Below are 57,671 nucleotides of genomic sequence, written 5' to 3'. Positions count from 1 at the left end.
ACAGCTGTCATTATTGGAGCCATGCTGATTTCCCCTCTTATGACACCGATTGTTGGACTGGGATTCGGTTTAGCTATTTTTGATACGCGTTTAATCAAGCAATCTCTAGAGGTTTTATTTACTCAAGTATTGGTCAGTTTGCTTGTCTCGACTCTGTATTTCTGGATTTCTCCCTTATCTTATGCAAGTAGCGAGTTGATTGCACGAACCTCTCCAACCATTTGGGATGTTCTCATTGCTATTGCTGGTGGGATAGCAGGTTTCATTGGTTCAAGGAAAAAAGAAGCAAACAATATCGTACCAGGAGTAGCCATCGCAACAGCTCTGATGCCACCTATCTGCACTGCAGGATATGGTTTAGCTAATGGAAATGTACGATTTTTATTTGGGGCTCTTTATCTTTTCTTAATCAACTGTGTCTTTATCATGCTAATCAACATTGTTGGAACAAGAATTTTTATGAGAAAATCTCCCTTAAGTTCATTTAATGAGCTAAACATTAAAATGAAAATTGGGTTGATATCCTTGATTGTATTATTGGTCCTTCCAGCCAGCTATTCAGCAGTCACTCTGACGATGGATCAAGCGCGAAAAGAAGGGATCAAACAGTTTGTAGAAAATGAGTTCGCCAATCATACGGTCATTAATCAAGTCTACAAGTCAAGTAATAATGAATTGGTCTTGACGGTTGTTGGAGATCCGATTTCAGAAGAAGAATTAGAAACCATTCGCCAAAAGCAGGACTCTTACGGTATTCAATCTGTTCAATTGAAAGTCAAGCAATTCCATAATTCAGCAAAATTAGATAGTGAGACGATTAAGGAATTTTACGAAAACATTGACAAGTATATCGATCAAAAACTCTCTGAAAAAGATTCACAAGATGACATCGTAAAAGAAATTGAGGCAGACAAGGACTAAGGATAGTCAACTTATCTAACTCATGGAAGCAAATCTTGGGAGGATATCCTATATCCAAAAGTTAATGGATAGAAAGGATTGTTGATGAGAATACTATTTGTAGTGGTTTGATCAATCACTACTAACTCAGGTGAAACAAAATATAAAAAGCAACAACTCAAATAGTTGTTGCTTTTTTTGCTGAAAAATGTTTCTCAGACTGTGATCGTTTTATTTCTCAACACGAGATTTGTTGGCGATATCAGCTAGGATAGCTGCTACAAACTCATCTACTGACACAGTGTTCGTTTCTTTTTGTCCATAACGACGAACATTGACAGTTCCGTCTTCCATTTCCTTGTCACCAACGATCAATTGGTAAGGAATCTTGCTAGTTTGTGATGCACGGATCTTGAATTGCATTTTTTCATTACGTTCATCCACATCAGCACGGACACCACGGTCACGGAGTTTCTTCGCTACTTCCCAAGCGTAGTCTACGTGTTTTTCGTTAGAAACTGGGATAAGGGTTACTTGGTGAGGTGCAAGCCATGTTGGGAAGGCACCCTTGTAGTTCTCAATCAAGATCGCTGTGAAGCGTTCCATAGTTGAGATAACCCCACGGTGGATCATAACTGGACGGTGTTCTTCACCATCAGCTCCGATGTATTTAAGGTCGAAGCGTTCTGGAAGCAAGAAGTCAAGCTGGATCGTAGAAAGGGTTTCTTCTTTTCCAAGGGCAGTCTTAACCTGGATATCCAATTTTGGACCGTAGAAGGCAGCTTCACCTTCAGCTTCAAAGTAATCAACACCCATCTCATCAAGGGCAGCACGAAGCATGGTTTGGGCATTTTCCCACATTTCATCGTTATCAAAGTACTTGTGAGTATCTTGAGGGTCACGAAGAGAGAGGCGGAAACGGTATTCATTCAAGTTGAAGTCTTCATAAACATCGATAATCAACTGAAGAGCACGTTGGAATTCTTCTTGGATTTGTTCTGGAGTCACAAAGAGGTGACCGTCGTTGAGAGACATTTCACGCACACGTTGAAGACCAGTAAGGGCACCAGATTTTTCATAGCGGTGCATCATCCCGATTTCAGCAATACGGATTGGCAATTCACGGTATGAGTGAACATGGTGTTTAAAGACTTGGATGTGGTGTGGACAGTTCATTGGGCGAAGGACGAATTCTTCACCGTCCCCCATGTCCATAGTTGGGAACATGTCCTCTTGGTAGTGGTCCCAGTGACCAGAAGTCTTATAAAGCTCTACAGAAGCAAGCGGTGGAGTGTAGACGTGTTGGTAGCCTGAAGCCAACTCTTTGTCTACGATGTAGCGTTCTAACTCACGACGGATAGTCGCCCCATTTGGCAACCAGAATGGAAGCCCTTGACCAACCTCTTGAGAAATCATAAAGAGATCAAGCTCTTTACCAAGTTTACGGTGGTCACGTTCTTTGGCCTCTTCACGCATTTGAAGGTAGTTTTTCAAGTCTTTCTTGTCGAACCAAGCTGTACCATAGATACGTTGCATCATGGCGTTGTCGCTATTTCCACGCCAGTAAGCACCAGCTACATGGAGAAGGTGGAAGATTTGGATACGGCCTGTTGATGGGACGTGTGGGCCACGGCAGAGGTCCACGTATTCACCCTGACGGTAGATGGTCAAGCCACCCTCGTCTTCTGAGTGCTCTTCGATCAATTCCAATTTATATGGGTCGTTCTTGAAGATTTCACGCGCCTCGTCTTTGGTCACTTCTTCGCGAATAGATGGGAAGTTTTCTTTAACGATTTTTTGCATTTCTTCTTCGATACGAGGAAGATCCTCGTTAGAGATTTGACCAGCTTGGTTATCAGTATCGTAGTAGAAACCATCTTCGATAGCTGGACCAACACCCAAGTGAATGTCTGGGAAGAGACGACGAGCGGCTTGAGCGAACAAGTGGGCTGCTGAGTGACGCAAGATATCCAATGCATCTTCGTGATCAGGTGTCACGATTTCGATGCTTCCATCTTCAGTGATCGCACGAGTAGTGTCGATGAGTTTGCCGTTAAATTTACCAGCAAGAGCTTTTTTAGCTAGAGAATTGCTGATGGATTGGGCAATTTCAAAAGTTGTAACGCCAGATTCGAATTCACGAACAGCGCCATCTGGGAAAGTAATTTTGATCATGGTTTTCTCCTTAAAAATTTATCGTATTTTAAAATAGAGGTTTGAAGAAATAAAGATGGGTTAGTTATAAAGAACAATTATATTTGTTTATCTAACTGAATGATACTTTAACAATTTCATCCTATAAATAAAACAAACTGTTGAAATAAGTAAATAACTTACCAAGGAAAGAATTAAAGACATATATTGTTCATCAGTCATCTCGCCAGTCATATATATCATAATTGGATAGCTTCTGAGAGCATTGAACAAGTAAATACCAGTAGTAAGACTTAAAAGATATCCTGTTATAACGAGTTTTTTGTTGTTGAAAAACATTAAGATACCGAGAAAAGGAGCAAGAAATGGTATAAGAGGAACAAATGCAAAAAATGAAAAGACAACAATGTACTCCAAGCCCCATAGACTGAGAGTTTTCATTAGCCACACATAAACTATAAGGAAGGTACAGAAAATTACCCAGGGCAATGCTTTCTTCATAACAACCTCCATATTCAATTTATGTTTATATTCTATCCTAAGCCAGTAATAATAGTTCTCCAAACAAAAAAGCGACATCCTCAAAAGGACGTCGCAACGTGGTTCCACCTTCATTTATGTTCCTCAAAAAAGAGGGACACCTCTGATTGGCTCTAACGTGGCCACCGTTTTATGTTTGCATAAAAGTCAGTAGAGTAGTATCAGTTTAGGCTTCCTATGCGTTCTCAGCAACCACGCACTCTCTGGTAGAAAGGGGCTAAGTGACTTGTCTCTATGCATTATTATAGCATGATTGTGAGATTTTTCAAGGATTTTGTGAAAGTTTTTTCCTTTTCAGTTTTTGCACTAGATTCTTAATAGCTACACCGACAGCCATACCCGCGAGGGCAAAGATTTCATAGGCTAGGAAGTAGAGAAGGATAAATTCTCCGAAAGTAATGATGGTAAAGCAAAAGAGCAAGCCAACTCCAATTAACCACCAAACTGAGAACTTGAAACGATAAGAGTAGAATAGTGATACTATGAAAGTCACCAGTGGAGAGAAGATAATAACGTTTCCGATGGTGAGCTCCTTCAAGATATAGTTTTTAGTAATAGTCCATAATAACAGCTCATAAAGTGGCCAATAAAAGAAAAATATGACCAGATAGTAGGGGAGATATTGCGAGAATTTACGCATGGTAATCACCTCTCTTTTCAAGATGTCAACTTAGATATCCTTCCTATAACTATTATAGCACTTTTGCGGTAAGAATAGTAAATCAGTTGACAAAGAACTTAGTTCTTGGTAGAATAAGAAATGTCGTAAAGACAAATAACTTCTTCTTGGTTACAGGCATGCCAACCTGTCACTCGGATGAAGCCAAATAAAAAGGAGAAACATCATGGCAATCTCAAAAGAGAAAAAAAATGAAATCATTGCACAATATGCACGTCACGAAGGTGATACAGGTTCAGTAGAGGTTCAAGTTGCTGTCCTTACTTGGGAAATCAACCACCTTAACGAACACATCAAACAACACAAAAAAGACCACGCTACTTACCGTGGATTGATGAAGAAAATCGGTCGCCGTCGTAACTTGCTTGCATACTTGCGTAAAAACGACGTTAACCGTTACCGTGAGTTGATCAACTCTCTTGGACTTCGTCGTTAATTCAAGATACAAAGGCCGTCAAAAGCACAAAGCAAAAATAGGAAAATTGACGAAGAAACTTCAGTTTCTAGGAGATTTTATCTTTTTTGCCAAGTGCTTAGGCCGTGTTCAATTGAGCACATCTTGAAAATAAGGCTACTCTAGTTGAGTAGCTTTTTATTTTTGTCACCTTACCTCGATATACTCAAGTATAATCTTCGGTTACGGTTCCTAGCACTGTAAGGTAAAATAAACCAGAATGATCTCCCTTCGGGGAGATTTTTTGTTTCACTAACATTTTTGTACAATCTTCGGCTTGTCGTCAAGTCTATAAACGTTTTATCCAGTAAGAATCATGATGCTAAGGGCGCTAAAAATCCGTATGAAAATAGGGAAAGGACACAGTGTTCGATGAACGCAAGGAGTTTCATCTTTTTCACTAGGATTTTAGCTCGAGCTCAAATAAGCTCTCTGACTTCAGGGGGCTTTTTTGTGTGCTTTTTTCTAGTCTTGTTCCTGATTTAGAAATGTGGTATACTAATTATGAAAATTGTCTAAATTTTTAATTTTTGTTAAAGGAGGGTTTCATGCTTTCCAAATTTTCTGGAAGCCATCAAAACCTGCGATATTTTTTTCTGCTAGCTTTTTTGCTTGTAGCATTGGGAGTTTCTCTGTTTCTGGCAGTTTCTATGGGGTCTGTTCAAATTAGCTTAAGTGATACCTATCGGATAATTTTGAGTCAGTTAGGGGCTCCTTTTGAGATAGGAGACATTTCAAAGTCTACGCTTGCTATTGTTTGGAATATGAGGTTACCACGGGTTTTTCTTGCTTTGATAGTTGGTGCTGGCCTTTCTATGTGTGGTAGCGTTATGCAGTCAACGGTCAATAATCCAATCGCAGAGCCCTATGTATTAGGAATTTCAGCCGGGGCAACCTTTGGAGCAACTTTGAGTATTATTCTTGGATTTAAAGTTATGATTGGTCTAGGTTCTTTCCTCGGAGCGATTTTAGCAACAGTTGCGGTTCTACTCATCGCATCCATGCAAGGTAGAATGACAACTTCTAGCCTCATTTTATCAGGGACAGTTGTGAATGCCCTATTTTTGGCTTTTTCAAACTTTATTATCTCAATTGGTGCTAATGCTGACAGTGTCATGACCATCAAGTTTTGGACCATGGGTTCTTTAGCAGGGACATCCTGGGCTCACTTAACCTTGCCAACTATAATCGTGGGAATCGCCTTTTTATTTTTCTCTTCCCAATACCGTGTTTTCAATGCCATGATGATGGGAGATGAGGCGGCTTTGACTTTGGGAATTCCCTTGCGTTTTTACTGGTATCTTTATGTGACGATTGTAGCTGTGATGACGGCAATCTTAGTTTCGACTTGTGGGATCATCGGTTTTGTAGGTCTGATAACACCTCATCTGGCCCGAAGTTTGGTAGGGACAAATTACAAAAGGCTTTTTCCGATAGCAACCTTACTAGGCGCCCTCTTTGTCGTCTGGTCAGATGTCTTTGCTCGCGTTCTGATTCAAAATGCTGAACTTCCGATTGGTATTTTCACGGCCCTAGTAGGTGCACCTTTCTTTATCTACATGGTTGCAAGTAGAGGAAGGGAGGTGAGAGTCTGATATGGACTTAATGTGCCAGGATATTCACTTTGGAATCGGAGAAAAAAAGATTCTCAAAGGAGTCTCACTTAAACTTGAGGGAAACCAATTTCATACTATTTTGGGACCCAATGGAAGTGGAAAGACCAGCTTGCTGAAACTCTTTTATCGACAGGAAAAGCCGAATCAGGGCTTGATTTCTTTAGATGGGAAGCCTCTAGACCAAATGAGCGTCAAAGAAACAGCAAAGCAGATGGCAGTCATCACGCAGTTTAATCAACTTCAGTTTGATTGTACGGTTGAGGAGATTGTCATGCTGGGTAGAACACCCCATCTCTCCTTCTTACAAAAAGAAAAAGACAGAGATTTTCTTTTGGTTGAGGATGCTTTGGTCAAGGTAGATATGCTCGAAAAGAGAAATCGACTCTACTCTTCTTTGTCAGGAGGAGAGAAGCAGCGGGTTCTGTTAGCACGCGCCTTGGCCCAAGAGCCGACCCTCTTGCTCCTAGATGAACCGACCAATCATTTGGATATCAAGTATCAGCTAGACTTATTGACCATTGTCAAAAATCTTCAGATCAATGTCCTAGCTGTCTTGCATGATATTCAGCTAGCTTGTCGCTATTCAGACTATCTCTACCTAATGAAAGAAGGGGAGATTGTTTACCAAGGTTCTCCAAAAGAGACCATCACACCCGAGTCATTGCAGGCTGTCTATGGCGTTCAAAGTAAGGTAACTTGGACAGAAGATCAGCAAGCCATGATTCACTATTTATAAAAATTAAAAAGGAAAAGAAAAACATGAAAAAAACACTCAGTATTTTACTTGTAACAGTAGCTACCTTATCTTTGGCAGCTTGTGGTAACGCATCCAAAGAAACAGCAACGGCACCGGCTACAACAGAAGCTAGTCAAAAAGCTAATACAGAAACCAGCTATCCTGTGACTATCAAAACTTATGATGCTAAAGGAAACGAAGTCGAACAAGTCTTTGAAAAGGCACCTGAAAAGGTCATCACCAACAACCTCTCAACAACTGAAATCCTACTTGAACTTGGTTTGCAAGATAAAATTGCTGGCATGCTCAATCCTGATAATGCTGTAACTGGTAAATACAAGGATGCTATTGAAGCCATCCCTCACATTGGTGATAAAAAATCTGTCTCACAAGAAACAGTTCTTTCTTATGAACCAGATGCCTTGATGGGACGCAACATGATGTTTTCTGAAAAGTCAATGGGAACCATTAGTGCTTGGAATGAAAACAAAATCCCTGTTTATACGCAAAAAGCTTCACTTTCAACTATCCAACAAGATTTAGGAAATATCGTAGAAGATGTGAAGAATCTCGGTACCATTTTCAATGTCCAAGACAAGGCGAATAAATACGCAGAGCAATTACAAGCTAAAATCGATGCGGTTAAAAAAGCCAACCCAGAAACACAGGGTGAAAAGAAAAAAGCTCTGATTATGGTGGCCTACAATGATGAAACCTTTGGTGCCTACAAGTCAGCCCTACAAGAAAGTTTGCTCAACCAACTTGGTTATACCAATGTCGCAACAGGAACTTCTGGCTTGACCCTGGAAAATCTAGTATCAATGGATCCTGAGTTGATTATCTATGTAACTAGCGATCGTAATCAAAAATTAGATGAAAAAGCAGTGGATTTGATGAAGGCAAATGCTGTTTTGGAAAATGTCCCAGCAATCAAGAATCAAAAAATCATGACTATCTCTTACGATGAGTTGATGGATTACGGTCCTGCAGTGATTGATTCCCTTGAAAAAATCAATGACTTTATCAAGAAATAAGGAGTTTAGCTGGGAAGGGATTCAAGTTAGGATCAGTCTTCCTTCAAACTATGATCCTCAACAAGCCTATCCACTTGTGCTTTTAAATGATGGGCAATTGGACTATTTGTCAGACCTATCCCAATCAGTGATTTTGGTGGGTTTGATTCCAGAAAATCGTCTGGATGACTTTACACCCTGGCAGTCTGATGCATTGAAAGAAGGGGCACCAGATTTTGGTGGGAAGGTAGACCAATACCATCAGAAGCTATTTCAAAGAATTTTAAAAATGCTAAAGAAAGACTACTTGATTGATGAAAGTAGAATTGCTTATGGTGGCTATTCACTGGGTGGTCTTGCTGCTGTCTATAGTCTCTATAGTAGTTATCTTCCTGCGACCTGTATCTTTTCTATCTGTGGCTCTTTCTGGTATCCAGACTTTATAGACTTTTGTAGGGAACATGACTTGATACAGAGCCAAAGCCTGATTTATCTGCAAAATGGTCAGACAGAAGGTGCCAATCATTCCAATCGTCTGTCTAAGGCTCCTATTTATGCCAGAGATCTACATGATCTGATTTCAGAGAAAGTCCCTTCGACTTATTGCACATTTGATGCTTATGGGCATCATGAAGCTCTTAAGGAACGTTATCACTATTTTTGTGATTGGCTGAGAGACGAATGGAAGCTTAAGTAACCCTATAACACTCCTTGTTCATCGTAACTAGGAGTATTTCTTATGTATGCTTGGTTGTTAAAATGTTCATGGTATTATTCTTGACGGAAATCCATCCCCTGTAATAGACTAAATTATGGTATAATGAGTAGATAGATAGAATCGAGGAAATTATGTCATTTACACAATTTAAATTTAAAAAATATATAGAAAAAGCCTTGGAGGAGTTGAATTTTACGACTCCTACCGAGGTTCAGGAAAAGTTGATTCCTATTGTCCTGGCAGGTCGTGACTTGGTTGGTGAATCAAAAACAGGTTCAGGTAAGACTCATACTTTCTTGCTTCCAATTTTCCAACAGTTGGATGAAGAGAGTGACAGTGTGCAGGCAGTTATCACAGCTCCAAGTCGTGAATTAGCGACTCAGATTTACCAAGCTGCTCGTCAGATCGCATCACATTCAGATGTTGAGATTCGTGTTGTGAACTATGTTGGTGGCACAGATAAGGCTCGCCAAATTGACAAACTCGCAAGCAACCAGCCCCATATCGTTATCGGAACACCAGGTCGTATTTATGATTTGGTCAAGTCTGGTGACCTTGCTATTCACAAGGCTAAGACCTTTGTAGTCGATGAAGCCGACATGACCTTGGATATGGGATTCTTGGAAACAGTTGATAAGATTGCAGGAAGTCTTCCTAAGGACTTGCAGTTTATGGTCTTTTCAGCGACTATCCCACAAAAACTGCAACCATTTTTGAAGAAGTACTTGTCAAATCCTGTCATGGAAAAGATCAAGACCAAGACAGTTATCTCTGACACCATTGACAACTGGTTGATTTCGACCAAGGGTAGAGACAAGAACGCTCAGATTTATGAGTTGACTCAAGTCATGCAGCCGTATCTTGCCATGATTTTTGTCAATACAAAAACTCGTGCGGATGAATTGCACAGCTACCTAACAGCTCAAGGATTAAAGGTGGCTAAGATCCATGGAGACATTGCTCCTCGTGAACGCAAACGGATCATGAATCAGGTGAAGAACCTTGATTTTGAGTATATCGTAGCAACTGACCTAGCTGCGCGTGGGATTGACATCGAAGGTGTTAGCCACGTTATCAACGATGCTATTCCACAAGACTTGTCCTTCTTTGTTCACCGTGTTGGACGAACTGGACGTAATGGTCTACCAGGTACAGCCATCACCCTCTATCAACCAAGTGATGACTCTGATATTCGTGAGTTGGAGAAATTAGGAATTAAGTTTGTACCTAAGGTTGTTAAAGATGGAGAGTTCCAAGACACTTATGACCGTGACCGCCGTGCCAATCGTGAGAAAAAACAAGAAAAACTGGATATCGAAATGATTGGCTTGGTCAAAAAGAAAAAGAAAAAAGTCAAACCAGGCTATAAGAAGAAAATTCAGTGGGCGGTCGATGAAAAACGCCGTAAAACCAAACGCGCAGAAAGTCGTGCCCGTGGACGTGCAGAACGTAAGGCTAAACGTCAAACATTTTAAACATCAGACAGTAAAACCAAGTGGTTTTACTGTTTTTTATAGTTCAACATTGGGATTGTCAGATTTCATAAGTAGAAGATATTGGGAATCTTAAAATCTAATCATAACATTCTTTTATTTTTCTGAAGTTTATAATATACTTAAATTAAAAGTAGATTGTAGGAGAAGATAAATGAAAGATTTTAAAAATTTTATTGCTGGGATTGGTGAAATAAATGTTATTGCTTATTTGATATATGTGTGTACCGGTCTCGCTCCTCTCTTTCATATATTGATTATTGGTTCAGAAGTGACTACTGGAAAAATAGTTTTAACCATCTTAGGTATACTTTACGTTATCCTTTTAACGATTGCTAGAATTTATCGAAAGTTTTTCTGGTAAGAATCATCATGAAATATTAAAATCCCGTCAGAAATTTGAACTGCACCCCAAAAGTTAGACAGAAAAAATCTAACTTTTGGGGTGTTTTATTATGAAATTGAATTATGAAGATAAAGTTCAGATTTATGAACTAAGAAAGCAAGGACAAAGCTTCAAACAGCTTTCGAAAAGATTTGGAGTGGATGTTTCTGGTCTAAAGTACATGATGAAATTAATTGACCGTTATGGCATAGATATCGTCAAGAAAGGGATGAATCGTCATTATTCTCCAGAACTAAAACAACAAACGAATTAAAGTCAAACTAAAAGGACTTAGCCCTGTGCAATACAGAACTAAATCCTTTCAATAATTATTTGTCCAACTTTTGGGGGTCAGTACAGCTTTCCTTTTTGGTATAAAATATGTGCTTTCTATGACTAGGCAATTTTCTTAATCGAAAAATTACGAAATAGAAAGAGAGATTTCAAATCCATGCATCCATTCGGATTTTACTACGATGTCGATTTTTAAAGCATCTGCTAATTGTTTGACAAGATAGAGACCCATGCCTGTTGATTTTTTCCTTGTCTCTCCTGAATCACCTGTAAATCCTTTTTCAAAGATATGAGGGAGGTCGCAAGCTTTAACTCCACACCCATTATCCCTAATAATCAGGGTTTTGCGCCCCTTGTCACTTGACATAGAAATCTTGAGTTCTGGTTTGTCAGAGCTATATTTAAGGGCGTTGGCTAGTATTTGAGACAGGATAAATCCAAAACTGCGTTGATCGGTGTAGCAGGTTCCTTGTATGTTTTCTAACTTAATCGTAAAATTCTTTTCTTTGAGCAAGGGATCAAAGTTCTCCAAAAGATCTTGGATACACTCTTCTAGGTCAAGGTCTTCAAATAGAAAATCATTTTTCTCACTTTTCACCCTGTAGTAGAATAAGATCTGTGATACATTTCCTTGGATTTGATTTTTCACATAGTCCAATTTAAAAGCAGTATCCTCAGGTAGTTGGTCACTTTGATTGTCTAAAAGGAGGGAAAGAAGCGATAAAGGAAGTTTAATCTCATGCGCCCATTTTTCAACATAGTCCTCGTACTCGGCTAGTAATGAGTTGAGTTTTCCTATTTGAGCCTGCTTTTGATAAAGTGTATCTGCTATTTTTTCAATGCTTTCTTTCTCTGAGGCACTTGATAAATTCAATAATTCAAGCTCAGTATCGATCTTAGGATTGGCTATGAAGGCTTTATAAGCAGCGGCTTTTTTTCTTTCTTTTCTTATAAGTAAGAAAGATAGGATGAAAAAAAGCAGGACGGTGGCTAAAATATAGAGAAGGATGAGAGCTTGAAACATTCTCACATCTGAAAGCCAAAGCAGGACAGCTGTAAATAGATCAAATGCTAAGAGAACAAATAACCAAGGCAGATAACTAGCTAGATATTTTAGATTATGTTTCATCTGGACTTACCTCTTCTAGCTTGTAACCAATACCTCTGACGGACTTGACTTTAAGGGCAATGCCAACCTGTTTCATCATCTTTTTCAGCCTTGCAATGTTTACTTGTAGGGCATTTTCATCGATGAACTCAGTTGTATTCCACAGTTTCATGCTTAGTTCTTCTTTTGTGACGACAGAACCAGTTGCCACTAATAAGGTTTCTAACAATTTCCCTTGGTTTTTAGGGAGTAAAATCGAATGTCCGTTGATATAAAGAGTATAGGTATTTCTATCCAGCAGGAAATTATCTTTTTCAAGCAAATTTTGTCTACCTTCATAGCGTTTCAAGATGTTTTCTATACGAGCCAAGAATCTTTCTTTCTTGAAAGGTTTTGTTAAGTACTCGTCAGCCCCTAATTTTAGGGCGTAAATCTCATCTTTTAGTTGTTCACGGGAGGTGAGAACCAATATGGGCACAGAGCGTTTGGACTTGAGATTCTTACAAATGTGGAAACCTGTTTCTCCTGGCAAATTCAAATCTAGTATGATTAAATCCGTATCGTATTGCAATACTTGCTGGCTTGTATCTTTGAAGTCAGTCAACTTATCAACTTGATAACCCGCATTCTCTAACAAAATGACAATTTCATCTCGAATCAAGGTTTCATCTTCAATAACCAGAATATGCTTCATACCGGCTCCTCCTTTTCCTATTTTATTCTACTTTATTCACCTCTTTTGGGTTCCATCAATGACAACAAGTACTTGTTGCTATTTTTCTTTACAATTCTTATATAGATGACTTCAAATCCAGCTAACAGCAGTATTATCACCATGGCTGTGATAAATTTCTGCCCCATGGCCATTCTTGCACTGGCTGGTAATATTCCTGTGAGGAGGGAGCTCACTCCGAAGCTACTACTGATAAGTGCAAGGGCTATTGGTAGACCAAAATACCAGTTGATTTGCTTTTCTGACGATTTACAAAGAGTTTCGTAGTTGGCTCCAAGATGGATCAAGGTTTGGTATCGTCTGTAGGATTGTCTTTGTCCCATCAAAAACTGAACGCCAATGATTGTATTTGCCACAACAAGGAAGATGATAGCCAGATAGATGGTGATATAGCTGGCAGAGATAATGTAAAATAATTGTCTTCCCATATTTTGTATATAGCTTTCATAGCCAAGAGAGGTTTGATTTAGCTTTTCATTGGTATCTGAGATAGCCCTCATCAGGCCTTTTTCCTTGACTAGCTCAGGAGCTAAGATACCGCTGACATAGTTCGAGTATCGACCGTCTGTATAGTTCATAAAGACTTCATCTGGGACTATGAGGGCAACAGAGAGGGTGATTTCACGATCCGTTACAATCGGTAAAGACTGAACCTCTCCAATCAATTTTACATCATTTCCCATGACTTTGATTTGAGGCTTTGTCTTTAGGACAGAGTTGACGAGACTTTCATCTGGCAGAAAATCTTTCCCCATATACAAATATGCTTCCTTACTAGTTAATTCTAGAGGAGGGAGATTGGCAACCTTTCTAAGTTCATTGTATTCGGAAACTGGTATGAGGTGGGAAGTAGTAGACTGTTTAAATCTTTGGAGCAAAATTTCCTTGTTCTTGCTGTCTTTTTGCTTTTTCAACTCCTTGATAATCTCTTCGAAGGACACGGACTCGTGTTCTTTAGGTTTGCCTACTTTAATTTGCAGAATCTTTGAAAACTGTGATTCTAGTCCAGCAGCTTCAAGCTCTTTTTTTACTGTACTTACATCAAGATTTTCATCTGTATCCTGCTTGCTATCTCTAAATGTATAATCCAATACGTGGGTTTGATTGCTTGAATTGCCACTTGCAATGGCAACACCTGCTCCAAAGAGGCACAAGGCAGAGAAGATTAAGAGGGAGCAGATGGCCAGTATAGTTGAGCGCTGGATAACTAATTCCTGAATCTGTCTAAAATTATAGGCATGAAGTTTTCGATTGTTTCCAAGCTTGACCAAAAAGTCTATAAATAAACGCATACCAAAGAAGAGGAGGATAGTTCCTAGAGTCCCCAAGAAAACAGTGATGCCCATGGTTATGACACTCTCCCAAGCTCGTCCACTCATCCCCAAGTAATAGGCTGTTCCTAGAAGCAAAATTCCGAGGACAGAAGCAAGAAGGTATACCCCCTTGGGGAGTAGTTTCTTCATTCCAGAGGGTGAATAGGCAAGCAGGTTTCCGATTTCCATATTGGCCGTCTTTGCACTTAAAAGGACAAAAACAGCTAATTTTACGGCTAGGAAGCCGATGACTGTATAGAGTAGAGCTGTGGTAGATAGAGAAAATTGATGTTCAATAATCCCTAGTCCCACAATTTTAGCGGTTATTAGGCTGATTAGTTCTGAAATCAAGATAGAAATTGGAAGGCCTATTCCAAGGGCAAGGACACTGTTTCTCAAATCCTCGAGTAGGAGCAACAAGAACAGTTTGCTTCTTCGCATCCCTAGCGTTAGATAGACACCAAATTCATGTTTTCTCCTTTCCATCTGCATACTGCTTGCGAAGTAGACTAGAAAAAAGAGAATAAAGAGGGTTGCTACATAAAGAATGGGAATCATGCTAAAGAGTTTATTTACAGCGTCACTCTCTATTTGTTTGAGAAAGATCATCACATCTTGATGGGACAAAGAAAGGATGATGTAAAAGGAGATAATAGAAAGAACCATGGAACTGAAATACAAGCCATTATTCTTTCGATCCCTCTTGCTATTTCTTGAGACTAATTTAGAAAACATTGCCATCACCTCCAGCTAGGGCTGCCATGACCTTTAGTATTCTGTGGTAAAAATCTTCTTGACTTTCTCTTGGATAATCGCGTCGAATTTCATGGAATAGTTTTCCGTCTTGGATAAACAAGATGCGGTTGCAAAAGCTGGCAGCGACTGAATCGTGGGTCACCATGAGAATGGTGGTTTCTTCCACTTGATTCATTTCGGATAATTTTTGCATCAAAATGGTCGCATTTTTTGAATCCAAAGCTCCTGTGGGCTCATCTGCAAATACAATCTTAGGGTCTAAAATCAAGGCACGCGCAGCAGCTACCCTTTGTCGTTGACCACCTGATAATTGAGATGGGAACTTATCCAGAAGTTCAGAAATATCTAGATATTGGGAAAGCAATTTTAACCGAACCTTGCTTTCGTTGGCATCGACCTTGTGCAAAGACAAGGGGAGTAAAATATTTTCTTTGGCTGTCAGATTGTCCAAAAGCTCAAAATTCTGGAAGAGATAGCCAATTTCCTTGCCTCTATAATCTGCTAATTGACTACCTTTTAACTGACCTAAATCTTTTTCTTGCATTTGAATGGAGCCGTCAGTTGGTTTGATGATAGTAGCGAGACAGTTAAGAAGGGTTGTTTTCCCAGAACCACTGCTCCCCATAATCCCTAAGAACTCACCTTTGACAACTTGAAAAGATATACCGTTCAAGGCTTTGGTGATATTCGGCTCTTTTCCATAATACTTTTTTAATGATTCTACTCGTAAAATTGTTTCCATGTGAAACACCTCCATCTTTTGTTACTTTCATTATAATATGAATCAGAGTAGAATAACACTTACGGATGATGTAAGAAATCTTTATCATTAGGTTATTGGAGCTATACTTACTATATTATAGCATGGTTTCAAGGATTTAAAAAGAGGAGTTGAGAGTCGAGAAATTATCCTAATATTGAAATTATAAAAAATAATACCACTGTAGTCCATGCTCCAGCAGTATTATTTATTATTTTATAGGAAACTTTATTCCCACTCAACGGTTGCAGGTGGTTTACTTGTAATATCATAGACGATGCGGTTGACATGGTCAACTTCGTTTACGATACGAACAGAGATTTTTTGGAGAACTTCCCAAGGAATCTTAGCGAAGTCAGCTGTCATACCATCGATAGAAGTGATAGCACGGATAGCAATGGTGTAGTCGTAAGTACGTCCATCTCCCATAACACCTACTGAACGAACGCCAGTGTTAACAGTGAAATATTGCCAGATATCGCGGTCAAGGCCAGCTTTAGCGATTTCTTCACGAAGGATAGCATCTGATTCGCGAACTGTTTCAAGCTTCTCTTCAGTGATTTCTCCCATGACACGGATAGCAAGCCCTGGACCTGGGAATGGTTGGCGCCATACGATGTGGTCTGGCATACCAAGTTCTGTACCAAGGGCACGAACTTCATCCTTGTAAAGAGTGTTGAGTGGCTCGATCAGTTCAAACTGCATATCTTCAGGAAGTCCACCCACGTTGTGGTGAGACTTGATGGTTTGAGCAGTATCCGTACCAGATTCAATCACGTCTGTATAAAGAGTTCCTTGAGCCAAGAATTTCACATCTTTTAGCTTGCTTGCTTCATCATCAAAGACATAGACAAATTCGTTACCGATAATCTTCCGTTTTTGTTCGGGATCAGAAACACCAGCCAATTTATCAAGGAAACGTTTGGCAGCATCTGCCTTAACGATGTTCAAACCAAACTTACCACCAAGCATATCCATGACTTGGTCAGCTTCTCCCTTACGAAGAAGACCGTGGTCTACAAAGATACAGATTAATTGATCCCCGATTGCTTTTTGGAGAAGAACCCCAACAACAGAAGAGTCAACACCACCAGAAAGTCCGAGAAGAACACGTTTATCTCCAACTTTTTCACGGATTTGTTTGATTTGCATCTCGATGAAGTTATCCATAGTCCAGTCACCTTTGGCACCACAGATATTCAAAGCAAAGTTACGCAAAATATCATAACCGTGAACTGAGTGGCGAACTTCTGGGTGGAATTGGATACCGTAAATTTTCTTATCAGGGTTTTCAATAGATGCATAAGGACAGTCTGCAGAAGTTCCAGTACGAACAAAGTCAGCAGGAATTTCTGTAACAGCATCACCGTGGCTCATCAAGACAAGTTGCTCATCTGGAGTACCCGCAAAAAGAGCTGATTCTGTGTGAGTCAATGTTGATTGACCGTATTCACGGTTACCAGCATCGCCGGCAGGAACAACCTTACCACCAAGCTTGTGAGTCAATAGCTGCATACCATAGCAGATTCCCAAAATCGGAATTCCAAGTTCGAAAATTTCTGGGTCAATATCAAACGATCCTTCTTCGTAAACAGAGTTTGGACCACCTGAAAGTACAATCCCGATAGGATTGATAGCACGGACTTCGTCAGCCGAAATCTTGTGACTTTTTAGTTCTGAAAAGACACCAATCTCACGGATACGACGTGAGATGAGTTGGTTGTACTGGCTACCATAGTCTAGTACGATGATCTTTTCGACATCTTGCAAATCAGTTGAAATGTTGCTCATCTTTTCCCTTTCTTCAAAGAAATATCTTCTTGAATATTCTATCATAAAAGGGTTAGAATTACCAACTAAACAAGTGCGGTTTGACTTTTCCCTATGAGTTACGGTACAATGGAAAAAATAAAGAAAAGAAGTGATCAAGCATGTTACCAGCTTATATGAAAATCCACGACCAAATCAAGAAAGACATTGATGAGGGAAGTTGGAAAATTGGGGAAAGACTTCCAAGTGAGCGAGATTTAGCAGAAGAATTTGCCGTTAGCCGCATGACCTTACGTCAAGCAATCTCTCTTTTGGTTGAAGAAGGGGTTTTGGAACGACGTGTAGGTAGTGGGACCTTTGTTTCAAGTACACGTGTTCAGGAAAGAATGCGTGGAACAACTAGTTTTACGGAGATTGTTAAAGCTCAAGGGAAAACTCCGTCTAGTCACTTGATTTCTTATCGTCGAACCATTCCAAATGAGCAAGAAGTGGCTAAACTTGGTTTACTGCCAACTGATAACATCATTCGTATGGAGCGTGTTCGCTATGCCGACAAAGTCCCTGTAGTCTATGAAGTGGCGTCGATCCCTGAGAAATTTATCAAAAATTTCAAAAAAGAAGAAGTAACCAAGCACTTCTTTCAAACCTTGCAAGAGCATGGTTATCGAATTGGTAAATCTCACCAGACCATATACGCACGTTTAGCCAAAGAAAAGATAGCTCATTACCTAGAAGTTGAAAAAGGGCATGCTATTTTAGGTTTGACTCAGGTTTCTTACTTTGATGACGGAACGGCTTTTGAGTATGTAAAGAGCCAATACGTCGGAGAACGGTTTGAATTTTATCTAGAAAATAATTAGTTTATAACATCACTCTTAAAGTAGAAACTCATCTATTTTAAGAGTTTTTATTTGGTTATGATTAGAAAACATTTTCCTAGTAAGAAAAATAGTAATCATACGAGTATTTTTCAAAGATTCGTGTTATAATAGTTAGGTTATATGGTCCCGATAAGGTGGTGGGATTGATTGTAAATACTCTTCCAACCAGTTCTTTGTAACTCTATAACGAATATTTTTTAAGGGGGGACATTTTTATGTCAGAACGTAAATTATTCACGTCTGAATCTGTATCTGAGGGGCATCCAGATAAGATTGCAGACCAAATTTCAGATGCTATCTTGGATGCTATTTTAGAGCAAGATCCAGAGGCGCACGTTGCTGCTGAAACAGCTGTTTATACTGGTTCAGTACATGTTTTCGGTGAAATTTCAACCAATGCTTATGTCGATATTAACCGAGTGGTTCGTGATACGATTGCAGAAATCGGTTATACCAATACAGAGTACGGTTTTTCTGCGGAGACGGTGGGAGTTCATCCATCTTTGGTGGAACAATCTCCAGATATCGCACAAGGGGTTAATGAAGCCTTAGAAGTTCGTGGAAATGCGGATCAAGATCCACTTGATTTGATTGGGGCTGGAGACCAAGGTCTCATGTTTGGTTTTGCGGTGGATGAAACAGAAGAACTCATGCCATTGCCAATCTCACTCAGCCACAAGTTGGTTCGTCGCTTGGCAGAGCTACGTAAGTCTGGTGAAATTAGCTACCTTCGCCCAGATGCTAAATCTCAAGTTACTGTTGAGTATGATGAAAATGACCAACCAGTGCGCGTGGACACTGTCGTTATTTCAACTCAACACGATCCAGAAGTCAGCAATGAACAAATCCATGAGGATGTAATCAACAAGGTCATCAAGGAAGTGATTCCAGCTTCGTATCTTGACGATGAGACTAAATTCTTCATCAATCCAACTGGTCGTTTCGTTATCGGAGGTCCTCAAGGGGACTCAGGTTTGACGGGTCGTAAGATCATCGTAGATACCTATGGTGGTTATTCACGTCACGGTGGTGGTGCCTTCTCTGGTAAGGATGCCACTAAGGTTGACCGTTCAGCTTCTTATGCAGCTCGCTACATTGCTAAAAACATTGTTGCTGCAGGTCTTGCTAAGAAAGCAGAAGTGCAATTAGCCTACGCAATCGGTGTAGCTCAACCTGTATCTGTCCGTATCGATACCTTCAGTACTGGTACGGTAGCTGAAAGTAAGCTTGAAAAAGCAGCGCGTCAAATCTTTGACCTTCGTCCTGCAGGAATTATCCAAATGCTTGACCTCAAACGTCCAATCTACCGTCAAACAGCGGCTTATGGACATATGGGACGTACAGATATTGATCTTCCATGGGAACGCTTGGATAAAGTAGAAGCTTTGAAAGAAGCCGTTAAGTAAACTAAAAAAAAGATTGGTCCTTAGACCAATCTTTTTTATGTTTAAAATTAGTTATCCAGTATTTTTACAAAAGCCCAGTTTCCAATAGATTTTGTTCCGTATTCTAACATCATCGAATCTAGTAATTCATACTTGTTTTTTTCATAGAAGCAAACATTTTTTTCAGTACTAGTAATCAAGCCCAAGCGTTTGCAGCCTTTGGATTTAAGATAAGGTTCAACACCTTCTTGTAGAAAAGCACTCCCGATTCCTTGGTTTTGACTAGAAGCGTTGACTCCCAACATCATCAAATACCAGTCAAAATTTCCTGATCTTTTCAAATGCTGTTCGGAACGTTCCACCAAATCAAGATATTTCAAGAGATTGCGCAGAGTAATAAAACGGAAAAGCTTGACCATACCATTCAGCAAATAAGATAGAATGGAAAAATCCTTTTGTTGCAGGAGGGCAACGGCCATGATTTCCCCGTCTTGTTCAGCTATCAGACAGGTCTCTCCTTTGATATAGAGTCTGGTCAGAAGGCTATCCAATGATTCTAAGAATGCTTGGTAATATTCTGGTTTTTTTAAATCATCTTTAATAAGAGTCATGAAAGGGTAGTCCATAAAGGCACCAGCCAACACTTTTCCAATTTTTTGATATTCATCTAGCCTGGCTTCTCTGTATACTATTTCTTTCATATCAAACTCCTTCATTAAAATCTCTCTATCTATTATAACGAAATTTCTCACATTTTTCGATTAAAGTGTGAAATTTTCACAAAAAAGCTTTATTCACAATAATTTATTTAAAGATATAAACAAGAAAAGGTATTAAAAAACCCCGCAGTTTTAACTGTAGGGTAGATTAATTCTATTTTGTAGGGATTGAAATCTCAATCAATTTATCAGAATAGAGGGTTTTAATATTTGCCTTATCAATAGCCTGTTGATTAATTTTACGATTGAGGAAAAATTCTTTGATTATTTCCATTTCTTTTTCACGGATTGCCCGATGTTTATTGGAAATGAGGATTTCGTAATGAAGTGGAGCCTGAGTAAAAATAACATCTGTATTTCCCGCAGAATAAACCTCTACAAGCGTTGCGTCGGTACTTTCTAGCTGACTTTTAACAAGTTGCGAGTGTGAATTTGTAGTATTGATAAGCTTCATAGGGTTTCCTCCTGTATTTCTATGTCTATTATAGCACTTTTTGGGAAATTTGGTAAAGATAGTTTAAATTTGATGTTGTTTTTTCCAAGCTTCAATCGCCCATTTGTGACTTCCGCGTTTTAAGTTAGTAATAGCTTCATCGATTGGGAACCAAGCTAGATGATTGAAGTCCTCGAGAGGTCTTTGGATTTCTTGGTAAGAAGTAGCTTCGTAGAGATAGGCTGGATTGTAGTAATAGGTGTCACGATGTCTAGAGTAGAAGTATTCATCAGCTTGCCCGTAGTAGGTGCCGATTTCAGCTGTAAATCCTAATTCTTCAATCAATTCTCGTTTGAGAGCTTCAAGGTGATTTTCACCTTCTTCAATTTCGCCCCCTGGTAAGAACCATGCACCATTTGGAGCTTGTACGAGGATAATCTTTTCATGGTTTGCATCAGGTATGACTGCATAAACGCCATATCTATTTTTGTAGGTTACTCCCTCTTTTTTTTCTCCAAATGTTGGATTTGCCATAAAGTTCTCCTTCGTGAGTGCGCTTTCTTTCTATAATAGTAAAGAATGTTCTCACTGTCAAGCAAGAACATTCTTTTGTATGTGAGGAACTAGTCGTTTGACTCGACTGTTTCCGTTTTATTTTTGGACTTAATCACGATTTTACCTTTACTTGTCATGACTGCCTTGAGGTCTTTTTCACTTGGATTTTCAAGGTAGTAGTCTGTAATGGCATCTTCGATATAGTCTTGAATCGTACGACGGAGTGGACGAGCTCCCATTTTTGGATCGTAACCAAGGTCTACAAGTTTTTCTTTCACCTTATCTGTTACATCTAAATGGATGTTGTTGCTTGAGAGACGTTTATTCACATCATCCAACATAAGGTCAACGATTTGTAGGAGATTTTCCTTGCTGAGAGCTTTGAATTCGATAATCCCATCAAAGCGGTTCATGAATTCTGGACTAAAGAAGTTACCTAATTCTCCAAGGACAGAGTTGGTACGACCTTCTCTAGCAGCACCAAAACCAACACTAGCTTCAGCTTTTCCAGTACCTGCATTTGAGGTCATGATAATGATGGCGTCTTTGAAGCTAACAGTTCGACCTTGACCATCTGTTAAACGACCATCATCCAATACTTGAAGGAACATATGCATGACATCTGGATGGGCTTTTTCAACCTCGTCCAAGAGGATAAGTGAGTAGGGGTTACGACGAACCTTTTCAGTCAATTGTCCAGCTTCATCATAGCCTACGTATCCTGGAGGGGCACCGACGAGTTTGGCAACGCTATGTTTTTCCATGTATTCGCTCATATCAAAGCGAATCATGCTATCAGCAGCACCAAAAAGCTCAATGGCCAGTTGTTTAGAAAGTTCTGTCTTACCGACACCAGTAGGACCAACAAAGAGGAAGCTACCGATTGGACGGTTTGGAGTTCCAAGCCCAACACGGTTACGGCGGATAGCCTTAGCAATCTTATCAACTGCATCATCTTGACCGATGACATGAGCCTTGAGGTCGTCTGCTAGGTTGATGAGTTGAGACTGCTCTTTTTCTTTCAAATCACCAACTGGAATATTAGTCTTTTGCTCAATAATGTGTTCAATCGTCTTTTCGCTGATGATTGGAGTATCCTGATCCGTTACCTTGGTCTTTTGCATTTCTTTATATTTAGCAATCTGGTCACGGAAGTAGGCTGCTTTCTCAAAATCTTCATCTCGAGTTGCTTGGGCCTTGAGATTTTCTGCCTCGATTAAGCGTTGGTCGATGACCTTAGGATCCACAAAATTCAAAGTTAAGTTCATTTTAGAACCAGCCTCATCTAGGAGGTCAATAGCCTTGTCCGGCAAGAAACGATCTTGGATGTAGCGGTTAGAAAGAGTAGCAGCAGCTTCGATAGCAGCATCTGTATAATGAACGTGGTGGTAATCTTCGTATTTCTTTTGGATACCTTTGAGAATAATAATAGTCTCTTCCACAGTTGGTTCATCAACTTTGACAGATTGCATACGACGTTCAAGGGCAGCATCTTTTTCGATGATGCGATATTCATTGAGGGTAGTAGCACCAACTAGTTGGAGTTCGCCACGAGCAAGAGCTGGTTTTAGGATATTTCCTGCATCCATATTGCCGTCTCCGGCAGAACCAGCACCGACAATCTCGTGAATTTCATCGATAAAGAGGATGACATCTTTGCGCTCACGAATTTCTTCCATGAGTTTCTGCATGCGCTCTTCAAACTGTCCACGAATTCCTGTACCTTGGACAAGGCTAACAACGTCTAAACGGATGACTTCTTTCCCTTGAAGTTTGTGGGGAACATCACCATCTACAATTTTTTGAGCGAGGCCTTCGACAACGGCTGTCTTACCAACACCAGGCTCTCCGATAAGGACGGGATTGTTTTTGGTTCTACGGTTGAGAATTTCAATGACACGGATGATTTCTTCGTCGCGACCGATAACAGGGTCGACATTTCCACGGCGGGCAATCTCGGTTATGTTGATACCGTACTCATCCAAGAGTCCTTTTTCTTGACTAGGAGGAGGTGTTTGAGCTGGCCCGCGATTTTGGGAACCAAAACCACCATTGCCACCATTTCCACCACCTGACTGGGTTGGAGGAACATTATTATTTGAAGAAGGTCTAAAGTTATTCAGATCGTTAAAGAAGTCTCCAAATGGATCAAAATCACGATTGTTTAAATCTGTAATGCCTTTGAATAAGCTATTGTTAGGATCTGTTTTGATAATTTTGTAGCAATTTTGGCAAAGATCGATTTGCTTTTGTTGCCCATTAAGATTGGTGTAAAGATGGATCGTAGAATCATTGATTTTACAATTTTGACAGAGCATATCACTACCTCGTTTCTTTCTTGGCTTTGACTAAAACAGAAAGGTCAAAAATAGTCAAAGTTCTTTAGTCTCATTATATCATGATTGAAGGGGAAAGCAAGTAAAAAGATTGAGTCTTAGAACTCATGATAAAAGAGTTTTGTAGATGAAATATAGGGATAAAAAGAAAAATCCTATTTGTCATGCAAAAAGGATTTTCATTGGTCAAAGCAGGAGACTTCTCCGGCATTTATTCAACAATTAGTATAAAAGTTCGTAGATTTCCATCGCAATGAGGTCGATGCTATCAAATGTATATGTTTCACGAGCTTCAACGTCACGAAGTGTAAAGAGTGGTCCGTTTTCTTCGTCGTGGTTAAAAGCAACCTCTGCGACAACAACTCCTTCGCGCTCAAAGTTACGTTTCAAGTTACCACCATCTTTAGTCATTGCTTCTAAGCGATTGATGATTCTAACCAAATGTGATTCCATTTTGATTCTCCTCCATTTCTTATCTTTACTATTTTACCATAAACAGACTCGACTTGACTAGAAAAAAACTAAGATTTCTCGCTATTTCTATCGTCTTTGAAAATTTATTGAAAATATTAGGAGAAAATGTTGAATTTTTATGCAATATATGTTATCCTTATACAAGTTTTAAGTTTAAATATTAAAAACAGAAAGTAGAGTATCCATGAATTTTTCTTTTTTACCGAAATATCTACCATATTTTAACTATGGAGCCGTTGTAACAATTATCATATCTATCTTGGTAGTCTTCTTGGGGACCATTCTAGGAGTGCTGCTGGCCTTTGCACAACGTTCAAAGATTAAACCACTTGCCTGGTTTGCTAATCTATATATCTGGGTCTTCCGTGGGACTCCAATGATGGTGCAGATTATGATTGCATTTGCCTTGATGCATATTAGTGCTCCGACTATTCAAATTGGGATCTTAGATGTTGATCTGACTCGCTTGATTCCGGGGATTTTGATTATCTCTATGAATAGTGGTGCCTATGTATCAGAAACAGTTCGTGCTGGGATTAATGCAGTGCCAAAGGGACAATTAGAAGCAGCTTATTCACTAGGTATTCGTCCTAAGAATGCCATGCGTTATGTCATTTTGCCCCAGGCTATCAAAAATATCTTACCTTCTCTAGGAAATGAGTTTATCACTATTATCAAGGATAGCTCGCTCTTGTCAGCTATCGGGGTTATGGAGTTGTGGAATGGAGCTACTACAGTATCAACAACTACTTACCTACCTTTAACACCGCTCTTATTTGCAGCCTTTTACTACTTGATTATGACCTCTATCTTGACACTGGCCTTGAAAGCTTTTGAAAATCGTATGGGACAAGGAGATAAGAAATAATGACTGAAACACATATAAAAATTGAAAACCTTCATAAAAACTTTGGGAAAAATGAAGTTTTAAAAGGAATTGATCTTGAAATCAAAAAAGGACAAGTAGTGGTGATTATCGGACCTTCTGGTAGCGGTAAGTCAACCCTCCTTCGTTCGATGAATCTCCTCGAAGAAGCTACTAAAGGAAAAGTTATATTTGAAGGTGTTGACATTACCGATAAGAAAAATGACCTCTTTGCCATGCGCGAAAAGATGGGAATGGTTTTCCAACAATTCAATCTCTTCCCAAATATGACGGTAATGGGAAATATTACACTCTCTCCTATTAAGACTAAAGGGGAAAGTAAGGCAGTTGCTGAAAAGAGAGCCCATGAGCTTTTGGCAAAGGTTGGGTTACCAGATAAGGCAGATGCTTATCCACAAAGTCTGTCTGGTGGGCAACAACAACGTATCGCTATCGCCCGTGGTCTTGCTATGGAACCAGATGTCCTACTCTTTGATGAACCAACTTCTGCTCTAGACCCAGAAATGGTAGGAGAAGTACTAGCAGTTATGCAAGAACTTGCTCAGTCAGGAATGACCATGGTTATCGTAACGCATGAAATGGGCTTTGCTCGTGAGGTGGCGGATCGTGTCATCTTTATGGCTGACGGTGTCGTTGTCGAAGACGGAACTCCAGAGCAAGTTTTTGAACAAACCCAAGAACAAAGAACCAAGGATTTCTTGAGTAAGGTTTTGTAAGAGTCGTAAAATTATATCCATTTCGACTTTTTTTAGGTGGATAGTTCGACAAGTTAGAGCAAAACTTCATTACTTAGTTTAGATTAAAGTTATAAATAAAAAGTAGGCATCAGCAAATGCTGATGCCTACTTTTTGTAGTTAAAATAAGAAGGTAATGCTTGTAAGTATACCTAATACTGCGAAAATAATTTTCCAAACTTGTTGGTTCTTTTTGAAAAGCTTATCAGAGTATAATGCTAGTATAAGAAATATAAAAAATAGTATATATTTATTAAATATTGGCATGGATTTCCTCCTTTTATTGTAAGACTTCCATTACTTACATTATACATTATTTTAAATGCAGAATCAAAAATTAATATCTTTATTCTGTGAAGTTCCTTTATCCTCCAGTAAGAGAATGACTAGTTCTCCAACTGAGCCTTTTCTTATAGTTTCAGACTATAGGGTATCTTAGGTAAGAAGTGTTAGAATGCCGAACGATTTTTTGTTATAATAGAAAATATTTGTTAGAAAAGAGAAAATACATGACACAGATAATTGATGGAAAGGCTTTAGCAGCCAAGCTACAAGGACAGTTGGCTGAAAAAACAGCTAAATTAAAGGAAGAGACAGGTTTGGTTCCAGGATTGGTCGTTATTTTAGTCGGAGAAAATCCAGCAAGCCAAGTTTACGTACGCAACAAGGAGCGTTCTGCTATCGCTGCAGGCTTCCAAAGTGAAGTCGTGCGAGTTCCGGAGACCATTACTCAAGAGGAATTGTTAGAATTAATCGCTAAATACAATCAAGATCCAGCATGGCATGGGATTTTGGTCCAGCTTCCATTACCAAAACACATCGATGAAGAAGCTGTTTTACTAGCTATTGATCCTGAAAAGGATGTGGATGGTTTCCATCCTCTCAACATGGGACGCCTCTGGTCTGGTCACCCAGTTATGATTCCTTCAACACCTGCAGGGATTATGGAAATGTTTCATGAATATGGGATTGACTTGGAAGGTAAAAATGCGGTCGTAATTGGTCGTTCCAATATTGTCGGGAAGCCTATGGCCCAGTTACTGTTGGCTAAAAATGCAACTGTAACCTTGACCCACTCTCGCACCCATAATTTAGCCCAAGTAGCTTCTAAAGCCGATATTTTGGTCGTAGCTATCGGTCGCGCCAAGTTTGTGACTGCTGACTTTGTCAAACCAGGTGCAGTTGTCATTGATGTAGGGATGAACCGAGATGAAAATGACAAGCTCTGTGGAGATGTTGATTACGATGCTGTTGCACCAATTGCTAGTCATATCACCCCTGTACCTGGTGGAGTTGGTCCAATGACCATTACTATGCTGATGGAGCAGACTTATCAGGCTGCACTTCGGACATTGGATAGAAAATAAGAGAAACATTCGCTCAATAGAGTGTATTTTCTATAGCTATATTTAAAATGGCAGAAATGAGTATTAAATTTTAGATATAAGATTACAAAAGGAGGTTTGCGCCTCCTTTTTATTGTATAATAAAGTGAGGTGATTAGATGATTTTAAAAATTTATAATGGAGAATATAGTTTGCAATGGAATGGAATATATCACTTAGCACTAATTAATTATCCAAATATCCAAGAGTGGGAATTAGAAAAGATTGCTAAATTTATAGCTTACGAAAAACTTCATAAACGCCAAACAAGTATCGAGTGTATTAATTCTTGTTTAAAAAAAGAGATTTTAGCTTACCTCTGTCAGCATCCTTTTCTGCAACCATTTACCCCTACAGATAAAAGAGTAGCCTCGACTTATGATCTACATAAGAGGTTAGTGACTTCAAATTATTGTAGTCATACTTGTACAGTTGAGGTGGCTCAGGCGATTTTTCAGACTGGAAAACTTATGTCGGCGGTAAAAATATTTGGTAAAAGTGGGGCTGAGCTAGTTACAGATAGTCGTAATGCAGCTTCTGATCCAGCAGACTATTTTGACTATATCATGTTCGGATGGTCTAATACGTCTTCGGGTTACCGACTCGCTATGGAGCGTTTGTTAGGACGGGCACCGTCTGAGGAGGAATTGCAAGAAAAGTTCATTCCTGGCGTTAGTTTTCATTTTCTGTATGAAGAATTAATTCAAGCGCCAGGTTATATCTTTGATGGCTATCATGTTGCGAAGGTAAGAGATAGTTTAGATTTGGATACGTGTATCATCCCGTCAAAAGATAAGGCTTGTTTTGAAGGTTTGATTCCTTGTCAATTACAAGATAGAGTGATTTACCTAGACTATGAGGGAGAAGGGTTACAGGCTTGGAATACCAAGGTTAATCAAGTGCTACAAAGTAAGGATAAGTTTAAGGAGTAGTGTATGAAAGAGATTGATCAAGCTCTACTGAAAAAAGTAATCATCGAGCGTCCTCGTTCTAGTCATAAGGGAGACTACGGTCGTCTTCTCTTGATTGGGGGAACGTATCCCTATGAGGGAGCGATTATTATGGCTGCTTTAGGGGCTGTTAGAAGTGGTGCAGGCTTGGTGACAGTAGCAACGGATGAAGAGAATATTCCAGCTCTACATAGCCATCTGCCAGAGGCTATGGCTTTTGACCTTGATGATAAGCAATTACTTGAGCAACAGTTGCAGAAAGCTAATATTGTCTTGGTCGGACCTGGACTAGTGGATGATGAGCGTGGAGAAGAGCTTCTCCAAACAGTCTTTCATCATTTAGTCCAAAATCAGACCCTCATACTGGATGGTGGTGCCCTATCCATTTTTGCTAAGACGGGAATGAAATTTCCTAAGGCTCAGCTTGTTTTAACTCCACATCAAAGGGAATGGCAAGTCTTGTCAGGCTTAGATTTGACTTCCCAAGGAACCGATGAAACAGGGGAGGCCTTGAAGAAATTTCCTACTGGGATGATTCTAGTTCAAAAAGGTCCTGCTACTCGAATCTGGCAAGCAGCTCAAGCTGATTGTTATCAACTGGGTGTTGGTGGTCCTTATCAGGCGACTGGGGGCATGGGAGATACCCTAGCTGGGATGATTGCTGGTTTTGCTGGTCAATTCCCACAAGTTAGTCTCTATGAAAGAGTGACGGTAGCGACCTATCTACATTCAGCCATTGCCCAAGAACTAGCTGAGGACAACTTTGTAGTTCTGCCAACCACGATTAGTCAACATATCCCTGCATTCATGAAAAAAATACAAAAAGACACCTGATTTTTTCAGGTGTCTTTTGATGATTAGAAGAGGCCTTTGACCTTATCTACAAGACCGTTAAGTCCTTCTGATCCTGAGACCAAAACTTGTGCTTGGCTTAGGTACTCACCGAGTTGGTCCTTGTTTTCATCAACAAACGTTTTTGCTGCAGAAAAATCTTTGTTCTCAATGAGTTCCTTTACTTGATTAAACAAATCTAATGGGTTCATGAGTTCCCTCCTTTTCTACAATTCTATCCAATCATTTTTTTCAAATCTTGCAAGAAACTTGACTCTTCAAATAAAGTTCAGGGGTGTCAAATGGTGCAAATTTTGATATAATTTTTAGTGATGAACTTTAGAAATAATCGGTATGTGGTTGTAGATTTAGAAGCAACAAGTACTGGAAGTAAGGCGAAAATCATCCAAGTGGGAATTGTAGTCATTGAAGATGGTGAGATTGTTGAACAGTATGCGACTGATGTCAACCCTCATGAACGCTTGGATTCTCATATCAAAGAATTAACGGGTTTGACTGATAAACGTTTGGCAAAGGCTCCAGAGTTTTCTCAGGTGGCTGGAAAGATTTTTGAACTGGTCAAAGACGGTATTTTTGTTGCGCACAATGTTCAGTTCGATGCTAATTTATTGGCAGAATTCCTCTTTTTTGAGGGTTATGAATTGCGCACGCCTCGTATCGATACAGTGGAGTTGGCTCAAGTATTTTACCCTCAGCTTGAGAAGTATAATCTCGGCATTCTTTGCCAAGAGTTGGGGATTCCTCTAGAGCAAGCCCATTCAGCCCTATCTGATGCCCAAGCAACAGCAGAACTCTTTCTTTGTATGAGACAAAAAATGTTTGGACTGCCAAAAGGGTTGTTGGAGCGCTTATTGAGTTTATCAGACAGCTTACTCTATGAATCTTACCTAGTCATCGAGGAAGTTTATCAGAAACAGTCTCTCCTCGTTGAGCATGATTTGGTAGAAGTGCAAGGCTTATTCTTAAGAAAAGAGAAGCCAGTCCTTTCTCCACGCAAACTCTCAAAAGATTTCCAAACTAATATTGCCTTGCTAGGTTTGGAGGAGAGAAGTCAACAAGAAGAATTTGCCCAAAAGGTTCAAGAGTTTTTACAAGGGGAAGCCATTTCCTTTATTCAGGCTCAAACAGGAATCGGGAAAACCTATGGTTACCTGCTACCGGCCTTGTCACTTGAGAATGAAGGGGGAATCCTACTCAGTGTTCCGACTAAAATCCTTCAAAATCAGGTGATGCAAGAGGAGGCAAAAAAACTAGAAGAGATTTTCCAAATCTCTATTCATAGTCTTAAAGGTCCTCAGAATTACTTGAAGCTAGATGCCTTTCATGCAGCGCTAGAGGAAGAAGAGTCCAATCGTTTGTATACTCGTTTCAAGATGCAACTTCTAGTTTGGTTGACAGAGACAGATACAGGAGATTTAGACGAGATTGGTCAGCTATATCGCTACCAGCAATTTTTACCGAACTTGGTACACGATGGTAATCTTCACAAAAACTCTCTCTTTTGGCTAGAGGATTTTTGGAAACGAGGTCAGGACAAGGCTCGTTCTTGCAAGTTGCTTGTGACCAATCATGCTTACTTAGTTACCCGACTTGAAGATGATCCGAGTCTTTTAGAAGGGCGTCTCTTGATTTTAGATGAAGCCCAGAAAGTCTTGTTGACATTGGAAAATCTTTCTCGTAAAACTTATTTGTTAACGGATTTGCTAGATCAACTAGACCAAGCTTTATCGAGAGAAGAAGGTATGCTTCAAAGACGCTTGCTAGAAAGTATTCGTTTTGAAGTTTCTTACCTACTCGATCAGTTTCTATCTGGTAAACGGAAGATGTGCCCAGCTAGTAGCATTGACAAGCTCCACCAAGATTTTTCTGAGTTGAATTTACCAGAATTTAAAGACTATCAGAGATTTTTTACATCTGAGGGAGAATTTTGGTTATCGAGTTCAGATGTGTCTAGTAAGAAGGTTGAAATCACTTCTAGTCGAAATCATCGGTTGCTCTTTTCTCAGATTTTCCCAGAATCCTGTCAACTTTTAGGAATCTCTGCAACTCTTGAAATTAGTAGTAGGGTTTCTTTACCAGAATTGTTAGGTTTTCCTCAAGCTGCCTTTTACTACATGGATAAACAGTTTCAGGAAAATCAGGAAATTTTATTAGTGAAGGATTTTCCGTTGGTGACAGAAATTTCATCTGAGGAATATGCACAAGCAATTGTAGAAGTTCTAGAAGAATTATTCCAGCTTGAAGAACCCATTCTAGTCTTATTTACTGCAAAAGATTTATTGTTGCAAGTTTCAGATGCTTTGAGGGTTCCCCATCTGGCCCAGTACAAGCACGGAGAACCAGCCCAATTGAAAAAACGCTTTGAAAGAGGCGAGCGTGAGCTCTTGCTTGGGGCGGGAAGTTTTTGGGAAGGTGTCGATTTTTCAAGACATCCGCGGGTTATTGAAGTGGTGACTCGTCTACCTTTCCAAAATCCAGAAGATCCCTTTACTAAAAAGATGAATCAAGAACTTCGTTTGGAAGGAAAAAATCCTTTTTACGATTATCAGCTTCCTATGGCCATTATTCGTCTTAAGCAAGCGATTGGACGAACCATGCGCCGAGTTGGTCAACGCTCCGCAGTTTTGATTTTAGATAGCCGTATGTCAAGTAAACGATATGGCAAACAAATCAGCAAGGCTCTGTCTCGTACCAGTCGAGTAAGGAATATTAGCCGAGAGCAAGTATTCTCAAAAGTTCAAGAATTTTTAAATAAACAATGAAATGAATACCTGAAAGAATGAAGGAGGCCTTTTATGAAACGTTCTCTCGACTCTAGGGTCGATTATAGTTTAATATTACCAGTATTTTGTTTGTTGGTGATTGGAGTTGTAGCTATTTATATAGCAGTTAGTCATGACTACCCAAACAATGTTTGGTCCATACTTGGACAACAACTGGCTTGGATATCGCTAGGGATTGTTTTTAGCTTCATAGTCATGTTTTTTAACACAAAATTTCTCTGGCAGTCCACGCCTTATTTATATGGACTCGGTCTAGCCTTGATGGTCTTGCCTTTAGTCTTCTACAAGCCGAGTTTAGTAGCTGCAACTGGTGCGAAAAACTGGGTGTCAATCGGTGGTTATACACTTTTTCAACCCTCCGAATTCATGAAGATATCCTATATTTTGATGCTGGCATACGTTATCGTAACCTTTACCAAGAAACATAAAGACAAAGAACGAACGATTGGTTTAGATTTTTTATTAATTTTGTGGATGATTGTTTTCACGATGCCAGTTATGGTTTTGCTAGCCTTGCAAAGTGACCTTGGTACAGCTATGGTTTTTGTCGCAATCTTTGCAGGACTTGTCTTATTGTCTGGTGTTTCTTGGAAGATTATTATTCCAATTTTTGTAGCAGTTGTATCGGCGATTGCAGGATTCCTAGCAATCTTTATCACAAAAGACGGGCGTGCCTTTATGCATCAGATTGGGATGCCAACTTATCAGATAAATCGTATCCTAGCTTGGCTCAATCCCTTTGATTATGCCCAAACGACTACCTATCAACAGGCGCAGGGTCAAATTGCGATTGGTAGCGGTGGAATTTTTGGTCAAGGCTTTAATGTGTCTAATCTCCTTATTCCAGTCCGCGAGAGTGATATGATTTTCACAGTAATTGCGGAAGATTTTGGATTTATTGGTTCAGTTGTAGTGGTTGCACTCTATCTACTGCTCATCTATCGCATGTTAAAGATTACCCTAAAATCCAATAATCAATTTTATACCTACATCTCAACTGGATTTATCATGATGCTCTTGTTCCATATCTTTGAAAATATTGGTGCGGTTACTGGTCTTCTTCCTCTGACAGGGATTCCTTTGCCCTTTATTTCCCAAGGGGGATCAGCTATTATCAGTAATCTAATTGGTGTCGGTTTGCTGTTATCGATGAGCTACCAAACCCATTTGGCTGATGAAAAGAGTGGTCGAACAAGATTCAAACGTAAAAAAGTTGTATTGAAAAAAGTGAAATAAGGAGGTCGCTATGCCTAAAGTTGCAGTTATCCTAGCAAATGGTTTTGAAGAAATTGAAGCCTTGACGGTCGTAGACGTCATGCGCCGCGCAAATATCACCTGCCATATGGTAGGATTTGAAGATAAAGTGACAGGTTCACATGCCATTCAAGTTCAGGCTGATCGAGTGTTTGATGGTGATTTATCAGAGTATGACATGATTGTCCTTCCAGGAGGTATGCCTGGCGCTGCCCACTTGCGGGACAATGAACAATTAATCACTGAACTTCAAAAATTTGAGAAAATCGGTAAAAAGGTGGCAGCCATCTGTGCTGCTCCAATTGCTTTGAATCGAGCTGGTCTCCTAGAAGGAAGAAACTTCACCTGCTATGATAGAGTCCAAGAACAAATTGCTGGCGGTCACTACCACAAAGAAACAGTCGTAGTGGATGGAAATATCATTACGAGCCGTGGACCAGCAACAGCTTTAGTCTTTGCTTACTACTTGGTTGAAACACTGGGCGGAGATGCTGAGTCTCTAAGAAATGGCATGCTCTACACAGACCTATTTGAAAAATAATGAACAAACGGAGGAGAATCTTTCTTGATGGAGAAGATTCTTCTCTTTTTTAATGGCAAAAACCAAGGTAAACATCGCTTTTTTTTATAAAAAATGGTATAATGAAGGGTATGAAATATCACGATTACATCTGGGATTTAGGTGGAACCCTGCTTGATAATTATGAAACTTCTACAGCAGCTTTTGTAGAAACATTAGCAGAGTTCGGGATTGAGCAGGAACACGATAGTGTTTACGAGGCTTTGAAGATATCGACTGCCTTTGCTATCGAAAAGTATGCTCCAGGTATTGAAAACTTTCTTGAGAAATATAAGGAAAATGAAGCCCGTGAGCTTGAACACCCAGTTTTATTTGATGGGATTCCGGCACTCTTGGAAGAAATATCAAACCAAGGTGGCCGTAATTTCTTGGTTTCTCATCGAAACGATCAGGTATTGGAGATTTTAGCAAAAACTGAGATAGCTCCTTACTTTACAGAAGTAGTGACGGCTAGTTCAGGTTTTAAACGCAAGCCTGATCCTGAATCGATGATTTATTTACGTGATAAGTATCATATAACGTCAGGTCTAGTCATTGGTGACCGTGCCATTGATGTAGAAGCAGGACATGCTGCAGGCTTAGATGCCTATCTCTTTGAGGATATTGTGTCCTTAAAACAAGCAATAGACATGTAAGAAAAAGGGGAAAAATGACAGAAGATATTAAAAACCAACAGGCACAAGATTATGATGCCAGTCAAATTCAAGTTTTGGAAGGTCTGGAAGCTGTTCGTATGCGTCCAGGGATGTACATCGGTTCAACTTCGAAAGAGGGTCTTCACCACCTAGTCTGGGAAATTGTAGATAATTCTATCGATGAGGCCTTGGCAGGATTTGCTAGTCATATCGAGGTCTTTATTGAACCTGATGATTCCATTACAGTTATCGACGATGGGCGTGGTATCCCTGTTGATATCCAAGAAAAAACAGGTCGTCCTGCAGTTGAAACAGTCTTCACAGTTCTTCACGCCGGAGGTAAATTCGGCGGTGGCGGATATAAGGTATCTGGTGGACTCCATGGTGTAGGTTCATCTGTTGTAAATGCTCTTTCTACTCAGTTGGATGTTCGTGTTCATAAAAATGGAAAGATTCATTACCAAGAATACCGTCGTGGTCATGTTGTTGCAGACCTTGAGGTGATCGGGGATACGGATAAAACAGGGACAATCGTTCACTTTACTCCAGACCCAGAAATTTTTACTGAGACAACGACATTTGATTTTGATAAATTAAATAAACGTATTCAAGAGCTAGCCTTTTTGAACCGCGGGCTTCAAATCTCTATCACTGACAAACGTGAAGGACTTGAACAAACTAAGCATTATCACTACGAAGGCGGGATTGCGAGCTACGTTGAGTACATCAACGAAAACAAGGATGTTATCTTTGATACACCAATCTACACAGATGGTGAAATGGATGATATTACAGTGGAAGTCGCGATGCAGTACACAACGGGTTACCACGAGAATGTCATGAGTTTCGCTAACAATATTCATACCCATGAAGGTGGAACACATGAGCAAGGTTTCCGCACAGCCTTGACTCGTGTCATTAACGACTATGCTCGCAAGAACAAACTCCTAAAAGATAACGAGGATAACCTTACAGGTGAGGATGTCCGTGAAGGATTGACTGCTGTTATCTCTGTGAAGCATCCAAACCCTCAGTTTGAAGGGCAAACTAAGACCAAACTTGGAAATAGTGAAGTTGTGAAGATTACCAATCGCCTCTTCAGCGATGCATTTTCTGACTTCCTTTTGGAAAATCCACAGATTGCTAAGCGAATCGTCGAAAAAGGGATTTTGGCTGCCAAAGCGCGTGTTGCTGCCAAGCGTGCGCGTGAAGTTACACGTAAGAAATCTGGTTTAGAAATTTCAAATCTTCCAGGAAAATTAGCGGACTGTTCATCAAACAATCCAGCTGAAACTGAACTTTTCATCGTCGAAGGAGACTCTGCAGGAGGTTCTGCAAAATCAGGACGCAATCGTGAGTTCCAAGCCATCTTACCAATTCGTGGTAAAATCCTTAACGTTGAAAAAGCGAGCATGGATAAGATTTTAGCTAATGAGGAGATTCGTAGTCTTTTCACAGCTATGGGAACAGGATTTGGCGCTGAGTTCGATGTTAGCAAAGCTCGCTATCAAAAACTGGTTATCATGACAGATGCTGATGTCGATGGAGCCCATATTCGCACTCTCTTGTTAACTCTGATTTATCGTTATATGAAACCCGTTCTAGAGGCTGGTTATGTTTATATCGCTCAACCACCAATTTACGGTGTCAAAGTTGGTAGTGAGATTAAAGAATATATTCAACCTGGCGCAGACCAAGAAATCCGCCTACAAGAAGCCCTGGCTCGCTACAGCGAAGGTCGTTCTAAACCAACCATTCAACGTTATAAAGGTCTTGGAGAGATGGATGACCACCAACTTTGGGAAACTACGATGAATCCTGAACATCGTCTCATGGCTCGTGTATCAGTAGATGACGCTGCAGAAGCAGATAAGGTTTTTGATATGCTCATGGGTGATCGAGTAGAACCACGTCGAGAATTTATCGAAGAAAATGCTGTTTACAGTACTCTTGACGTATAAAAATATTAGGAAATAGTTCCCAAGGTTTGAAAAATATGATATAATCATTACAATTGTGTCATGTATAAAAGGAGTTTGATATGTCAAATAATCAGTTGATTATTACTTTGATTGGAATTGCAGTCCTGCTTCTTATTTCTTTTACAGTAGCAATTTTGCTACGTAAACGAAATGAGAGTAGGCTTGCAGCTTTAGAAGAAAAAAAAGAAGAACTATATAACCTTCCTGTTAATGATGAGGTAGAGGTTGTAAAAAACATGCATCTGATCGGTCAAAGTCAGATTGCTTTTAGAGAATGGAACCAAAAATGGGTAGATTTGTCTCTTAACTCTTTTGCAGATATCGAGAATAACCTCTTTGAAGCTGAAGGATACAATAACTCATTCCGTTTCTTGAAAGCTAAGCACCAGATTGATCAAATTGAAAGTCAAATCCAACTTGTTGAAGAAGATATTGCAGCAATTCGTAATGCCTTGTCTGAGTTGGAAAAACAAGAGTCAAAAAATAGTGGACGTGTTCTGCATGCCCTAGATTTATTTGAGAAACTACAAAACACTGTAGCTGAAGATCCTGAAAAATATGGTCAAGCTCTTCCAGAAATTGAAAAACAATTGGAGAACATCCAATCTGAGTTTTCTCAATTTGTAACCTTGAATTCATCGGGAGATCCGGTTGAAGCAGCAGGCATTTTAGATAACGCTGAAAATCATATTTTAGCTTTGACACATATCGTTGAAAGAATTCCAGCGATTGTCACTAAGCTTACTACTGAATTGCCAGAACAACTTGAAGATTTAGAAGCAGGTTACCGCAAGCTTTTAGATGAAAACTACCATTTTGTAGAAACTGATATCGAATCTCGTCTTCAACTACTCTATGAAGCCTTGAAGAATAATCACGAAAATATCCGTACATTGGAGTTGGATAATGCAGAGTATGAAAACACTCAAATCCAGGAAGAAATCAATGCACTTTATGATATTTTCACACGTGAAATTAAAGCACATAAAGCTTTTGAGAAATTGGTAACTACCCTTCCTACCTATCTTAAACACTTGAAAGAAAATAATCAGGTACTGGTTAAAGATATCGAACGTCTTGGGAAAACCTATTTGATTTCAGAAAGCGATGTGAATCGAGTTCGTCGTCTTCAAGCTGATATCTCAGCCTTGAATGCTACTGTTGAAGAAATGAATAATGCAGAGTCAGAAGTTTCAGAAGCATATTCTGTCTTACAAGAACGTTTGGAAAATCTCCAATCTACATTAAAAGATATTGAAGATGACCAAATCGGTGTTAGTGAGCGTCTCGTTCAAATTGAAAAAGATGACATCAATGCTCGTCAAAAAGCAAATGTATATGTCAACCGTCTGCATACGATTAAACGCTACATGGAGAAGAGAAATCTTCCAGGAATTCCACAAAAATTCTTGAAGCTCTTCTTTGATGCAAGCCACAGTACAGAAGACTTGATGGCTGAGTTGGAACAAGCGCAAGTGAATATCGAATCTGTGAATCTTATCCTTGAGATTGCGACAAATGATATGAATATGTTAGAAGAAGAAACATACAGTATCGTTCAAAATGCAACATTGACAGAACAATTGCTTCAATATTCGAACCGTTACAGATCATTTGATGATCGTATTCAACAAGCTTTCCAAGAAGCTTTGAATATCTTTGAAACAACATTTGATTACCAAGCATCTTTCGAAAAAATCTCTCAAGCATTAGAAGTTGCTGAGCCTGGTGTTACCAATCGATTCGTTACTTCTTATGAAAAAACAAGAGAAAGTATTCGTTTCTAATTTATAAAAGAATCCTAGATTTTTCTAGGGTTCTTTTACTTTTCTTTACTTATTTTAAATCTTTCCCTGCCATGTTTTCATTGAAATTATAGTTCATATTTGATATGATAAGACTATGACAAAAAAGAGATTACCCCAGAATAAAGTAAAGAAGAAAAATAATAAAAAGCTTGGCACTCTTGTCTTGCTTTTGTTTCTAACAATGTTAGCACTCGGTAGTGTGATTACCTATAAAGTGTTGAACAAGCAAGCCTTTGAACAGAAGATTGAGAGTCTCAAGAAGGAAAAAGATGACGCCTACTCCCAAGGAAGTCAAAAAGAGCATTTCCGCAAAGAAAAATCTGAAATTATCACCTATTATCCACTAGTAGGAGACAGCCTTATTTCCTCTGTCAAAGATATCATCGTAAAAGACATCACTGACAAAGTAGAAGGTAAAGAACAGTTGATTTTTTATTACTCAGAAAAAGGGGATTCCACTTTAACTGGGGTTGAAAATCGTTTGATAAAAAAACAGGCCTATGACTTAGCAAATTCTAATGTCGTTGAATTAGAAAATACTACTTTAGACCAGCTGTATCTGAAAGAGGATGGCTCTATCTTTACCATGGATCAACTCTTTACAGACCCATCCACAGCTAAAGAAAAAATCCTTGAGGGTGTTAAGTCAGCTCTCCAAGATAAAAAAATAGAGCAATCAATTGTTGACCAAGTTTCAGCTGATTTCTCAGCTGCAGAATTGTCAAGCTGGAAGTTTGCTTACAAAGATAGTCAATTGGTTCTATATCCAGTCAAAGCAATGACTAATATAGAAGAAATAGCAATGCCTATTTCAGATTTCTTTGATTATATTCAAACATCCTATCTAACAGAGAAAGATGCTGAACTTTATAAGAAAGTTCAAGCGGAAAAACATAAAAAAGTGGTAGCTCTTACCTTTGATGATGGTCCTGATGGTAATACAACACCACAAGCCTTGGACATCTTAGCTAAGTACAAAATCAAGGCAACCTTCTTTGTACAAGGAAAAAATATTGCAGGTAATGAAGCTATCCTCAAACGTATGCAGGCTGAAGGGCACGAAGTTGGAAACCATAGTTGGAACCATCCAGTTTTAACACAACTCTCATTAGAAGATGCTAAGAAACAAATTACGGATACAGAATCAGCAATCACTAGTGTTCTCGGAAAGAGTTCAAAATTGATGCGCCCACCATACGGTGCCATCTCAGATGATATCCGTAATAGTCTCGATTTGAGCTTTATTATGTGGGATGTCGATAGCTTAGACTGGAAGAGTAAAAACGAAGCTGCTATTTTAACAGAAATTCAACGTCAGACGACTGATGGTTCTATTATATTGATGCATGATATTCACCAGACGTCAGTAAATTCACTACCAAAAGTTATTGAGTATCTGCAGGGACAAGGGTATAGCTTTGTTACAGTCTCTGAATTACTAGGGAATCGTGAAAAACCACATGAGATATACTATTCTCGAAACCAATAGTTGAAATTAAATTCAAATATTAGAAAAAAATTAAAAAAGATTATTTTTATCTTGACAAGTAGGGAAAAACTTGATATCATATACAAGATGAGAAAAGCAGAAGTGAGAACTTCTCGCCTTGCGACTAACGTTGTCTGGCCCCTACAGATCAAGTTTCAGAAATGAACTATAATCATGTAGAGCGGATTTGCGTTAGCAAGTCCGCTCTTGTTTTTCTCTAAAATAAAAAAAGAGGTGAAAACCATAGCAAAGCAAGACTTATTCATCAATGATGAAATTCGTGTACGTGAAGTTCGCTTAATCGGTCTTGAGGGCGAACAATTGGGTATCAAACCACTTGGTGAAGCGCAAGCACTTGCGGACGACGCTAATGTGGACTTGGTTCTCATTCAACCTCAAGCTAAACCTCCTGTTGCGAAAATTATGGATTACGGTAAGTTCAAATTTGAGTACCAGAAGAAACAAAAAGAACAACGCAAAAAACAAAGCGTTGTGACCGTGAAAGAAGTTCGATTGAGCCCAGTTATTGATAAGGGTGATTTCGATACGAAACTTCGCAGTGCTCGCAAGTTCCTTGAAAAAGGGAACAAAGTGAAGGTTTCCATTCGCTTTAAGGGTCGTATGATTACCCATAAAGAGATTGGAGCAAAAGTTTTAGCCGATTTCGCTGAAGCAACTCAAGATATTGCTATCATCGAACAACGTGCTAAAATGGATGGTCGTCAAATGTTCATGCAGTTGGCCCCAGCAACTGACAAGAAATAATCTGTCAGAAAGTTAAAAAAAGGAGAAAATATCATGCCAAAACAAAAAACACACCGCGCATCAGCTAAACGTTTCAAACGTACAGGTTCTGGTGGACTCAAACGTTTCCGTGCTTACACTTCTCACCGTTTCCACGGAAAAACTAAGAAACAACGTCGTCATCTTCGTAAAGCATCTATGGTGCATTCAGGAGATTTCAAACGTATCAAAGCAATGCTTACTCGCTTGAAATAATCGCGTATTTGTAAGTTAACAATTCTAGGAAATATTGGAGGAAATATAAATGGCACGTGTTAAAGGTGGCGTTGTATCACGCAAACGTCGTAAACGTATTTTAAAATTAGCAAAAGGTTACTATGGAGCTAAACACATCTTGTTCCGTACTGCAAAAGAACAAGTAATGAACTCTTACTACTATGCATACCGTGACCGTCGTCAAAAGAAACGTGACTTCCGCAAATTGTGGATCACACGTATCAATGCGGCAGCTCGTATGAACGGACTTTCATACTCACAATTGATGCATGGTTTGAAATTGGCTGAGATCGAAGTAAACCGTAAAATGCTTGCTGACTTGGCTGTTAACGATGCAGCAGCTTTCACAGCTCTTGCAGATGCAGCAAAAGCAAAACTTGGTAAATAATTATTCATAAGACTGGTGCAAGTTTGTTCCAGTCTTTTTTAAACAAAGGAGAAAAGATGGCTTCAAAAATGTTACATACTTGCTTGCGAGTAGAAAATCTTGAAAAATCAATTGCTTTTTATCAAGATGCTTTTGGATTTAAGGAATTGCGTCGTCTAGACTTCCCAGAACACGCTTTTACCATTGTTTATCTAGGTCTTGATGGTGATGATTATGAATTGGAGTTGACTTACAACTATGATCATGGACCTTATGTTGTAGGTGACGGTTTTGCTCACATCGCTCTAAGCACACCTGACCTTGAGGCTCTTCATAAAGAACATAGCGACAAGGGTTACGAAGTGACAAATCCAAATGGACTTCCAGGAACACAACCAAACTATTACTTTGTCAAAGATCCAGATGGATACAAGGTAGAAGTGATTCGTGAAAAATAATAAAAACTCCTCATTTATCAAATTGAGCGAGACAATTTCACCTGACTTAGAAAAATTTGATAGAGAGCAGTGTAGGTCATTTATGTTAGTTCTTTTCAGATAAATGTTAGCGTTTATCTGAGACTAATATAGATGGCTTTTTCTATCTAGCTTAATGTGACAAATTGGGATATAATAAAAATAATTAAACAAATTAGTGGGAGAAAAAAATGTCAGACCAAAATCCAAATGTAGAGCTAAACAAAGAAGAAGATAAACTAATTGTAGAGGATAATTTAGTTGAAGATATGAAGAATGGTCCAAAAGCAGTCAAGAAAGCTTCGACTCTTCTATCTTTCTCATTTTATTTAGCACTTGCCTATATACTTCTATTTATAACTCTTGCTTTATTTACTGCTCCATGGGGAATTGTATTCTTGATTTTTCTAGGTCCTAATTTAATTGCTTACGTTATAGCAACTTTTTTAACTCGGATAGGAATTAAGAAAGTAAATAGAAATTTCTTGTATGCGAGTGCAGGATTTTATTTGCTCTCAGGACTTTTGGCATTCGACCCAGATTGGGAGATGTTTAGGGTCTTTCCTTATCTCTCACTAGTTCTAGTTTTAATCGGAATATTTTTAACGAAAGATACAAGTAACTAAGTTAAAAAAGCTAGGCGCAACTCTTCTTCGAACTTATTTCATATCATAAAACCATAGCCTTTAAGGCTGTGGTTTTTTAGTTTAATGATTAGAAAGAAATTGTGTTTCTATTTTTTAAAATGGTATAATAGAAAAAGAAAAAGGGAGGTGAGAAAGAATGATTGCCCAACTGGATACGAAAACTGTCTATAGTTTCATGGAGAGTATGGTTTCAATCAAGAGATATGTCAGCCTTGGGAAGGAATATGGCTATTCATCACTTGGAATCATGGATGAAGACAATCTCTATGGAGCCTATTATTTCATCAAAGAATGCCAGAAACAAGGAATTCAGCCTTTATTAGGCCTTGGGATGACAGTTCATTATAAAGAAGAAGTGCTTAATCTACGTTTTCTAGCCTTGTCAAACCGAGGTTATCAAAACCTGATGAAGTTGTCGTCTTTAAAGATGACAGGTAAAAAAGAATGGGCTGATTTCTATTCCTACCTTGAAGATATTTGTGTTATTGTTCCTTACTATCCTGAAATTGATTCCTTGGACTTGGGGCATGACTACTATATCGGAGTGTATCCAGATACACCTCAATCGAATTTTTCTCACCCCATTCTCCCTCTTTATCGTGTTAACTCTTTCGAGTCTGAGGATTTAGAAGCTCTACAGATGCTTAAAGCGATTAAAGAGAACGTGACCTTGAGAGAGGTTGATGTTCAATCTCAACAGGGCTTGTTTTTGCCTGCTGAACGTCTTGAACAGTTTTTTCTAGAGAAGTTTCCAATCGCACTGGATAATCTTGCAAGATTGGTCAAGGATACTTCCTACGAGATTGATAGTAGTCTCAAGCTTCCACGTTTCAATCCAGAAAGACCTGCTGTTGAGGAACTTCGGGAAAGAGCTATCAAGGGCTTGGAAGAGAAAGGTTTACTAGATTCAGTTTATCAGGTACGTTTAGAAGAAGAACTATCTGTGATTCATGATATGGGATTCGATGACTATTTCTTGGTTGTCTGGGACCTCTTACGTTTTGGTCGTTCTCAAGGTTATTATATGGGGATGGGACGCGGATCCGCAGTTGGAAGTTTAGTGGCCTACGCTTTAGATATCACTGGAATTGATCCTGTAGCTAAAAATCTTATCTTTGAGCGCTTCTTAAATCGTGAACGCTACACCATGCCAGATATCGATATTGATATTCCAGATATCTATCGCCCTGAGTTTATTCGTTATGTTCGTGACCGTTATGGTAGTATCCACGCTGCGCAGATTGTCACTTACTCGACCTTTGGAGCCAAGCAAGCCATCCGAGATATCTTCAAACGTTATGGTGTCCCTGAGTATGAGTTGACAGCTATTACAAAAAAAATAGGTTCTAAAGATACTCTAACGACAGCCTATGAAGGAAATCTTGGTTTTAGACAACTCATTCAAAGTAAGATTGAGTACCAAAAGGCCTTTTCTATTGCTAAAAAGATTGAAGGATATCCACGACAGACTTCTATCCATGCAGCTGGAGTCGTTATCAGTGATAAAAATCTAACAGATTATATCCCTCTCAAGTATGGCGAGGATATGCTGATTACCCAATATGATGCGCATGGAGTTGAAGGAAATGGCTTGCTCAAGATGGATTTCTTGGGCCTACGAAACTTAACCTTCGCTCAAAAAATGCAGGAGCTCTTATATGAAACTCAAGGTATTTCACTAAGAATTGAGGATATTGATCTTGAAGATAAGGCAACCTTAGCCCTCTTTGCTGCAGGTAAGACCAAGGGAATCTTTCAGTTTGAACAACCTGGAGCCATACGCTTATTGAAACGAGTGAAACCACAAAATTTTGAAGAAGTAGTGGCGACGACTTCCTTGAACCGACCAGGTGCGAGCGACTATATAGATAACTTTGTTGCCAGAAAACATGGTAAAGAAAAGGTTACGGTTCTGGACACTGTGCTAGAAGATATCTTAGCTCCGACCTATGGCATCATGCTCTACCAAGAACAGGTGATGCAAGTAGCTCAACGCTATGCAGGTTTCAGTCTTGGAAAAGCCGATATCTTGCGTCGTGCTATGGGGAAAAAGAATGCGGCTGAGATGCATCGAATGGAGGAGAGTTTTATTCAAGGCGCTCTCGAAAAAGGGCATGGACAAAAACAGGCTCAAGAAGTTTTTGCCGTAATGGAAAAATTTGCCGGTTATGGTTTTAACCGTTCGCACGCTTATGCATATGCTGCCTTAGCCTTTCAGCTTGCCTACTTTAAAACACATTTTCCAGCAATCTTCTATCAGGTCATGCTCAATTATGCCAGCGGGGATTATATCCTAGATGCGCTTGAAATGGGCTTTGAATTAGCTCCGCTTTCTATCAATACGGTTCCATATCAAGATAAACTAGCAGATAAGACAATTCATCTAGGACTTAAGAGTATTAAGGGAATGCCTCGTGATTTTGCCTACTGGATTATCGAGCATCGTCCATTTAGCAGTGTTGAAGATTTTATCACACGATTACCCAAAAATTATCAAAAGATTAGCCTCTTAACCCCTTTAGTGGAAGTAGGTCTTTTTGATGGATTTGATAAAAATCGTCAAAAAATCTTAACCAATCTACCAACTCTATTTATCTTTGTAGAAGAATTAGGTAGCCTCTTTGCGGATTCTAGCTATAGTTGGACAGATACAGAGGATTTTTCAAATATTGAAAAATTCCAAAAAGAGCAGGAATGGTTAGGAGTTGGCATCAGCCAACACCCATTGCTGGTTTTAGCGAAGAATCCTTTGTATCCTATTGTGAGTTTATCTGAGCTTTCCGAGGGACAGACAACAGCTACAGTGCTCGTTGAAATTCAGTATATCCGAGTGATTCGAACTAAAAAAGGTGAAAACATGGCCTTTTTGAAAGTTACCGATAGTAAAACAAGTCTGGAGGTCACTGTTTTTTCTGAACAGTACCGCCAATTTAAAAATCTCTTGCACGAAGGAAGTTTCTATTACCTAAATGGGAAAGTTCAAGCTAGGGACGGACGTCTTCAATTAGTTTTAAATAATTTAAAAGAGGCAGTGAGTGAGCGTTTTTGGATTCAAGTTCCCAATCATGACCACGATTCTGAAATTTATCATATTTTAGATCAGTACAAGGGACAAATTCCTGTTGTCATTCGTTATGAAAATGAACAAAAAAATGTTCTTTTGCCTGGTTATTTAGTTGCAAAAGACGCTGGCTTACAAGAATCTTTAAAACAGATTGTCATGAAAACGATTTATCGTTAAAAATCAATGAAAATAAAAGAATTTTAACTTTAAATATGGTATAATCAGTTAGAATGTTAAAAGAAAAAGGAGCAAAACCAAATGAAACGTATTGCTGTTTTGACTAGTGGTGGAGATGCCCCTGGTATGAATGCTGCCATTCGTGCAGTTGTTCGTCAAGCAATCTCAGAAGGAATGGAAGTTTTTGGTATCTATGATGGATATGCTGGTATGGTTGCTGGTGAAATTTATCCACTTGATGCTGCTTCAGTAGGAGACATCATTTCACGTGGTGGTACTTTCCTTCACTCTGCTCGTTACCCTGAGTTTGCAAAACTCGAAGGTCAACTTAAAGGGATTGAGCAATTGAAAAAACACGGTATCGAAGGTGTCGTAGTTATCGGTGGTGACGGTTCTTATCATGGAGCTATGCGCTTGACTGAGCATGGATTCCCTGCTATCGGACTTCCAGGAACAATTGATAACGATATCGTAGGTACAGACTTTACAATCGGATTTGACACTGCAGTAACAACTGCTATGGATGCGATCGATAAGATTCGTGATACATCGTCAAGTCACCGTCGTACTTTCGTCGTTGAAGTAATGGGACGTAACGCTGGTGATATCGCTCTTTGGGCAGGTATTGCAACTGGTGCTGACGAAATCATCATCCCTGAAGAAGGTTTCAAATTTGAAGATATCGTAGCAAGCATCAAAGCTGGATATGAACACGGTAAAAAACACAATATTATCGTTTTGGCAGAAGGTGTCATGTCAGCAGCTGAATTTGGTCAAAAACTAAAAGAAGCTGGCGATACAAGTGACCTTCGTGTTACAGAACTTGGTCACATCCAACGTGGTGGTTCACCAACTGCTCGTGACCGTGTATTGGCATCTCGTATGGGAGCACACGCTGTTAAACTCCTTAAACAAGGAATCGGTGGTGTCGCTGTCGGTATTCGTAACGAGAAAATGGTTGAAAATCCAATTCTTGGAACAGCAGAAGAAGGAGCTTTGTTTAGCCTAACAGCTGATGGTAAAATTGTCGTTAACAACCCTCATAAAGCTGATCTTGAACTTTCTGACTTGAACAAGAGCTTGTCATAATCAACTTTAACTAATCTGGTAAAATGACCATTAAAGGTCGAATTATATAAAGGAGTCACAAAAATCATGAACAAACGTGTAAAAATCGTTGCAACTTTGGGTCCTGCGGTAGAAATCCGTGGTGGTAAAAAATTCGGTGATGATGGATACTGGGGTGAAAAACTTGATGTTGAAGCTTCAGCTAAAAACATTGCTCAATTGATTGAAGCAGGAGCTAACACTTTCCGTTTCAACTTCTCACACGGTGACCACCAAGAACAAGGTGACCGTATGGCAACTGTTAAACTTGCAGAAAAACTTGCAGGTAAAAAAGTTGGTTTCCTTCTTGACACTAAAGGTCCAGAAATCCGTACTGAATTGTTCGAAGGTGAAGCTAAAGAGTACTCATACAAAACTGGTGAAAAAATCCGTGTTGCAACTAAACAAGGAATCAAATCAACTCGTGAAGTGATTGCATTGAACGTTGCTGGTGCTCTTGATATCTATGATGACGTTGAAGTTGGTCGCCAAGTATTGGTTGACGATGGTAAACTTGGTCTTCGCGTTTTAGAAAAAGACGACGCAAGTCGTGAATTCATCGTTGAAGTTGAAAATGACGGTGTTATTGCTAAACAAAAAGGTGTAAACATCCCTAACACTAAAATTCCTTTCCCAGCTCTTGCTGAACGTGATAACGCTGATATCCGCTTCGGTCTTGAACAAGGTATCAACTTCATCGCAATCTCATTCGTTCGTACTGCAAAAGACGTAAACGAAGTTCGTGCTATCTGTGAAGAAACTGGTAACGGTCACGTTCAATTGTTCGCTAAGATTGAAAACCAACAAGGTATCGATAACTTGGACGAAATCATTGAAGCTGCTGACGGTATCATGATTGCTCGTGGTGACATGGGTATCGAAGTACCATTCGAAATGGTTCCAGTTTACCAAAAAATGATCATCACTAAAGTAAACGCTGCTGGTAAAGTTGTTATCACTGCAACAAACATGCTTGAAACAATGACTGAAAAACCACGTGCGACTCGTTCAGAGGTATCAGACGTATTTAACGCTGTTATCGACGGAACTGACGCTACAATGCTTTCAGGTGAGTCTGCAAACGGTAAATACCCACTTGAGTCTGTTCGTACAATGGCTACAATCGACAAGAACGCTCAAACTCTTCTTAACGAATACGGACGTTTGAACTCAGATACATTTGAACGTAATTCTAAGACAGAAGTTATGGCATCAGCAGTTAAAGATGCAGCAAACTCAATGGATATCAAATTGGTTGTTACATTGACTAAGACTGGTCACACAGCACGTTTGATCTCTAAATACCGTCCAAATGCTGACATTTTGGCAATTACTTTCGATGAATTGACTGAACGTGGATTGATGTTGAACTGGGGTGTTATTCCAGTAACAACTGAACGTCCTTCAAATACTGACGATATGTTTGAACTTGCTGAAAAAATTGCTGTTGAGCAAGGTTTGGTTCAATCTGGTGACGATATCATTATCGTAGCTGGTGTGCCACTTGGAGAAGCTGTTCGTACAAACACAATGCGTATCCGTACTGTACGTTAATCAAAAAAACAAAAACCTATCTCATCAAGCTTTCGAGCTTATGTGATAGGTCTTTTTTTGTTGTAGAATATAAAGGAATTAAAAAAACTCTCTGGAAAACCAGAGAGCATGAGAGGCATCTCCATGTAAGAAACTGGTTCACACAATTTCTCAAGGTCCGCTCCTGCGTTATGACCTCCTTTGCGCAATTGTAGCTCTCGCTACATATCGACTCATCGCAGACTATATTGTACTATAGGGTCAATACTTTGTCAAGAAAAAAACAGCTCCTCAGATAGGAACTGCTGAATGATGCTAATTGCCGGGATCGAACCGGCGACCTCATCCTTACCATGGATGCGCTCTGCCTACTGAGCTAAATCAGCTTACTTTGAAAGTATACTATAGATTTAAGCTTTTGTCAATATACTAAATAGTATCTTAATTCATTGAAAAAAGCCCAAGTTTATTGCTTGGGCTTGTGAAGATTAGACTATTGTAATTGCTCTCTCTTTTTATCTGGGTTCCAAACAAAACTTGCAACAAAGGTAAAGAGGATTGTCAGAATTCCGATTATAATTGCTAGAATCAAGGCAGGGATACGGATGAGCCACCACAGTGGATTTGGCTTTTTATTGTTGTGCCACTGTTTTGTTTCCTCATCCAGGCGTTGAAATTCAGATTGGATACGGTCTGCAACCATCTCAATTCCCTCATCATTCATCTTTTTAATATCTGAGATATCAATCGGATTTCCGAAGTTCATATCAATACGTTCACGGCTGACAAGTCCTTTTAGAGTCATAGGGCCAGTATAAGTAACTGGCATGATGCGAACCTTAGCCATCTTCGCGATGAGGGCAACACCACCCTTAACATCGTTAGAATGACGACTACCACTTGGAAACATAATCAGTGAGCGATTGCTCTTTTTTAGAACATTAATTGGATATTTGATAGCAGAAGAACCTGGGTTATCACGGTCGATAGGGAAAGCACCACACATGCGAATCCACCAACCAAAGATGCGATTTGAAAAGAGTTCTTTTTTTGCCATAAAGACAAATTGCTTTGGTTTTGTTGCAAAAGCCATATATACTGGATCCCACCAGGTACGGTGTGGCGCAACAAGGATATAGTTTTCATCTAAACTTGGAATTTTTTCAGTATTGTGAAAGTGAGCATTTCCATTGATTGACCATAGAATCAACATAACCAGCCCACGCAGATAAGTATAAAACATGATGTCTCCTTCAGTTCTCTTTCTTTTATTATACCTTATCATACTAGGACAGGCAAATGTTTTTTGTTTAGGCGGAACAGCTTTTTATATGAAATTAGAAATATTCAAAAAAAAATGATATGATAGAATTTATGGATAAAAATAAAATTATGGGCTTAAGCCAATCAGAAGTTAAAGATCGTCAGAAACAGGGACAGGTCAATGATTTCCAAGCTTCAGCTAGTACGAGTACATGGCAGATTGTGAAGAGAAATGTCTTTACTTTATTCAATGCTTTAAACTTTGCTATTGCCTTAGCGCTCGCCTTTGTTCAAGCTTGGAGCAACCTAGTTTTCTTTGCGGTTATCTGTTTTAATGCATTTTCTGGGATTGTAACCGAGCTACGTGCCAAACATATGGTTGATAAGCTCAATCTCTTGAATAAAGAAAAGATTATCACTATTCGTGATGGACAAGAGATCGCTCTGGATCCTGAGGAGCTTGTTTTGGACGATGTGATTCGCTTGTCAGCAGGGGATCAGATTCCAAGTGATGCCATTGTATTAGAAGGTTTTGCAGAAGTCAATGAAGCTATGTTAACGGGTGAGAGCGACTTGGTGCAAAAAGAAGTAGAAGACTTAATGTTGTCGGGTAGCTTTCTTGCGAGTGGGTCTGTCCTTGCTCAGGTTCATCATGTAGGGGCAGATAATTATGCTGCTAAACTCATGCTTGAAGCTAAGACAGTGAAGCCAATTAACTCTCGTATCATGAAATCGCTAGACCGGTTAGCTGGCTTTACTGGGAAAATCATCATTCCTTTTGGTATTGCTCTCTTGCTTGAAGCCTTGGCCTTAAAAGGTCTGCCACTCAAGTCTTCTGTAGTCAATTCATCTACAGCTCTTTTAGGAATGTTGCCTAAGGGAATCGCCCTTTTGACCATCACTTCTCTCTTAACTGCTGTTATCAAGCTTGGGTTGAAAAAGGTTTTAGTGCAGGAGATGTACTCTGTTGAAACCTTGGCGCGCGTAGATATGCTCTGCTTGGATAAGACAGGGACAATCACCCAAGGGAAGATGCAGGTTGAGACGGTCCTTCCTCTTACTCCAGCTTATAACAAAGATACCATTGCTAAAATACTAACCAGCTATATGGCACACAGTGAGGATAAAAATCCAACTGCCCAAGCTATTCGAAAGCGTTTTGCGGGAGAGGTAGCTTATCCGATGATTTCTAGCCTTCCATTTTCAAGTGATCGAAAATGGGGAGCAATGGAGTTGGAAGGTCTAGGAACTGTTTTCCTAGGCGCACCGGAGATGTTGTTGGATACTGAAGTTCCTGAAGCTAGAGAAGCTCTTGAACGAGGATCTCGTGTCTTGGTGTTAGCGCTCAGTCAAGAAAAACTTGGCCATCATAAGCCACAAAAACCATCTGATATTCAAGCCTTGGCTTTGCTTGAGATTCTAGATCCAATCCGAGAAGGGGCAGCTGAAACTCTAGACTATCTTCGTTCTCAGGAAGTGGGGCTGAAAATTATCTCTGGTGATAATCCAGTCACTGTTTCAAGTATTGCTCAAAAAGCTGGTTTTGCAGATTACCATAGCTACGTAGATTGCTCGAAAATTACTGATGAAGAGTTGGTTGCCATGGCTGAGGAGACAGCCATTTTCGGACGTGTCTCGCCTCATCAAAAGAAACTAATCATCCAAACTCTGAAAAAAGCAGGTCATACGACTGCTATGACAGGGGATGGTGTCAATGATATCCTAGCTCTCCGTGAGGCAGACTGTTCCATTGTTATGGCTGAAGGAGACCCAGCAACTCGTCAGATTGCAAATCTGGTTCTCTTGAATTCAGATTTCAATGATGTTCCTGAGATTCTCTTCGAAGGACGTCGTGTGGTCAATAATATTGCCCACATTGCGCCGATTTTCTTGATTAAGACAATCTATTCCTTCTTGCTAGCAGTTATCTGTATTGCCAGTGCTTTGTTGGGTCGTACTGAATGGATTTTGATTTTCCCATTCATTCCGATTCAGATAACTATGATTGACCAGTTTGTGGAAGGATTCCCACCGTTTGTATTAACTTTTGAACGAAATATCAAACCTGTGGAACAAAACTTCCTCAGAAAATCTATGCTTCGAGCTTTACCAAGTGCCTTGATGGTAGTCTTTAGTGTTCTCTTTGTTAAAATTTTTGGAACCAGTCAAGGCTGGACAGCCATTGAAATTTCGACACTTCTGTATTATCTATTGGCATCGATTGGTTTCATGTCTGTAGTTAGAGCTTGCTTGCCATTTAGTCTGTGGCGTGTGCTATTGATTATTTGGTCAGTTGGAGGTTTCCTTGGAACAGCTCTATTCCCAAGAATCCAAAAATTGCTTGAAATTTCAACACTTACAGGTCAAACATTGCCTGTCTATGGCATTATGATGCTCGTCTTTATTGTGATTTTCATACTTACAAGTCGTTATCAAGTTAAAAGATAAAGAAAGACTGCAATCCATGATTGCGGTCTTTTTTAGGTGCAGGATTGCCAGATAAAATATGGTATAATAAAGGGAAATAGAGTTTTTGAAAGTGAGAGAAGATGATTTCAAAGAGATTAGAAACAGTAGCTTCTTTTGTTCCCAAAGGAGCTGTTTTACTGGATGTCGGTAGCGACCATGCTTATTTACCTATTGAATTAGTTGAAAAAGGTCATATTGAAGCTGCCATCGCGGGTGAAGTTGTAGAGGGACCCTATCAATCTGCAGTTAAAAATGTTGAAAGTCATGGCTTAGCTGATAAAATCCAGGTTCGTTTAGCCAATGGTTTAGCAGCTTTCGAAGAAAGTGACCAGGTCTCTGTTATCACTATTGCAGGAATGGGTGGTCGTTTGATTGCTACGATATTAGAAGAGGGTTTGGACAAACTAGCCAATGTTGAGCGATTGATTCTTCAACCCAATAATCGTGAAGATGAGTTGCGTACTTGGTTACAAGAGCATGGATTTCAGATTGTAGCTGAAAGTATTTTAGAGGAAGCTGGAAAATTTTACGAGATTCTAGTAGTGGAAGCTGGGAAAATGAATTTATCAGCTAGCGATATCCGTTTTGGTACTTTTCTATCTAAAGAACTTAGCCCCGTATTTGTCCAAAAGTGGCAAAGAGAAGCAAGTAAGCTCGAATTTGCCCTTAGTCAAATTCCAGAAAAAAATCATGAAGAACGTCAAGTTTTAGTAGATAAAATTCAAGCCATCAAGGAGGTGCTCCATGAAAGCAAGTAAAGTGATTAAGCGTTATGAAACCTATTGCCCCCAAGAATTTTCTATGGAAGGCGATAATCGTGGACTGCAGATTGGAACTTTAGACAAGGACATCCAAAAAGTCATGGTTGCTCTTGATATACGTGAAGATACAGTGGCAGAAGCTATTGAAAAGGGTGTAGATTTGATTATCGTTAAGCACGCGCCTATCTTCCGTCCGATAAAGGACTTGGTTGCTAGTCGCCCTCAAAATCAGATTTATATCGACCTCATCAAGCACGACATTGCAGTTTACGTCAGCCATACCAATATTGATATTGTTGAAAACGGCCTTAATGACTGGTTCTGCCAACTATTGGATATTAAGGATACAACTTATCTACAGGAGACAGGTCCTGAACGTGGCATCGGGCGTATTGGCAATATTAAACCTCAAATGTTTGAAGAATTTGCTAGTCATGTTAAGGAAGTATTTGGTCTAGATAGTCTTCGTATGGTGTACTATAAAGATACTGATTTGCAAAAAACAATCTCAAGAGTAGCTATTTGTGGTGGCAGTGGGCAGTCTTTCTACTCTGATGCTTTAGCAAAAGGAGCTCATGTTTACATTACTGGTGACATCTATTACCACACTGCCCAAGATATGTTGTCAGACGGCTTGTTGGCTCTGGATCCAGGCCACTATATTGAAGTTCTCTTTGTTGAAAAAATTGCATCGTTCCTTAATGAATGGAAGGAAGAGAATGCTTGGTCTCTAGAGGTTATCGCAAGTCAAGCGTCCACCAATCCATTCCATCATATCTAATTAGAGGGTAAAGACAATGAAAAAAGTTGCCATTGTAGGTGCAGGAATTGTAGGGGCCACAGCTGCCTACTATCTTTCTAAGGAAGCTGATATCGAAGTAACTGTTTTTGATTTTGGACACGGCCAAGCAACCAAGGCTGCGGCAGGAATTATTAGTCCCTGGTTTTCTAAACGACGCAATAAGGCTTGGTATAAGATGGCGCGCCTAGGAGCTGATTTCTATGTCGATTTATTAGCTGACCTAGAAAAATCGGGTCAAAAAGTTGATTTTTACCAAGGTTCTGGTATCTTTCTTCTTAAAAACGATGACTCTAAGCTAGAGGAGCTCTATCAACTGGCTTTGCAACGTAGAGATGAATCTCCCTTGATTGGAGAATTAGCCATTTTGGACCAAGCGACTGCTAGTAACTTATTTCCCGGTCTAGAGGGATTTGAACGTTTACTCTATGCTTCTGGTGGAGCTCGAGTAGATGGGCAACTCCTAGTGAGTCGCTTACTGGGAACCAGTCAAGTGAAGGTCATAAATAAAGAGGTTAGTCTAACCCCCCTATCATCGGGCTATCAGATAGACAATCAAATGTTTGACCAAGTCATCTTATCCACAGGAGCTTGGCTTGGCCACATCTTAGAGCCCTTAGGTTATGAGGTGGATGTTCGCCCACAAAAGGGGCAACTCCGAGATTACCAAGTGCCACAAGACATGGGAGCTTACCCTGTAGTTATGCCGGAAGGTGAGTGGGATTTGATACCATTTCCCGGCGGTAAATTATCTCTAGGAGCTACCCATGAAAATGACATGGGATTTGACCTAACAGTTGATGAGAATTTGCTCCAACAAATGGCTGAAGCAGCAAGTTCGTTTTATCCTAGCTTAAAAGATGCAATGATAAGTGGTGAACGTGTGGGGATTCGTGCTTATACGAGTGATTTTTCGCCGTTTTTCGGACAAGTGCCAAACTTGTCAGGAGTATTTGTTGCGAGTGGATTAGGATCGTCAGGATTGACAACTGGACCCATTATAGGCTATCACCTAGCCCAAATGCTTCAAGGGGAAAGTGGAGTCTTGGATCCAGCGGATTATCCGACTGAAAGATATATTAAAGAGAAATAATCGTAAACTTTTTACCTAGTTTTTACGATAGGATTAGGATAGCAAATGACTTTCCCTATCAAAAATGGTAAAATGAAAAAAATGTTTCAAGAATAGAGGAAAAATGATGCAAGAAAAGATTTTGGTAACAGGTGGAGCAGGTTTTATCGGAACTCACACTGTCATTGAATTGGTCCAAGCTGGACACCAAGTAGTTGTCGTGGATAATTTGGTAAACAGTAGTCGTAAAAGTCTTGAAGTAGTCGAAAGAATCACTGGGGTAGAAATTCCTTTCTACGAGGCAGATATTCGTGACACAGATACACTTCGTGATATCTTCAAACATGAAGAGCCAACAGGTGTGATTCATTTTGCTGGTTTGAAAGCTGTAGGTGAGTCTACACGTATCCCGCTTGCCTACTATGATAACAATATAGCTGGAACTGTCAGTCTCTTGAAAGTTATGGAAGAGGCAAACTGTAAGAATATCATCTTCAGTTCATCAGCAACTGTTTATGGAGATCCACATTCTGTTCCAATCCTAGAAGATTTCCCACTTTCAGCTACCAACCCTTATGGCCGTACCAAGCTTATGCTGGAAGAAATCTTGACAGATATCCATAAAGCAGATTCAGAGTGGAACGTTGTCTTACTTCGTTATTTCAACCCAATTGGGGCACATGAGAGTGGTGACCTAGGAGAAAATCCAAACGGCATTCCAAATAACCTTCTACCGTATGTAACACAAGTTGCAGTTGGTAAGTTAGAACAAGTTCAAGTCTTCGGAAATGACTACGATACTGAAGATGGAACAGGTGTTCGTGACTATATCCACGTCGTTGACCTAGCAAAAGGACACGTTGCCGCCCTTAAGAAGCTTCAAAAAGGCTCTGGACTCAATGTGTATAACCTTGGTACTGGAAAAGGTTACTCAGTGCTTGAAATTATCCAAAATATGGAAAAAGCTGTTGGACGCCCAATTCCTTACCGTATTGTTGAACGTCGCCCTGGTGATATTGCAGCCTGCTACTCAGACCCAGCAAAAGCTAAGGAAGAGCTAGGTTGGGAAGCTGGACTTGGTATTACAGAAATGTGTGAAGATGCATGGCGTTGGCAGAGCAAGCATCCAAATGGATTTGAAGACTAATCGTTTGATTAAACAAAAAAAGAGGAAGTAATTCCTCTTTTCTTATAACTTTATATGTGGTTGAAATAAAAAATTTGCTTAGTGATTATGTGATAGAAAACGTCTTAAAAGAACACTTTATTTATTATTAAAATATCAGAAAAAATAAAAGTGAAATTGTATAAAAATAGCTAGCAAAAGACTATAATTTTCTAGAAAAATATGCTAAACTAGAAGAAGTGGAAATTAGAGATCAATGTTCCACCAAATTTTAAGATTCATCTATAATCAGAGCACGAGTAGGGCAATTTTTAACGGCTTCTAAAACATCGTCGCTACAAGAAATTTCTCTTTCTGATTGCTTAGGATCATCGAAAAAACGGACAATACCATTATCATGGTAATCAAATAATTCTGAATAAGTTTGGCAGAGCCCACAAGCGATGCAACGTTCAGGTATAAGTCTAATCTTCATATTTATATTGTAATAAGAAACTAAAAAAAACTCAAGGAGTAAGGTATGGAAAAGGAACCGTGGCAAGAAGATATTTATGAAAACCAAGAAGAGGAATCAAGAACAGAACGCCGTCAACGAAACAAAAATGATTCAGGTGTCATTGCGAATCATATTTTAACTGTTTTGGCTGTTCTTTTCTTTGTCATTGTTGTTGGTATGGTAGTTGTATTGGTCTACTTGTCATCAGGTGGAAGCAACCGTACTTCAGCTCTGAAAGATTTTTATGATTCTTCAGCTCCAAAAGTAGAAGAAGTTACAACAGTTGCTACAACTACTCAGTCAACAGAAGCAGAGACAACTCAACAAGAACATACAGAGGCGCATACTGATTCTGAAGGAACAATTACAGTCTTGCCAGGAGAGGGTGAAGCAGCCATTGCTGCTCGAGCTGGAATCTCCATTGCTCAACTTGAAGCTTTAAACCCTGGTCATATGTCTACTGGAACTTGGTTTGCAAATCCTGGTGATGTCCTTAAGACAAGATAGGAGTGACAATGAAAACAATTCAGATTGCTATTGATGGGCCAGCTTCCAGTGGTAAGAGTACAGTAGCTAAGATTATCGCTAAAGACTTTGGCTATACTTATCTGGATACGGGTGCTATGTATCGTGCTGCCACTTACATCGCTTTGAACAACCAAATAAGTCCAGAGGAGTCTTCACGACTTCTTGAATTACTGGAACAATATCCGATTAGCTTTGGTCGCGCTGAAACAGGAGAACAGCTTGTTTTTGTTGGAGATGTCGATGTAACAAATCCAATCCGAGAAAATGAAGTAACCAATGCTGTTTCTGCCTTTGCTGCTATTCCAGCTGTTCGTGAAAAATTGGTAGCCCTTCAGCAAGAAATTGCCCGACAAGGTGGTATCGTTATGGATGGCCGCGATATTGGAACAGTAGTCTTGCCTCAGGCTGAATTGAAGATTTTTCTAGTAGCATCTGTAGATGAGCGTGCGGAACGTCGCTACAAGGAAAATCTTTCAAAGGGAATCGAAACAGATTTGGAAACTTTGAAAGAAGAGATTGCTGCGCGTGATTATAAAGATAGTCATCGTGAAACTTCACCTCTCAAGCAAGCTGAGGATGCAATCTATTTGGATACGACTGGCCTCTCTATTTTAGAAGTTGTTGAAAAAATTAAATCAGAAGCTCAAAAACATCTATAAGAACTATAAAAACGATGAACTGAATTTCGGTTTGTCGTTTTTTTATCATGATTTGTCAAATAGTCTGTTTTAAGGTATAATAGTTGCTGTTGAAGAAAATTTGACATTCAAATAATCATAAATTTTTTAAGGAGATAACATGAGTCAATTACCAAATTGCCCAAAATGTAATTCAGAATATGTATATGAAGATGGCGCACTTCTTGTTTGTCCAGAATGTGCTTATGAGTGGAATCCTGCTGAACAAGCAGAAGTTGAAGAAGGCATTGTTGCTATTGATGCAAATGGAAACAAACTAGCTGATGGAGATACAGTAACCTTGATTAAAGATTTGAAGGTTAAAGGTGCTCCTAAAGACCTCAAACAAGGAACTCGTGTGAAAAACATCCGTATTGTTGAAGGTGACCACAACATTGACTGTAAGATTGATGGTTTTGGTGCTATGAAGCTTAAATCAGAATTTGTGAAGAAGATTTAATCATGATTAAAAATGAAAAAGTAATATTTTATAGTCGTATCTTTTTATTTATAGCAGCCTTTACCGGTGTATACTTGGAGATCAC

At 39.4% G+C, this 57,671-nt stretch carries 55 protein-coding genes, 1 tRNA gene, 2 pseudogenes and 1 other annotated feature (2 of these 59 cut by a window edge); of the genes and pseudogenes, 41 read left to right on the top strand and 17 right to left on the bottom strand.

Annotation, left to right across the window (positions count from 1 at the left end):
* On the top strand, positions 1-921 hold the 3' portion of the coding sequence (locus HMPREF2957_RS03750; RefSeq protein ID WP_070677609.1) for a DUF389 domain-containing protein. It extends 129 nt beyond the left edge of the window; only the last 921 of its 1,050 coding nucleotides appear in the window; the start codon falls outside the window, past its left edge; it ends in the stop codon at positions 919-921.
* Between the two features lie 210 nt (positions 922-1,131).
* On the opposite strand, the gene thrS is transcribed toward HMPREF2957_RS03750, so the two are convergent.
* The 3 genes from thrS to HMPREF2957_RS03735 form a co-directional block, all read right to left on the bottom strand.
* Entirely contained in the window at positions 1,132-3,075 is a 1,944-nt protein-coding gene (thrS, locus tag HMPREF2957_RS03745) for a threonine--tRNA ligase (protein ID WP_070677606.1), read from the bottom strand.
* Positions 3,076-3,162: 87 nt separating this feature from the next.
* Positions 3,163-3,555 carry a hypothetical protein gene (locus HMPREF2957_RS03740; protein ID WP_261674144.1) on the bottom strand — a complete coding sequence of 131 codons (393 nt, stop codon included), beginning with the start codon at positions 3,553-3,555 and terminating at the stop codon, positions 3,163-3,165.
* A gap of 304 nt (positions 3,556-3,859) precedes the next feature.
* The gene (locus HMPREF2957_RS03735) at positions 3,860-4,234 is read right to left on the bottom strand and encodes a hypothetical protein (RefSeq protein WP_042759693.1); all 375 of its coding nucleotides are present in this window, start codon (positions 4,232-4,234) and stop codon (positions 3,860-3,862) included.
* Positions 4,235-4,439: 205 nt separating this feature from the next.
* On the opposite strand from HMPREF2957_RS03735, the gene rpsO reads away from it, so the two are divergent.
* The 9 genes and pseudogenes from rpsO to HMPREF2957_RS09505 form a co-directional block, all read left to right on the top strand.
* The gene (gene rpsO / locus HMPREF2957_RS03730) at positions 4,440-4,709 is read left to right on the top strand and encodes a 30S ribosomal protein S15 (protein ID WP_001018251.1); all 270 of its coding nucleotides are present in this window, start codon (positions 4,440-4,442) and stop codon (positions 4,707-4,709) included.
* 566 nt (positions 4,710-5,275) lie between these two features.
* Positions 5,276-6,322 (top strand): FecCD family ABC transporter permease, encoded by a 1,047-nt coding sequence (locus HMPREF2957_RS03725; protein WP_070677604.1) that lies wholly within the window; start codon positions 5,276-5,278, stop codon positions 6,320-6,322.
* A gap of 1 nt (position 6,323) precedes the next feature.
* Positions 6,324-7,079, top strand: coding sequence for an ABC transporter ATP-binding protein (locus tag HMPREF2957_RS03720; protein ID WP_070677602.1), 756 nt, complete (start codon positions 6,324-6,326; stop codon positions 7,077-7,079).
* Between the two features lie 23 nt (positions 7,080-7,102).
* A complete protein-coding gene (locus tag HMPREF2957_RS03715) occupies positions 7,103-8,113 on the top strand; it encodes an ABC transporter substrate-binding protein (RefSeq protein ID WP_070677600.1) in 1,011 nt (336 codons plus the stop codon).
* Positions 8,094-8,789, top strand: a complete 696-nt coding sequence (locus HMPREF2957_RS03710) for an alpha/beta hydrolase-fold protein (RefSeq protein WP_070677598.1) — start codon at positions 8,094-8,096, stop codon at positions 8,787-8,789. The genes HMPREF2957_RS03715 and HMPREF2957_RS03710 overlap by 20 nt, the downstream gene beginning before the upstream one ends.
* A gap of 152 nt (positions 8,790-8,941) precedes the next feature.
* Positions 8,942-10,285, top strand: a complete 1,344-nt coding sequence (locus tag HMPREF2957_RS03705) for a DEAD/DEAH box helicase (protein ID WP_070677596.1) — start codon at positions 8,942-8,944, stop codon at positions 10,283-10,285.
* A 172-nt stretch (positions 10,286-10,457) separates the two neighbouring features.
* On the top strand, positions 10,458-10,667 hold the full coding sequence (locus HMPREF2957_RS03700) for a hypothetical protein (RefSeq protein ID WP_070677594.1): 210 nt from the start codon (positions 10,458-10,460) through the stop codon (positions 10,665-10,667).
* Between the two features lie 91 nt (positions 10,668-10,758).
* Positions 10,759-10,953 (top strand): annotated as a pseudogene (locus HMPREF2957_RS09275) (helix-turn-helix domain-containing protein); the annotation flags it as partial.
* Positions 10,946-11,017: pseudogene (locus HMPREF2957_RS09505) on the top strand (IS3 family transposase); the annotation flags it as partial. The pseudogenes HMPREF2957_RS09275 and HMPREF2957_RS09505, both read left to right, overlap by 8 nt.
* A gap of 92 nt (positions 11,018-11,109) precedes the next feature.
* Here the strand turns inward: HMPREF2957_RS09505 and HMPREF2957_RS03690 are convergent.
* The 5 genes from HMPREF2957_RS03690 to guaA all read right to left on the bottom strand — a co-directional run bounded on the left by HMPREF2957_RS03690 (position 11,110) and on the right by guaA (position 17,443).
* Positions 11,110-12,111: a sensor histidine kinase gene (locus HMPREF2957_RS03690; protein WP_070677590.1), complete on the bottom strand. Its 1,002-nt coding sequence runs from the start codon at positions 12,109-12,111 to the stop codon at positions 11,110-11,112.
* Entirely contained in the window at positions 12,101-12,784 is a 684-nt protein-coding gene (locus HMPREF2957_RS03685) for a response regulator transcription factor (protein WP_070677588.1), read from the bottom strand. Before HMPREF2957_RS03685 ends, HMPREF2957_RS03690 begins: the two co-directional genes overlap by 11 nt.
* A 32-nt stretch (positions 12,785-12,816) precedes the next feature.
* Positions 12,817-14,871, bottom strand: coding sequence for an FtsX-like permease family protein (locus HMPREF2957_RS03680; RefSeq protein WP_070677586.1), 2,055 nt, complete (start codon positions 14,869-14,871; stop codon positions 12,817-12,819).
* Positions 14,861-15,634, bottom strand: a complete 774-nt coding sequence (locus HMPREF2957_RS03675) for an ABC transporter ATP-binding protein (protein ID WP_070677584.1) — start codon at positions 15,632-15,634, stop codon at positions 14,861-14,863. The genes HMPREF2957_RS03680 and HMPREF2957_RS03675 overlap by 11 nt, the downstream gene beginning before the upstream one ends.
* A 246-nt stretch (positions 15,635-15,880) precedes the next feature.
* Positions 15,881-17,443, bottom strand: coding sequence for a glutamine-hydrolyzing GMP synthase (gene guaA, locus HMPREF2957_RS03670; protein WP_070677582.1), 1,563 nt, complete (start codon positions 17,441-17,443; stop codon positions 15,881-15,883).
* A gap of 140 nt (positions 17,444-17,583) precedes the next feature.
* On the opposite strand from guaA, the gene HMPREF2957_RS03665 reads away from it, so the two are divergent.
* Together HMPREF2957_RS03665 and metK are read left to right on the top strand one after the other, a co-directional pair.
* Positions 17,584-18,282 carry a GntR family transcriptional regulator gene (locus HMPREF2957_RS03665; RefSeq protein WP_024054207.1) on the top strand — a complete coding sequence of 233 codons (699 nt, stop codon included), beginning with the start codon at positions 17,584-17,586 and terminating at the stop codon, positions 18,280-18,282.
* A 236-nt stretch (positions 18,283-18,518) separates the two neighbouring features.
* A complete protein-coding gene (gene metK / locus HMPREF2957_RS03660; RefSeq protein ID WP_070677580.1) occupies positions 18,519-19,709 on the top strand; it encodes a methionine adenosyltransferase in 1,191 nt (396 codons plus the stop codon).
* Between the two features lie 47 nt (positions 19,710-19,756).
* On the opposite strand, the gene HMPREF2957_RS03655 is transcribed toward metK, so the two are convergent.
* From HMPREF2957_RS03655 to HMPREF2957_RS03635, 5 genes are all read right to left on the bottom strand, one after another.
* Entirely contained in the window at positions 19,757-20,389 is a 633-nt protein-coding gene (locus HMPREF2957_RS03655; RefSeq protein WP_070677579.1) for a GNAT family N-acetyltransferase, read from the bottom strand.
* Positions 20,390-20,561: 172 nt separating this feature from the next.
* Positions 20,562-20,861, bottom strand: coding sequence for a DUF1827 family protein (locus HMPREF2957_RS03650; protein ID WP_070677576.1), 300 nt, complete (start codon positions 20,859-20,861; stop codon positions 20,562-20,564).
* Between the two features lie 63 nt (positions 20,862-20,924).
* The gene (locus HMPREF2957_RS03645) at positions 20,925-21,374 is read right to left on the bottom strand and encodes an NUDIX hydrolase (RefSeq protein WP_070677574.1); all 450 of its coding nucleotides are present in this window, start codon (positions 21,372-21,374) and stop codon (positions 20,925-20,927) included.
* Positions 21,375-21,463: 89 nt separating this feature from the next.
* Entirely contained in the window at positions 21,464-23,713 is a 2,250-nt protein-coding gene (locus HMPREF2957_RS03640; RefSeq protein ID WP_070677573.1) for an ATP-dependent Clp protease ATP-binding subunit, read from the bottom strand.
* Between the two features lie 240 nt (positions 23,714-23,953).
* Positions 23,954-24,184, bottom strand: a complete 231-nt coding sequence (locus HMPREF2957_RS03635) for a DUF1797 family protein (protein WP_004253825.1) — start codon at positions 24,182-24,184, stop codon at positions 23,954-23,956.
* Between the two features lie 205 nt (positions 24,185-24,389).
* Between HMPREF2957_RS03635 and HMPREF2957_RS03630 the strand changes: the two genes are divergently transcribed.
* The 5 genes from HMPREF2957_RS03630 (at position 24,390) to HMPREF2957_RS03610 (ending at position 28,995) form a co-directional block, all read left to right on the top strand.
* Positions 24,390-25,073: an amino acid ABC transporter permease gene (locus HMPREF2957_RS03630; RefSeq protein ID WP_004253828.1), complete on the top strand. Its 684-nt coding sequence runs from the start codon at positions 24,390-24,392 to the stop codon at positions 25,071-25,073.
* Positions 25,073-25,807: an amino acid ABC transporter ATP-binding protein gene (locus HMPREF2957_RS03625; protein ID WP_070677571.1), complete on the top strand. Its 735-nt coding sequence runs from the start codon at positions 25,073-25,075 to the stop codon at positions 25,805-25,807. Before HMPREF2957_RS03630 ends, HMPREF2957_RS03625 begins: the two co-directional genes overlap by 1 nt.
* A gap of 528 nt (positions 25,808-26,335) precedes the next feature.
* Positions 26,336-27,193 carry a bifunctional methylenetetrahydrofolate dehydrogenase/methenyltetrahydrofolate cyclohydrolase gene (locus HMPREF2957_RS03620; protein ID WP_070677569.1) on the top strand — a complete coding sequence of 286 codons (858 nt, stop codon included), beginning with the start codon at positions 26,336-26,338 and terminating at the stop codon, positions 27,191-27,193.
* A 137-nt stretch (positions 27,194-27,330) separates the two neighbouring features.
* Positions 27,331-28,143 carry a phosphate ABC transporter ATPase gene (locus tag HMPREF2957_RS03615; RefSeq protein ID WP_070677567.1) on the top strand — a complete coding sequence of 271 codons (813 nt, stop codon included), beginning with the start codon at positions 27,331-27,333 and terminating at the stop codon, positions 28,141-28,143.
* 3 nt (positions 28,144-28,146) lie between these two features.
* On the top strand, positions 28,147-28,995 hold the full coding sequence (locus tag HMPREF2957_RS03610) for an NAD(P)H-hydrate dehydratase (protein ID WP_004253838.1): 849 nt from the start codon (positions 28,147-28,149) through the stop codon (positions 28,993-28,995).
* 23 nt (positions 28,996-29,018) lie between these two features.
* Here the strand turns inward: HMPREF2957_RS03610 and HMPREF2957_RS03605 are convergent, their stop codons facing one another.
* On the bottom strand, positions 29,019-29,204 hold the full coding sequence (locus tag HMPREF2957_RS03605; RefSeq protein WP_070677566.1) for a hypothetical protein: 186 nt from the start codon (positions 29,202-29,204) through the stop codon (positions 29,019-29,021).
* A 120-nt stretch (positions 29,205-29,324) separates the two neighbouring features.
* Between HMPREF2957_RS03605 and HMPREF2957_RS03600 the strand changes: the two genes are divergently transcribed.
* From HMPREF2957_RS03600 to pyk, 15 genes are all read left to right on the top strand, one after another.
* Positions 29,325-31,775: a bifunctional DnaQ family exonuclease/ATP-dependent helicase gene (locus tag HMPREF2957_RS03600; RefSeq protein ID WP_070677770.1), complete on the top strand. Its 2,451-nt coding sequence runs from the start codon at positions 29,325-29,327 to the stop codon at positions 31,773-31,775.
* Between the two features lie 33 nt (positions 31,776-31,808).
* Positions 31,809-33,032 carry an FtsW/RodA/SpoVE family cell cycle protein gene (locus HMPREF2957_RS03595; RefSeq protein WP_070677565.1) on the top strand — a complete coding sequence of 408 codons (1,224 nt, stop codon included), beginning with the start codon at positions 31,809-31,811 and terminating at the stop codon, positions 33,030-33,032.
* A gap of 10 nt (positions 33,033-33,042) precedes the next feature.
* Entirely contained in the window at positions 33,043-33,591 is a 549-nt protein-coding gene (locus tag HMPREF2957_RS03590; RefSeq protein ID WP_070677564.1) for a DJ-1 family glyoxalase III, read from the top strand.
* 110 nt (positions 33,592-33,701) lie between these two features.
* Positions 33,702-34,265, top strand: a complete 564-nt coding sequence (locus tag HMPREF2957_RS03585; RefSeq protein WP_315940885.1) for an HAD family hydrolase — start codon at positions 33,702-33,704, stop codon at positions 34,263-34,265.
* Between the two features lie 14 nt (positions 34,266-34,279).
* Positions 34,280-36,226, top strand: a complete 1,947-nt coding sequence (gene gyrB, locus HMPREF2957_RS03580; protein WP_070677562.1) for a DNA topoisomerase (ATP-hydrolyzing) subunit B — start codon at positions 34,280-34,282, stop codon at positions 36,224-36,226.
* An 80-nt stretch (positions 36,227-36,306) separates the two neighbouring features.
* Positions 36,307-38,034 (top strand): septation ring formation regulator EzrA, encoded by a 1,728-nt coding sequence (gene ezrA / locus HMPREF2957_RS03575; RefSeq protein WP_070677561.1) that lies wholly within the window; start codon positions 36,307-36,309, stop codon positions 38,032-38,034.
* A 115-nt stretch (positions 38,035-38,149) separates the two neighbouring features.
* Positions 38,150-39,544 carry a peptidoglycan-N-acetylglucosamine deacetylase PgdA gene (gene pgdA, locus HMPREF2957_RS03570; RefSeq protein ID WP_070677559.1) on the top strand — a complete coding sequence of 465 codons (1,395 nt, stop codon included), beginning with the start codon at positions 38,150-38,152 and terminating at the stop codon, positions 39,542-39,544.
* 88 nt (positions 39,545-39,632) lie between these two features.
* Positions 39,633-39,763, top strand: a sequence feature (ribosomal protein L20 leader region).
* Positions 39,764-39,778: 15 nt separating this feature from the next.
* The gene (gene infC, locus HMPREF2957_RS03565) at positions 39,779-40,309 is read left to right on the top strand and encodes a translation initiation factor IF-3 (protein ID WP_004253871.1); all 531 of its coding nucleotides are present in this window, start codon (positions 39,779-39,781) and stop codon (positions 40,307-40,309) included.
* Positions 40,310-40,342: 33 nt separating this feature from the next.
* Positions 40,343-40,543: a 50S ribosomal protein L35 gene (rpmI, locus tag HMPREF2957_RS03560; RefSeq protein WP_001125942.1), complete on the top strand. Its 201-nt coding sequence runs from the start codon at positions 40,343-40,345 to the stop codon at positions 40,541-40,543.
* 49 nt (positions 40,544-40,592) lie between these two features.
* Positions 40,593-40,952 carry a 50S ribosomal protein L20 gene (rplT, locus tag HMPREF2957_RS03555; RefSeq protein ID WP_000124834.1) on the top strand — a complete coding sequence of 120 codons (360 nt, stop codon included), beginning with the start codon at positions 40,593-40,595 and terminating at the stop codon, positions 40,950-40,952.
* Between the two features lie 56 nt (positions 40,953-41,008).
* Positions 41,009-41,389 (top strand): lactoylglutathione lyase, encoded by a 381-nt coding sequence (locus tag HMPREF2957_RS03550; RefSeq protein ID WP_004253875.1) that lies wholly within the window; start codon positions 41,009-41,011, stop codon positions 41,387-41,389.
* A gap of 209 nt (positions 41,390-41,598) precedes the next feature.
* The gene (locus HMPREF2957_RS03545) at positions 41,599-42,033 is read left to right on the top strand and encodes a hypothetical protein (RefSeq protein ID WP_070677557.1); all 435 of its coding nucleotides are present in this window, start codon (positions 41,599-41,601) and stop codon (positions 42,031-42,033) included.
* A 157-nt stretch (positions 42,034-42,190) separates the two neighbouring features.
* Positions 42,191-45,295, top strand: a complete 3,105-nt coding sequence (locus tag HMPREF2957_RS03540; protein WP_070677555.1) for a DNA polymerase III subunit alpha — start codon at positions 42,191-42,193, stop codon at positions 45,293-45,295.
* An 81-nt stretch (positions 45,296-45,376) separates the two neighbouring features.
* Positions 45,377-46,384, top strand: coding sequence for a 6-phosphofructokinase (gene pfkA, locus HMPREF2957_RS03535; RefSeq protein WP_004253883.1), 1,008 nt, complete (start codon positions 45,377-45,379; stop codon positions 46,382-46,384).
* A gap of 66 nt (positions 46,385-46,450) precedes the next feature.
* Positions 46,451-47,956, top strand: coding sequence for a pyruvate kinase (gene pyk / locus HMPREF2957_RS03530; RefSeq protein ID WP_070677553.1), 1,506 nt, complete (start codon positions 46,451-46,453; stop codon positions 47,954-47,956).
* A 292-nt stretch (positions 47,957-48,248) separates the two neighbouring features.
* On the opposite strand, the gene HMPREF2957_RS03525 is transcribed toward pyk, so the two are convergent.
* Positions 48,249-48,321: transfer RNA gene (locus HMPREF2957_RS03525), tRNA-Thr, on the bottom strand.
* Positions 48,322-48,428: 107 nt separating this feature from the next.
* Entirely contained in the window at positions 48,429-49,178 is a 750-nt protein-coding gene (locus HMPREF2957_RS03520) for a lysophospholipid acyltransferase family protein (protein WP_006152498.1), read from the bottom strand.
* Positions 49,179-49,309: 131 nt separating this feature from the next.
* On the opposite strand from HMPREF2957_RS03520, the gene HMPREF2957_RS03515 reads away from it, so the two are divergent.
* From HMPREF2957_RS03515 to galE, 5 genes are all read left to right on the top strand, one after another.
* Positions 49,310-51,646 carry a cation-translocating P-type ATPase gene (locus HMPREF2957_RS03515; RefSeq protein WP_070677768.1) on the top strand — a complete coding sequence of 779 codons (2,337 nt, stop codon included), beginning with the start codon at positions 49,310-49,312 and terminating at the stop codon, positions 51,644-51,646.
* Positions 51,647-51,747: 101 nt separating this feature from the next.
* Complete coding sequence (locus tag HMPREF2957_RS03510; protein WP_070677551.1) at positions 51,748-52,425, top strand: tRNA (adenine(22)-N(1))-methyltransferase; 678 nt, start codon at positions 51,748-51,750, stop codon at positions 52,423-52,425.
* Positions 52,412-53,209, top strand: coding sequence for a Nif3-like dinuclear metal center hexameric protein (locus HMPREF2957_RS03505; protein ID WP_070677548.1), 798 nt, complete (start codon positions 52,412-52,414; stop codon positions 53,207-53,209). Before HMPREF2957_RS03510 ends, HMPREF2957_RS03505 begins: the two co-directional genes overlap by 14 nt.
* A gap of 16 nt (positions 53,210-53,225) precedes the next feature.
* On the top strand, positions 53,226-54,320 hold the full coding sequence (locus HMPREF2957_RS03500; RefSeq protein WP_061863260.1) for an NAD(P)/FAD-dependent oxidoreductase: 1,095 nt from the start codon (positions 53,226-53,228) through the stop codon (positions 54,318-54,320).
* Positions 54,321-54,426: 106 nt separating this feature from the next.
* Positions 54,427-55,446: a UDP-glucose 4-epimerase GalE gene (galE, locus tag HMPREF2957_RS03495; protein WP_070677546.1), complete on the top strand. Its 1,020-nt coding sequence runs from the start codon at positions 54,427-54,429 to the stop codon at positions 55,444-55,446.
* A gap of 250 nt (positions 55,447-55,696) precedes the next feature.
* Here the strand turns inward: galE and HMPREF2957_RS08880 are convergent, their stop codons facing one another.
* Positions 55,697-55,900 (bottom strand): ferredoxin, encoded by a 204-nt coding sequence (locus HMPREF2957_RS08880; RefSeq protein ID WP_074324237.1) that lies wholly within the window; start codon positions 55,898-55,900, stop codon positions 55,697-55,699.
* A 45-nt stretch (positions 55,901-55,945) separates the two neighbouring features.
* Between HMPREF2957_RS08880 and HMPREF2957_RS03490 the strand changes: the two genes are divergently transcribed.
* The 4 genes from HMPREF2957_RS03490 to HMPREF2957_RS03475 form a co-directional block, all read left to right on the top strand.
* Positions 55,946-56,428 (top strand): SAG1386/EF1546 family surface-associated protein, encoded by a 483-nt coding sequence (locus HMPREF2957_RS03490; RefSeq protein ID WP_004253899.1) that lies wholly within the window; start codon positions 55,946-55,948, stop codon positions 56,426-56,428.
* Positions 56,429-56,436: 8 nt separating this feature from the next.
* A complete protein-coding gene (gene cmk, locus HMPREF2957_RS03485; protein WP_004253901.1) occupies positions 56,437-57,108 on the top strand; it encodes a (d)CMP kinase in 672 nt (223 codons plus the stop codon).
* Positions 57,109-57,247: 139 nt separating this feature from the next.
* A complete protein-coding gene (locus tag HMPREF2957_RS03480; protein ID WP_004253903.1) occupies positions 57,248-57,586 on the top strand; it encodes a zinc ribbon domain-containing protein YjdM in 339 nt (112 codons plus the stop codon).
* A gap of 2 nt (positions 57,587-57,588) precedes the next feature.
* A protein-coding gene (locus tag HMPREF2957_RS03475) for a Pr6Pr family membrane protein (protein WP_070677545.1) crosses the window boundary here: on the top strand, positions 57,589-57,671 show its beginning. The gene runs 550 nt beyond the window's last position; 83 of the gene's 633 nt are visible here — the first part of the coding sequence; its start codon is at positions 57,589-57,591; its stop codon lies off the right edge, out of view.

Source organism: Streptococcus sp. HMSC062D07, assembly GCF_001814215.1.
Classification (GTDB): domain Bacteria; phylum Bacillota; class Bacilli; order Lactobacillales; family Streptococcaceae; genus Streptococcus; species Streptococcus infantis_I.
Note: the sequence above shows the minus strand (reverse complement) of the source record. Positions and strands in the feature narration are given on the sequence as shown.

Excerpts from the sequence above, each read along its gene's own strand:
- thrS (WP_070677606.1), bottom strand. The coding sequence starts at position 3,075 with ATGATCAAAATTACTTTCCCAGATGGCGCTGTTCGTGAATTCGAATCT.
- HMPREF2957_RS03740 (WP_261674144.1), bottom strand. The coding sequence starts at position 3,555 with ATGAAGAAAGCATTGCCCTGGGTAATTTTCTGTACCTTCCTTATAGTT.
- HMPREF2957_RS03735 (WP_042759693.1), bottom strand. The coding sequence starts at position 4,234 with ATGCGTAAATTCTCGCAATATCTCCCCTACTATCTGGTCATATTTTTC.
- rpsO (WP_001018251.1), top strand. The coding sequence starts at position 4,440 with ATGGCAATCTCAAAAGAGAAAAAAAATGAAATCATTGCACAATATGCA.
- HMPREF2957_RS03725 (WP_070677604.1), top strand. The coding sequence starts at position 5,276 with ATGCTTTCCAAATTTTCTGGAAGCCATCAAAACCTGCGATATTTTTTT.
- HMPREF2957_RS03720 (WP_070677602.1), top strand. The coding sequence starts at position 6,324 with ATGGACTTAATGTGCCAGGATATTCACTTTGGAATCGGAGAAAAAAAG.
- HMPREF2957_RS03715 (WP_070677600.1), top strand. The coding sequence starts at position 7,103 with ATGAAAAAAACACTCAGTATTTTACTTGTAACAGTAGCTACCTTATCT.
- HMPREF2957_RS03710 (WP_070677598.1), top strand. The coding sequence starts at position 8,094 with ATGACTTTATCAAGAAATAAGGAGTTTAGCTGGGAAGGGATTCAAGTT.
- HMPREF2957_RS03705 (WP_070677596.1), top strand. The coding sequence starts at position 8,942 with ATGTCATTTACACAATTTAAATTTAAAAAATATATAGAAAAAGCCTTG.
- HMPREF2957_RS03700 (WP_070677594.1), top strand. The coding sequence starts at position 10,458 with ATGAAAGATTTTAAAAATTTTATTGCTGGGATTGGTGAAATAAATGTT.
- HMPREF2957_RS03690 (WP_070677590.1), bottom strand. The coding sequence starts at position 12,111 with ATGAAACATAATCTAAAATATCTAGCTAGTTATCTGCCTTGGTTATTT.
- HMPREF2957_RS03685 (WP_070677588.1), bottom strand. The coding sequence starts at position 12,784 with ATGAAGCATATTCTGGTTATTGAAGATGAAACCTTGATTCGAGATGAA.
- HMPREF2957_RS03680 (WP_070677586.1), bottom strand. The coding sequence starts at position 14,871 with ATGTTTTCTAAATTAGTCTCAAGAAATAGCAAGAGGGATCGAAAGAAT.
- HMPREF2957_RS03675 (WP_070677584.1), bottom strand. The coding sequence starts at position 15,634 with ATGGAAACAATTTTACGAGTAGAATCATTAAAAAAGTATTATGGAAAA.
- guaA (WP_070677582.1), bottom strand. The coding sequence starts at position 17,443 with ATGAGCAACATTTCAACTGATTTGCAAGATGTCGAAAAGATCATCGTA.
- HMPREF2957_RS03665 (WP_024054207.1), top strand. The coding sequence starts at position 17,584 with ATGTTACCAGCTTATATGAAAATCCACGACCAAATCAAGAAAGACATT.
- metK (WP_070677580.1), top strand. The coding sequence starts at position 18,519 with ATGTCAGAACGTAAATTATTCACGTCTGAATCTGTATCTGAGGGGCAT.
- HMPREF2957_RS03655 (WP_070677579.1), bottom strand. The coding sequence starts at position 20,389 with ATGAAAGAAATAGTATACAGAGAAGCCAGGCTAGATGAATATCAAAAA.
- HMPREF2957_RS03650 (WP_070677576.1), bottom strand. The coding sequence starts at position 20,861 with ATGAAGCTTATCAATACTACAAATTCACACTCGCAACTTGTTAAAAGT.
- HMPREF2957_RS03645 (WP_070677574.1), bottom strand. The coding sequence starts at position 21,374 with ATGGCAAATCCAACATTTGGAGAAAAAAAAGAGGGAGTAACCTACAAA.
- HMPREF2957_RS03640 (WP_070677573.1), bottom strand. The coding sequence starts at position 23,713 with ATGCTCTGTCAAAATTGTAAAATCAATGATTCTACGATCCATCTTTAC.
- HMPREF2957_RS03635 (WP_004253825.1), bottom strand. The coding sequence starts at position 24,184 with ATGGAATCACATTTGGTTAGAATCATCAATCGCTTAGAAGCAATGACT.
- HMPREF2957_RS03630 (WP_004253828.1), top strand. The coding sequence starts at position 24,390 with ATGAATTTTTCTTTTTTACCGAAATATCTACCATATTTTAACTATGGA.
- HMPREF2957_RS03625 (WP_070677571.1), top strand. The coding sequence starts at position 25,073 with ATGACTGAAACACATATAAAAATTGAAAACCTTCATAAAAACTTTGGG.
- HMPREF2957_RS03620 (WP_070677569.1), top strand. The coding sequence starts at position 26,336 with ATGACACAGATAATTGATGGAAAGGCTTTAGCAGCCAAGCTACAAGGA.
- HMPREF2957_RS03615 (WP_070677567.1), top strand. The coding sequence starts at position 27,331 with ATGATTTTAAAAATTTATAATGGAGAATATAGTTTGCAATGGAATGGA.
- HMPREF2957_RS03610 (WP_004253838.1), top strand. The coding sequence starts at position 28,147 with ATGAAAGAGATTGATCAAGCTCTACTGAAAAAAGTAATCATCGAGCGT.
- HMPREF2957_RS03605 (WP_070677566.1), bottom strand. The coding sequence starts at position 29,204 with ATGAACCCATTAGATTTGTTTAATCAAGTAAAGGAACTCATTGAGAAC.
- HMPREF2957_RS03600 (WP_070677770.1), top strand. The coding sequence starts at position 29,325 with ATGAACTTTAGAAATAATCGGTATGTGGTTGTAGATTTAGAAGCAACA.
- HMPREF2957_RS03595 (WP_070677565.1), top strand. The coding sequence starts at position 31,809 with ATGAAACGTTCTCTCGACTCTAGGGTCGATTATAGTTTAATATTACCA.
- HMPREF2957_RS03590 (WP_070677564.1), top strand. The coding sequence starts at position 33,043 with ATGCCTAAAGTTGCAGTTATCCTAGCAAATGGTTTTGAAGAAATTGAA.
- HMPREF2957_RS03585 (WP_315940885.1), top strand. The coding sequence starts at position 33,702 with ATGAAATATCACGATTACATCTGGGATTTAGGTGGAACCCTGCTTGAT.
- gyrB (WP_070677562.1), top strand. The coding sequence starts at position 34,280 with ATGACAGAAGATATTAAAAACCAACAGGCACAAGATTATGATGCCAGT.
- ezrA (WP_070677561.1), top strand. The coding sequence starts at position 36,307 with ATGTCAAATAATCAGTTGATTATTACTTTGATTGGAATTGCAGTCCTG.
- pgdA (WP_070677559.1), top strand. The coding sequence starts at position 38,150 with ATGACAAAAAAGAGATTACCCCAGAATAAAGTAAAGAAGAAAAATAAT.
- rpmI (WP_001125942.1), top strand. The coding sequence starts at position 40,343 with ATGCCAAAACAAAAAACACACCGCGCATCAGCTAAACGTTTCAAACGT.
- rplT (WP_000124834.1), top strand. The coding sequence starts at position 40,593 with ATGGCACGTGTTAAAGGTGGCGTTGTATCACGCAAACGTCGTAAACGT.
- HMPREF2957_RS03550 (WP_004253875.1), top strand. The coding sequence starts at position 41,009 with ATGGCTTCAAAAATGTTACATACTTGCTTGCGAGTAGAAAATCTTGAA.
- HMPREF2957_RS03545 (WP_070677557.1), top strand. The coding sequence starts at position 41,599 with ATGTCAGACCAAAATCCAAATGTAGAGCTAAACAAAGAAGAAGATAAA.
- HMPREF2957_RS03540 (WP_070677555.1), top strand. The coding sequence starts at position 42,191 with ATGATTGCCCAACTGGATACGAAAACTGTCTATAGTTTCATGGAGAGT.
- pfkA (WP_004253883.1), top strand. The coding sequence starts at position 45,377 with ATGAAACGTATTGCTGTTTTGACTAGTGGTGGAGATGCCCCTGGTATG.
- pyk (WP_070677553.1), top strand. The coding sequence starts at position 46,451 with ATGAACAAACGTGTAAAAATCGTTGCAACTTTGGGTCCTGCGGTAGAA.
- HMPREF2957_RS03520 (WP_006152498.1), bottom strand. The coding sequence starts at position 49,178 with ATGTTTTATACTTATCTGCGTGGGCTGGTTATGTTGATTCTATGGTCA.
- HMPREF2957_RS03515 (WP_070677768.1), top strand. The coding sequence starts at position 49,310 with ATGGATAAAAATAAAATTATGGGCTTAAGCCAATCAGAAGTTAAAGAT.
- HMPREF2957_RS03510 (WP_070677551.1), top strand. The coding sequence starts at position 51,748 with ATGATTTCAAAGAGATTAGAAACAGTAGCTTCTTTTGTTCCCAAAGGA.
- HMPREF2957_RS03505 (WP_070677548.1), top strand. The coding sequence starts at position 52,412 with ATGAAAGCAAGTAAAGTGATTAAGCGTTATGAAACCTATTGCCCCCAA.
- HMPREF2957_RS03500 (WP_061863260.1), top strand. The coding sequence starts at position 53,226 with ATGAAAAAAGTTGCCATTGTAGGTGCAGGAATTGTAGGGGCCACAGCT.
- galE (WP_070677546.1), top strand. The coding sequence starts at position 54,427 with ATGCAAGAAAAGATTTTGGTAACAGGTGGAGCAGGTTTTATCGGAACT.
- HMPREF2957_RS08880 (WP_074324237.1), bottom strand. The coding sequence starts at position 55,900 with ATGAAGATTAGACTTATACCTGAACGTTGCATCGCTTGTGGGCTCTGC.
- HMPREF2957_RS03490 (WP_004253899.1), top strand. The coding sequence starts at position 55,946 with ATGGAAAAGGAACCGTGGCAAGAAGATATTTATGAAAACCAAGAAGAG.
- cmk (WP_004253901.1), top strand. The coding sequence starts at position 56,437 with ATGAAAACAATTCAGATTGCTATTGATGGGCCAGCTTCCAGTGGTAAG.
- HMPREF2957_RS03480 (WP_004253903.1), top strand. The coding sequence starts at position 57,248 with ATGAGTCAATTACCAAATTGCCCAAAATGTAATTCAGAATATGTATAT.